The sequence below is a fragment of the Ruoffia tabacinasalis genome (assembly GCF_042652985.1).
Classification (GTDB): Bacteria; Bacillota; Bacilli; order Lactobacillales; family Aerococcaceae; genus Ruoffia; species Ruoffia tabacinasalis.
Genome location: NZ_JBHSHQ010000073.1, coordinates 1 through 57,671 on the forward strand (window position 1 = coordinate 1; position 57,671 = coordinate 57,671).

53 protein-coding genes and 1 pseudogene (1 of these 54 running past the window's edge) are annotated in these 57,671 nt (G+C 36.5%); 36 read left to right on the plus strand and 18 right to left on the minus strand.

What is annotated here, in order from left to right; genetic code table 11:
- The 4 genes and pseudogenes from ACFO5Y_RS11235 to ACFO5Y_RS11250 form a co-directional block, all read left to right on the plus strand.
- Positions 1 to 191, plus strand: a pseudogene (locus ACFO5Y_RS11235) (IS30 family transposase); the annotation flags it as partial.
- Between the two features lie 186 nt (positions 192 to 377).
- Positions 378 to 740, plus strand: coding sequence for a hypothetical protein (locus ACFO5Y_RS11240; RefSeq protein ID WP_197104183.1), 363 nt, complete (start codon positions 378 to 380; stop codon positions 738 to 740).
- A 301-nt stretch (positions 741 to 1,041) separates the two neighbouring features.
- Complete coding sequence (locus ACFO5Y_RS11245; protein ID WP_197104182.1) at positions 1,042 to 1,503, plus strand: GtrA family protein; 462 nt, start codon at positions 1,042 to 1,044, stop codon at positions 1,501 to 1,503.
- Complete coding sequence (locus tag ACFO5Y_RS11250; RefSeq protein ID WP_231606856.1) at positions 1,493 to 2,449, plus strand: glycosyltransferase family 2 protein; 957 nt, start codon at positions 1,493 to 1,495, stop codon at positions 2,447 to 2,449. The genes ACFO5Y_RS11245 and ACFO5Y_RS11250 overlap by 11 nt, the downstream gene beginning before the upstream one ends.
- 59 nt (positions 2,450 to 2,508) lie before the next feature.
- On the opposite strand, the gene ACFO5Y_RS11255 is transcribed toward ACFO5Y_RS11250, so the two are convergent.
- Complete coding sequence (locus ACFO5Y_RS11255) at positions 2,509 to 3,153, minus strand: CpXC domain-containing protein (protein ID WP_197104180.1); 645 nt, start codon at positions 3,151 to 3,153, stop codon at positions 2,509 to 2,511.
- Positions 3,154 to 3,328: 175 nt separating this feature from the next.
- Here ACFO5Y_RS11255 and rpiA point away from each other — a divergent pair, with 175 nt between their 5' ends.
- Both rpiA and ACFO5Y_RS11265 read left to right on the plus strand, forming a co-directional pair.
- On the plus strand, positions 3,329 to 4,015 hold the full coding sequence (gene rpiA, locus ACFO5Y_RS11260) for a ribose-5-phosphate isomerase RpiA (RefSeq protein WP_197104179.1): 687 nt from the start codon (positions 3,329 to 3,331) through the stop codon (positions 4,013 to 4,015).
- A gap of 21 nt (positions 4,016 to 4,036) precedes the next feature.
- Positions 4,037 to 5,341, plus strand: a complete 1,305-nt coding sequence (locus ACFO5Y_RS11265; RefSeq protein WP_197104178.1) for a pyrimidine-nucleoside phosphorylase — start codon at positions 4,037 to 4,039, stop codon at positions 5,339 to 5,341.
- Between the two features lie 47 nt (positions 5,342 to 5,388).
- Here ACFO5Y_RS11265 and fni read toward each other — a convergent pair whose 3' ends face one another.
- From fni to mvk, 4 genes are read right to left on the minus strand one after another with little or no spacing between them, the layout of a single operon-like run.
- Positions 5,389 to 6,462: a type 2 isopentenyl-diphosphate Delta-isomerase gene (fni, locus tag ACFO5Y_RS11270; protein ID WP_197104177.1), complete on the minus strand. Its 1,074-nt coding sequence runs from the start codon at positions 6,460 to 6,462 to the stop codon at positions 5,389 to 5,391.
- Positions 6,416 to 7,630, minus strand: a complete 1,215-nt coding sequence (locus tag ACFO5Y_RS11275) for a phosphomevalonate kinase (protein ID WP_197104176.1) — start codon at positions 7,628 to 7,630, stop codon at positions 6,416 to 6,418. The genes fni and ACFO5Y_RS11275 overlap by 47 nt, the downstream gene beginning before the upstream one ends.
- An 11-nt stretch (positions 7,631 to 7,641) precedes the next feature.
- On the minus strand, positions 7,642 to 8,634 hold the full coding sequence (gene mvaD, locus ACFO5Y_RS11280; protein ID WP_231606855.1) for a diphosphomevalonate decarboxylase: 993 nt from the start codon (positions 8,632 to 8,634) through the stop codon (positions 7,642 to 7,644).
- 13 nt (positions 8,635 to 8,647) lie between these two features.
- Positions 8,648 to 9,640, minus strand: coding sequence for a mevalonate kinase (mvk, locus tag ACFO5Y_RS11285; RefSeq protein WP_197104175.1), 993 nt, complete (start codon positions 9,638 to 9,640; stop codon positions 8,648 to 8,650).
- A 501-nt stretch (positions 9,641 to 10,141) separates the two neighbouring features.
- Between mvk and coaA the strand changes: the two genes are divergently transcribed.
- Both coaA and guaA read left to right on the plus strand, forming a co-directional pair.
- Positions 10,142 to 11,077, plus strand: a complete 936-nt coding sequence (gene coaA / locus ACFO5Y_RS11290) for a type I pantothenate kinase (RefSeq protein WP_197104174.1) — start codon at positions 10,142 to 10,144, stop codon at positions 11,075 to 11,077.
- 18 nt (positions 11,078 to 11,095) lie between these two features.
- Positions 11,096 to 12,646: a glutamine-hydrolyzing GMP synthase gene (gene guaA, locus ACFO5Y_RS11295; RefSeq protein ID WP_197104173.1), complete on the plus strand. Its 1,551-nt coding sequence runs from the start codon at positions 11,096 to 11,098 to the stop codon at positions 12,644 to 12,646.
- Between the two features lie 382 nt (positions 12,647 to 13,028).
- Here the strand turns inward: guaA and ACFO5Y_RS11300 are convergent, their stop codons facing one another.
- From ACFO5Y_RS11300 to ACFO5Y_RS11315, 4 genes are all read right to left on the minus strand, one after another.
- The gene (locus tag ACFO5Y_RS11300; RefSeq protein ID WP_197104172.1) at positions 13,029 to 13,718 is read right to left on the minus strand and encodes a toll/interleukin-1 receptor domain-containing protein; all 690 of its coding nucleotides are present in this window, start codon (positions 13,716 to 13,718) and stop codon (positions 13,029 to 13,031) included.
- A 2,105-nt stretch (positions 13,719 to 15,823) separates the two neighbouring features.
- Positions 15,824 to 16,726: a glycerophosphodiester phosphodiesterase family protein gene (locus tag ACFO5Y_RS11305; protein WP_197104171.1), complete on the minus strand. Its 903-nt coding sequence runs from the start codon at positions 16,724 to 16,726 to the stop codon at positions 15,824 to 15,826.
- 109 nt (positions 16,727 to 16,835) lie between these two features.
- A complete protein-coding gene (locus ACFO5Y_RS11310; RefSeq protein ID WP_138404122.1) occupies positions 16,836 to 17,690 on the minus strand; it encodes a transporter substrate-binding domain-containing protein in 855 nt (284 codons plus the stop codon).
- Between the two features lie 24 nt (positions 17,691 to 17,714).
- Positions 17,715 to 18,428, minus strand: coding sequence for an amino acid ABC transporter permease (locus ACFO5Y_RS11315; protein WP_331459508.1), 714 nt, complete (start codon positions 18,426 to 18,428; stop codon positions 17,715 to 17,717).
- Positions 18,429 to 18,642: 214 nt separating this feature from the next.
- On the opposite strand from ACFO5Y_RS11315, the gene ACFO5Y_RS11320 reads away from it, so the two are divergent.
- The 6 genes from ACFO5Y_RS11320 (at position 18,643) to ACFO5Y_RS11345 (ending at position 27,595) form a co-directional block, all read left to right on the plus strand.
- Positions 18,643 to 20,406, plus strand: a complete 1,764-nt coding sequence (locus ACFO5Y_RS11320) for an ABC transporter ATP-binding protein (RefSeq protein WP_197104170.1) — start codon at positions 18,643 to 18,645, stop codon at positions 20,404 to 20,406.
- Positions 20,399 to 22,183 (plus strand): ABC transporter ATP-binding protein, encoded by a 1,785-nt coding sequence (locus ACFO5Y_RS11325; RefSeq protein WP_197104169.1) that lies wholly within the window; start codon positions 20,399 to 20,401, stop codon positions 22,181 to 22,183. Before ACFO5Y_RS11320 ends, ACFO5Y_RS11325 begins: the two co-directional genes overlap by 8 nt.
- 603 nt (positions 22,184 to 22,786) lie before the next feature.
- Positions 22,787 to 24,142 (plus strand): FAD-dependent oxidoreductase, encoded by a 1,356-nt coding sequence (locus ACFO5Y_RS11330; protein WP_197104168.1) that lies wholly within the window; start codon positions 22,787 to 22,789, stop codon positions 24,140 to 24,142.
- Between the two features lie 423 nt (positions 24,143 to 24,565).
- A complete protein-coding gene (locus tag ACFO5Y_RS11335; protein ID WP_197104186.1) occupies positions 24,566 to 25,597 on the plus strand; it encodes a branched-chain amino acid aminotransferase in 1,032 nt (343 codons plus the stop codon).
- A 39-nt stretch (positions 25,598 to 25,636) separates the two neighbouring features.
- Positions 25,637 to 26,392 carry a 2-keto-4-pentenoate hydratase gene (locus tag ACFO5Y_RS11340; RefSeq protein ID WP_138404126.1) on the plus strand — a complete coding sequence of 252 codons (756 nt, stop codon included), beginning with the start codon at positions 25,637 to 25,639 and terminating at the stop codon, positions 26,390 to 26,392.
- Positions 26,393 to 26,410: 18 nt separating this feature from the next.
- Complete coding sequence (locus ACFO5Y_RS11345) at positions 26,411 to 27,595, plus strand: ABC transporter substrate-binding protein (protein ID WP_197104167.1); 1,185 nt, start codon at positions 26,411 to 26,413, stop codon at positions 27,593 to 27,595.
- A gap of 554 nt (positions 27,596 to 28,149) precedes the next feature.
- Here ACFO5Y_RS11345 and ACFO5Y_RS11350 read toward each other — a convergent pair.
- Positions 28,150 to 29,586, minus strand: a complete 1,437-nt coding sequence (locus ACFO5Y_RS11350) for a CAP domain-containing protein (RefSeq protein ID WP_197104166.1) — start codon at positions 29,584 to 29,586, stop codon at positions 28,150 to 28,152.
- A 216-nt stretch (positions 29,587 to 29,802) separates the two neighbouring features.
- On the opposite strand from ACFO5Y_RS11350, the gene ACFO5Y_RS11355 reads away from it, so the two are divergent.
- The 3 genes from ACFO5Y_RS11355 to ACFO5Y_RS11365 all read left to right on the plus strand — a co-directional run bounded on the left by ACFO5Y_RS11355 (position 29,803) and on the right by ACFO5Y_RS11365 (position 32,672).
- Positions 29,803 to 30,417, plus strand: a complete 615-nt coding sequence (locus tag ACFO5Y_RS11355) for a sigma-70 family RNA polymerase sigma factor (RefSeq protein WP_380706722.1) — start codon at positions 29,803 to 29,805, stop codon at positions 30,415 to 30,417.
- Between the two features lies 1 nt (position 30,418).
- The gene (locus ACFO5Y_RS11360; RefSeq protein ID WP_197104165.1) at positions 30,419 to 31,552 is read left to right on the plus strand and encodes an anti-sigma factor domain-containing protein; all 1,134 of its coding nucleotides are present in this window, start codon (positions 30,419 to 30,421) and stop codon (positions 31,550 to 31,552) included.
- Between the two features lie 88 nt (positions 31,553 to 31,640).
- A complete protein-coding gene (locus ACFO5Y_RS11365; RefSeq protein ID WP_197104164.1) occupies positions 31,641 to 32,672 on the plus strand; it encodes a PepSY domain-containing protein in 1,032 nt (343 codons plus the stop codon).
- A 130-nt stretch (positions 32,673 to 32,802) separates the two neighbouring features.
- On the opposite strand, the gene ACFO5Y_RS11370 is transcribed toward ACFO5Y_RS11365, so the two are convergent.
- Both ACFO5Y_RS11370 and ACFO5Y_RS11375 read right to left on the minus strand, forming a co-directional pair.
- The gene (locus ACFO5Y_RS11370; RefSeq protein ID WP_197104163.1) at positions 32,803 to 33,531 is read right to left on the minus strand and encodes a DsbA family oxidoreductase; all 729 of its coding nucleotides are present in this window, start codon (positions 33,529 to 33,531) and stop codon (positions 32,803 to 32,805) included.
- Positions 33,532 to 33,617: 86 nt separating this feature from the next.
- Positions 33,618 to 34,040 carry a lipocalin-like domain-containing protein gene (locus tag ACFO5Y_RS11375; protein ID WP_197104162.1) on the minus strand — a complete coding sequence of 141 codons (423 nt, stop codon included), beginning with the start codon at positions 34,038 to 34,040 and terminating at the stop codon, positions 33,618 to 33,620.
- Between the two features lie 201 nt (positions 34,041 to 34,241).
- Between ACFO5Y_RS11375 and ACFO5Y_RS11380 the strand changes: the two genes are divergently transcribed.
- The gene (locus tag ACFO5Y_RS11380; protein ID WP_197104161.1) at positions 34,242 to 35,210 is read left to right on the plus strand and encodes a diaminopimelate dehydrogenase; all 969 of its coding nucleotides are present in this window, start codon (positions 34,242 to 34,244) and stop codon (positions 35,208 to 35,210) included.
- Between the two features lie 49 nt (positions 35,211 to 35,259).
- Here the strand turns inward: ACFO5Y_RS11380 and ACFO5Y_RS11385 are convergent, their stop codons facing one another.
- On the minus strand, positions 35,260 to 36,237 hold the full coding sequence (locus ACFO5Y_RS11385; RefSeq protein ID WP_197104160.1) for a Gfo/Idh/MocA family protein: 978 nt from the start codon (positions 36,235 to 36,237) through the stop codon (positions 35,260 to 35,262).
- Positions 36,238 to 36,259: 22 nt separating this feature from the next.
- A complete protein-coding gene (locus ACFO5Y_RS11390; protein WP_197104159.1) occupies positions 36,260 to 37,273 on the minus strand; it encodes a Gfo/Idh/MocA family oxidoreductase in 1,014 nt (337 codons plus the stop codon).
- Between the two features lie 163 nt (positions 37,274 to 37,436).
- Between ACFO5Y_RS11390 and ACFO5Y_RS11395 the strand changes: the two genes are divergently transcribed.
- The 3 genes from ACFO5Y_RS11395 to ACFO5Y_RS11405 are packed head-to-tail and all read left to right on the plus strand — an operon-like array spanning position 37,437 to position 39,396.
- Complete coding sequence (locus ACFO5Y_RS11395; protein ID WP_197104158.1) at positions 37,437 to 38,393, plus strand: Gfo/Idh/MocA family protein; 957 nt, start codon at positions 37,437 to 37,439, stop codon at positions 38,391 to 38,393.
- A gap of 38 nt (positions 38,394 to 38,431) precedes the next feature.
- Positions 38,432 to 38,629 carry a YwbE family protein gene (locus ACFO5Y_RS11400; protein ID WP_197104157.1) on the plus strand — a complete coding sequence of 66 codons (198 nt, stop codon included), beginning with the start codon at positions 38,432 to 38,434 and terminating at the stop codon, positions 38,627 to 38,629.
- 53 nt (positions 38,630 to 38,682) lie between these two features.
- On the plus strand, positions 38,683 to 39,396 hold the full coding sequence (locus ACFO5Y_RS11405) for an MgtC/SapB family protein (RefSeq protein WP_197104156.1): 714 nt from the start codon (positions 38,683 to 38,685) through the stop codon (positions 39,394 to 39,396).
- A 15-nt stretch (positions 39,397 to 39,411) separates the two neighbouring features.
- Here ACFO5Y_RS11405 and ACFO5Y_RS11410 read toward each other — a convergent pair whose 3' ends face one another.
- Positions 39,412 to 39,960, minus strand: a complete 549-nt coding sequence (locus ACFO5Y_RS11410) for a hypothetical protein (RefSeq protein ID WP_197104155.1) — start codon at positions 39,958 to 39,960, stop codon at positions 39,412 to 39,414.
- Positions 39,961 to 39,973: 13 nt separating this feature from the next.
- Positions 39,974 to 40,408, minus strand: a complete 435-nt coding sequence (locus ACFO5Y_RS11415) for a hypothetical protein (RefSeq protein WP_197104154.1) — start codon at positions 40,406 to 40,408, stop codon at positions 39,974 to 39,976.
- 137 nt (positions 40,409 to 40,545) lie between these two features.
- Between ACFO5Y_RS11415 and ACFO5Y_RS11420 the strand changes: the two genes are divergently transcribed.
- The 5 genes from ACFO5Y_RS11420 to ACFO5Y_RS11440 all read left to right on the plus strand — a co-directional run bounded on the left by ACFO5Y_RS11420 (position 40,546) and on the right by ACFO5Y_RS11440 (position 46,166).
- Positions 40,546 to 41,385 carry an aldo/keto reductase gene (locus ACFO5Y_RS11420; RefSeq protein ID WP_197104153.1) on the plus strand — a complete coding sequence of 280 codons (840 nt, stop codon included), beginning with the start codon at positions 40,546 to 40,548 and terminating at the stop codon, positions 41,383 to 41,385.
- 30 nt (positions 41,386 to 41,415) lie between these two features.
- The gene (locus ACFO5Y_RS11425) at positions 41,416 to 41,766 is read left to right on the plus strand and encodes a DUF2568 domain-containing protein (protein ID WP_197104152.1); all 351 of its coding nucleotides are present in this window, start codon (positions 41,416 to 41,418) and stop codon (positions 41,764 to 41,766) included.
- 107 nt (positions 41,767 to 41,873) lie between these two features.
- A complete protein-coding gene (locus tag ACFO5Y_RS11430) occupies positions 41,874 to 43,781 on the plus strand; it encodes an alpha-amylase family glycosyl hydrolase (protein ID WP_197104151.1) in 1,908 nt (635 codons plus the stop codon).
- Between the two features lie 74 nt (positions 43,782 to 43,855).
- Positions 43,856 to 45,091, plus strand: coding sequence for a serpin family protein (locus ACFO5Y_RS11435; protein ID WP_197104150.1), 1,236 nt, complete (start codon positions 43,856 to 43,858; stop codon positions 45,089 to 45,091).
- A gap of 100 nt (positions 45,092 to 45,191) precedes the next feature.
- On the plus strand, positions 45,192 to 46,166 hold the full coding sequence (locus ACFO5Y_RS11440; protein WP_197104149.1) for a serine hydrolase: 975 nt from the start codon (positions 45,192 to 45,194) through the stop codon (positions 46,164 to 46,166).
- A 73-nt stretch (positions 46,167 to 46,239) separates the two neighbouring features.
- Here ACFO5Y_RS11440 and ACFO5Y_RS11445 read toward each other — a convergent pair whose 3' ends face one another.
- A complete protein-coding gene (locus ACFO5Y_RS11445) occupies positions 46,240 to 46,875 on the minus strand; it encodes an SGNH/GDSL hydrolase family protein (protein WP_197104148.1) in 636 nt (211 codons plus the stop codon).
- 155 nt (positions 46,876 to 47,030) lie between these two features.
- On the opposite strand from ACFO5Y_RS11445, the gene ACFO5Y_RS11450 reads away from it, so the two are divergent.
- From ACFO5Y_RS11450 to ACFO5Y_RS11485, 8 genes are all read left to right on the plus strand, one after another.
- The gene (locus tag ACFO5Y_RS11450) at positions 47,031 to 47,462 is read left to right on the plus strand and encodes a DMT family transporter (RefSeq protein ID WP_197104147.1); all 432 of its coding nucleotides are present in this window, start codon (positions 47,031 to 47,033) and stop codon (positions 47,460 to 47,462) included.
- Between the two features lie 41 nt (positions 47,463 to 47,503).
- On the plus strand, positions 47,504 to 48,673 hold the full coding sequence (locus ACFO5Y_RS11455) for a haloacid dehalogenase-like hydrolase (RefSeq protein WP_197104146.1): 1,170 nt from the start codon (positions 47,504 to 47,506) through the stop codon (positions 48,671 to 48,673).
- A 66-nt stretch (positions 48,674 to 48,739) separates the two neighbouring features.
- Positions 48,740 to 49,288, plus strand: coding sequence for a DJ-1 family glyoxalase III (locus ACFO5Y_RS11460; RefSeq protein ID WP_197104145.1), 549 nt, complete (start codon positions 48,740 to 48,742; stop codon positions 49,286 to 49,288).
- Positions 49,289 to 49,426: 138 nt separating this feature from the next.
- Positions 49,427 to 50,230: a C39 family peptidase gene (locus tag ACFO5Y_RS11465; RefSeq protein ID WP_197104144.1), complete on the plus strand. Its 804-nt coding sequence runs from the start codon at positions 49,427 to 49,429 to the stop codon at positions 50,228 to 50,230.
- 32 nt (positions 50,231 to 50,262) lie between these two features.
- Positions 50,263 to 50,724 (plus strand): low molecular weight protein-tyrosine-phosphatase, encoded by a 462-nt coding sequence (locus ACFO5Y_RS11470; protein WP_197104143.1) that lies wholly within the window; start codon positions 50,263 to 50,265, stop codon positions 50,722 to 50,724.
- Positions 50,725 to 50,798: 74 nt separating this feature from the next.
- The gene (gene proB / locus ACFO5Y_RS11475) at positions 50,799 to 51,596 is read left to right on the plus strand and encodes a glutamate 5-kinase (RefSeq protein ID WP_197104142.1); all 798 of its coding nucleotides are present in this window, start codon (positions 50,799 to 50,801) and stop codon (positions 51,594 to 51,596) included.
- A 24-nt stretch (positions 51,597 to 51,620) separates the two neighbouring features.
- On the plus strand, positions 51,621 to 52,883 hold the full coding sequence (locus ACFO5Y_RS11480; protein WP_197104141.1) for a glutamate-5-semialdehyde dehydrogenase: 1,263 nt from the start codon (positions 51,621 to 51,623) through the stop codon (positions 52,881 to 52,883).
- A gap of 145 nt (positions 52,884 to 53,028) precedes the next feature.
- Positions 53,029 to 54,153, plus strand: coding sequence for a cation diffusion facilitator family transporter (locus ACFO5Y_RS11485; protein ID WP_197104140.1), 1,125 nt, complete (start codon positions 53,029 to 53,031; stop codon positions 54,151 to 54,153).
- A 63-nt stretch (positions 54,154 to 54,216) separates the two neighbouring features.
- Here the strand turns inward: ACFO5Y_RS11485 and ACFO5Y_RS11490 are convergent, their stop codons facing one another.
- Positions 54,217 to 55,572 (minus strand): aspartate kinase, encoded by a 1,356-nt coding sequence (locus tag ACFO5Y_RS11490; RefSeq protein WP_197104139.1) that lies wholly within the window; start codon positions 55,570 to 55,572, stop codon positions 54,217 to 54,219.
- Positions 55,573 to 55,706: 134 nt separating this feature from the next.
- On the opposite strand from ACFO5Y_RS11490, the gene ACFO5Y_RS11495 reads away from it, so the two are divergent.
- Positions 55,707 to 56,894: a homoserine dehydrogenase gene (locus ACFO5Y_RS11495; protein WP_197104138.1), complete on the plus strand. Its 1,188-nt coding sequence runs from the start codon at positions 55,707 to 55,709 to the stop codon at positions 56,892 to 56,894.
- A gap of 17 nt (positions 56,895 to 56,911) precedes the next feature.
- Positions 56,912 to 57,671, plus strand: partial view of a homoserine kinase gene (gene thrB / locus ACFO5Y_RS11500; protein ID WP_197104137.1) — the 5' portion only. Its footprint extends 110 nt past the window's final position; 760 of the gene's 870 nt are visible here — the first part of the coding sequence; it begins with the start codon at positions 56,912 to 56,914; its stop codon lies beyond the right edge, outside the window.

Sequence of the window (57,671 nt, forward strand, 5' to 3'; positions counted from 1 at the left end):
GGTCCAGTGAAAACCAACATAAGTTGATTCGGCGATTCTTTCCAAAAGGCTGTTCATTGAGGGAAATCACGAAAGAGCAATGCTTAAGAATACAACAGTGGATGAATGCCTATCCACGTCGCATCTTGGCTTATGACACACCCTATGAACGCTTTGTCCGCGCCTTCCATCAGGAACGTCAGGCAATCTAAGCATATGGAAAAGAGCTAAGTTAAATCAAAGAAAGAACAATCATAAAATTTTTTGAGACTAAGTGGCTAACTTGAACTTGAAATTTACAATCTTAAAGGAGAATCTTTACATAAAATTTACAAGAAACTTTCATTAAATTTATATTAGCTTGGTATGATAGTAGTAACAAAAGAGGAGGATGGATAATGGTGCTATTGGACAAGCTAAATATTGACATATCACAGAAAAAATTTACCAAAGCTTCATCCTTTATTATTGAACGATTTGTCGTACCTGAAGATCAAGATGGGCTTATTTTGTCATTTCAAATGGCCTATGATTACATTAACTTAATTCTAGTGTATGATAGCAATTATAATTTGAGAGCAGAGACAACTCAAATACACGAGAGACGTGTCATTAAAATTCACGAGAAGGACCTCTATACAAGCAATGAAGCTAAGGCAGGGTTAATTCCTGAGGGTGAGTGGATTATTGCTTTTGAAATCAATAATGAGGAGTTGCCTGACGTTGAATCTTTATGCACGATTGAAGTGACAGGTCATTAATATTTATTAAAATAATGAAAATCTATAAATATTCATAAATATATAACAACTAAAGTGTAGAATGAGGTTTGGAAACAAACCTCATTTTTTAAACATGAGAATAAAACAACGGACGGCATGTTATGCTTTTATATTGGCCTAAAATCCGTTACTATTAAGGGTAGTAATTTTGAACATAATCAGTGTGTATAATGAAACACACATATAAAGTAGTTTGATTGTAAGCATAAATAGAAAGAGAATCATTTTTTGTCTATCAACCTATGAATGATTTAATAAAGTATAGAAAGAAGGATAATGAATGAAACGTTTGATACAACAGTTTTTTAACTTTGCTGTTGTCGGTGGGATCTCAACACTGATTGATTTTATTGTGCTATATATTAGCTATGAAATACTGGGCATGAATTACTTAATCGGCACAGCCATCGCGTTCATTATTGCCACCGTATTTAATTATTGGGCAAGTATGCGATTTATTTTTGTTAGTAAGTTTGGAAAAGACCAACGCTATAAAGAATTTACAATCTTCTTATCACTGAGTATCGTCGGACTTATCTTGACACAGATTTTGATGTTCGTATTTGTAGAATGGTTTGGTGTGGCAGTCATGATAAGTAAGATTTTCGTCACAGGTTTTGTGATGATATTTAACTTTGTATCGCGGAAAATTCTTTTAGATGATTCGAGTTCGGATGAATCAATCGATGCGGTACAAACTGAAAAAGTTGCTGTTAAGGAGGCAAATCATTTTGACAAGTAATATTATGACAATTGTTGTTCCTTCTTATAATGAAGAGGATACGTTGGAAATTTTTATGGATGCGATTTTAGAAACTCAAAAGAAATTGCCATCTGTGTTTATAGAGACATTATTTGTAAATGATGGATCTCGTGACAATACGCTAGCGGTTATTAAGCAATTAGCTGCAAAATATCCAGAAAGAGTGAGTTACATCTCTTTCTCAAGAAACTTTGGTAAAGAAGCGGGAATTATGGCAGGTCTTGAGTATGCTAAGGGCGACTGGGTTGCTTTAATGGATGCGGACTTACAAGATCCACCTGAGATGCTCGTTGAGATGCATCGTTTAATTACAGAAGAAGACTATGATGTTGTAGGAACGAAGCGCGTAAGCCGTGAGGGTGAGCCGGCAGTGAGATCATTCTTCGCCAATTTATACTATAAGTTGAATAATGTCATCTCGGATGTCAAATTAGAAGAAGGTGTTCGAGACTATCGTTTAATGAAGCGCGAAGTTGTCGATGCTGTATTAAGCTTGCCAGAGAGAAATCGATTCTCTAAAGGGATTTTTAGTTGGGTCGGTTATAAAGTGAAGTATTTAGATTACTATAACGTTGAGCGAAGTGCCGGAGATTCTTCTTGGTCCTTTACCCAACTCATTCGATATGCCTTCGATGGCATCATCAGTTTCTCAGATGCGCCATTAACTTTTGCAAGTATACTTGGTTTAGTTATCTTTATTCTATCAAGTATTTATGGGATCTATATTATCGTTAGAACTGTACTTCTTGGAGCGACCACACCAGGTTGGCCAAGTTTAGCTGTTCTCATCGTTGGTATGGGCGGATTGCAATTGTTCTGTTTAGGCATTGTTGGTAAGTACGTCGCTAAAATCTTCAACGAAACAAAGCGTCGCCCACTCTATATTGTAAAAGAAGCTCATTCACGCAAAGAAATTGAACAATAATAAAAAACCGTCTAAATCTCAAACGCAATTCGTATAGAGATTTAGACGGTTTTATTTAATTAGTTACTACTTAAAGCATGTGCAGCCCATTCTGCATTGATTAAATGAAATTGGCCAGTTTCTGTTGTATTCACTATCTTCTTATATTTGTCTTTGGCGAATTTAAGTAAATTATCACTAAAATCAACTAAAAGTTGTTCATTAGCCGTAATGTACATAATTTTTGGTACGCCATCTTTCATATAGAAGAAGCGTGATTTAACCTCTCCATTAGGTCTTTCTTTCGCAAATAACCCATCTGTCAATAATTTAACAATTTCGACTTCGCGGTCATTATAGTGATGTTCAAATAATTGAATTTTTTCAATTAAATCAGCATGGTGTGTTACAATACGCAATTCGTAATCAGAAAGATCCACTTTCTCATCGCGAGTCACATTTTCTAAAAGTGTACTCAATTGATTTTGTTTGTTTTTTAAGTTTGGTACTAAAAAGACCATAAACTTTTTAATGGGATCATGATATAAGAATTCTGTTTCGATTTGTCTGCGTGCACCACAATTACTACATTCAAAATATTGTAGTTGGCCATTTAATAAGTCTTTTTTCAAGTTTGGCTGTAATTTAGAATTTACACGTGTTTCTACTTCTTGTGAAGCGGGCGTTTCACACACAGGGCATTTAATTTTAACTACTTGTTTCATTGAATCCTCCTAGAAGCTGTTCTATTGATATAGTCAATACATTCATTATAACAAAAATAGATAATTTATACGATATCAAAGGTAACAAGTATTCATGAGTATGCTATAATTTAATTGATAGGGCTACCAAAGTGAATGGGAGCTCAAATATGAGAGAAGATAAGGTGGATGACAAATGTCTTTAGGTAAAGAAGCTGTTGGACGAAAAGCAGCAGATTATGTGGAAGATGGGATGGTAGTTGGCTTTGGTACAGGATCAACTGCATATTTCTTTATAGATGAAGTAGGAAAAAGAATACAAGCTGGCGAATTGAAACATATCGTTGGAGTTGCGACGTCACGTCAGACTTTAACACAGATGCAATCTTTAGGCATTGAGAGTCGTTCGCTAGATGATGTGAACTTTATTGATTTACTTGTTGATGGTGCTGATGAGACGACCCGTGATTTTAACGGTATTAAAGGTGGGGGCGGTGCATTACTCCATGAGAAAATTGTGGCCCAAAACAGTCGACGTATTATTTGGATTGTTACGGAAGATAAATTAGTCGACACTTTAGGTAAATTCCCGCTACCTGTCGAAATTGTTCAATTTGGTAGTTGGAAGTTATTCCGTACATTCGATCAATCAGGCATGAATCCAACATTTAGAAAATCAGGCCAAGATACATTATTTATTACAGATTCTGGTAATTATATTATTGATTTAAATTTAGATGTCATTCAAAACCCTCATCAATTAGCATTTGAATTAAGTAATATGGTTGGGGTCGTTGAACATGGTTTATTTTTAAATTATCCTGATGTCATTCTATCGAGTGATGCTGAAGGAAATGTACAAGAAATTACACGAAGTAAATAATATTGGAAGTGGAGGCAAGTTATGAGAGTTGTTGATATCATTGAGAAAAAACAAATGGGTGAAGAGTTAAGCGAAGCGGAAATTCGCTTTATGGTGGAAGGTTTGACTGATGAGTCTATCCCGGATTATCAATTGAGTGCTTGGATGATGGCAATATACTTCCAAGGTATGAATGAAAAAGAAGCCAGTCATTTAACTATGGCTATGGTTGAAAGTGGAGATCAGATTGATTTATCTGGAATTGATGGCGTTAAAGTTGATAAGCATTCAACGGGTGGAGTAGGAGACACAACAACGATTGTCCTTGCGCCATTAGTTGCGAGTGCAGGTGTTCCCGTTGCTAAGATGAGTGGACGGGGTCTAGGCCATACCGGTGGAACCTTAGATAAATTTGAAGCCATTGAAGGCTTTAAGATTGAAGTACCAATTGAGAAATTTATCGAACTAGTGAACAAGAATAAAGTGGCGGTTGTTGGACAAACTGGTAACTTAGCACCCGCAGATAAGAAAATGTACTCATTACGTGATGTGACAAGTACTGTTCAATCGATTCCGTTAATTGCGAGTTCAATTATGAGTAAGAAAATTGCCTCAGGTGCCGATGCGATTGTATTGGATGTTAAAGTGGGTGACGGTGCGTTCATGAAGACTGTTGATGATGCGCGTCAATTAGCTAAAACAATGGTCCAAATCGGTGAACAAGTGAACCGTAAGACTTTAGCGGTTATCTCTGATATGAGTCAACCTCTGGGTTTTGCTGTTGGGAATGCATTAGAAATTCAAGAAGCAATTGATACTTTAAGAGGCGAAGGACCTAGCGACTTAACTGAGTTATGTCTAGTCTTAGGAAGCCAAATGTTAATGGCTGCGAATAAATTTGAAAGCTTAGAAGAAGGTAAAGCCTTATTACAAGAAAAAATCGACAATGGAGAAGCATTAGAAATACTCCGTCAATTTATTAAACATCAAGGTGGTAACCCAGCGGTTGTTGATGATCCAAGTTTACTGCCGCAAGCGAAATATCAAACTGAAATTAAAGCAGACCGTGATGGTGTGCTTAGTGATTGGACAGCACATGAAGTCGGAGTAGCTTGTAGTCTACTTGGAGCAGGTCGCGAGAAATATACAGATGATATCGATCCTGCTGTGGGTGTGGTTCTTAAGGCGAAAGTTGGGGATACAGTCAAAAAAGGTGACCCAATTGTTGTCATTCACTCGAATACAGAAGATATTTCTGAGGTCGAAGAGAAGTTAACGAACGCCTTTAAAATAAGTGACCATAGCGAACCCATTCAATTAATTGTGGATACCATTAACCATGCTTAGAAAATAACAAAAATCCCATTGTCTCAGTGAAGAGGCAATGGGATTTTTTAACGTCTTGCGAGGTATTTATAATCAATCTTACGTAATTCAGCGTATTCACGCAGTGGACCGCTGAGTAATAATTGAGTTTCTTGTAGTTCTTGGATGTTATGACAGTTGAGTAATAGGAGCATATGTTTGATCGCTTTCTCCCAATCTAGAACGATTTGTGTAGCAGTATCGACACCTTCTAAGTGGACTGTCTGAAGTAATTTACCAGATAGGCCAGTTGCTTTAGCTCCAAGCGCAAGTGCTTTTACGATATCGTAAAAGCTTCTGACTCCACCACTGGCAAGAATATTCACTTCTTTTTGTAAGGAAAGTGATTCTAATAAAGATTCAGGAGTTGTTTGTCCCCATTCGCCTAGGAGGCTGAAATCAATCGTATCACGGCGGTCATTTTCGATATTAACGAAGTTTGTGCCACCTCGCCCACTGACATCGATGTTTTTAACACCTAGTGAAATTAATTCTTCCATGGTTTCTTTACTCATTCCAAAACCAACTTCTTTAACAATCACTGGAACGTCTAAACCTTCAACAATTTGTTGAATATTTTCTTTCCAAGTTGAGAAATCACGGTCACCTTCAGGCATGACAACTTCTTGGGGTGTATTCAGATGGATTTGTAAGGCATTTGCTTCTAATAAGTCAACGGCGCGTTTAGCGTTTTCCAAGTCATGATGTGCACCTAAGTTTGCCATAACAAAACCATTCGGATTATTTTTACGAATAATCGTAAACGAATCTCTGACTTCAGGTTCTTTCAAAGCGACGCTGACTGAACCTGATGCCATCGCTAAGCCTGTCTCATGCGCAAGTTTTGATAGTGAATCATTGAATTGTTTCGTATAGGTTGAACCACCGGTCATTCCATTGATATAGAAAGGAAAACGGTGTGTCGTATTTGCCCATTGAGTTGAGGTATCTATTTGGTCAAATTTCACCTCGCTGAATGAATGATGCATAAAGCGAATATCATCAAACGCAGATGTTTGTAATTTACTTTGTTGTTCTAATGCCAAGTTCACATGATCATCTTTTCGTTGTTGAGCAAGTGAAGGTTGATTTTTTTTTGTCATAATTGCCTCCGATACTATGTTGTTTCCGTAGAGAAGGGGGAGTCACTTGCAGTGGTAAAGATACAATATCATCCAATTCCCAATCTTTAATTAAAGTCTCTGTCTCGATATCTTTATGGCCAATAGCAATGCCGCAATCTCCACCACCAGCCCCAGAGGACTTAGCAATGTATGAGTGAGGAAGTGCTGTTTCAATAAATTGAGTCAGTTCATTCGTTTCGATGTTTAGTTGATAGGTATGACTCAATTCTAAGAGTAATTGACGATATACTTGAATCTCATCTTGAATGACAGTTAAGTTCTTTTCTTGAAAGCCAATTCGCATGCGTTCAACCGATGCTTTTGCATTCTTTAAGAATGCTTTGAATTGGTCATCAGCTTGATTTAATCGATCAAGTAATTGCCCAACTAAGTTCTCAGTGGAAGCAGGGGATTGCGTCCACCCAATCAATAAAGCTAATTCATCCGGAACACTTAAGGACTCAATAACTAGGTCTGGCCAATCCTTTAACAGCAATGAAGCTACCGGTGTGTTTGCGTGAACCATCTCTTTCAGCCACTGACGGTCAAAAGATTGATAATAAACCCAGCCACCTGTCGTAATTGTTGCGATATCAGCCAAACTACCATTTGATTTCGATAAAGTCAACGCAATCGCAGCCAGTTTAAAGATAGTCACATGGTCTAATGCTTGTACACCATGATAAGCTAATATGCCTTTAATCGTCGCCACGACAATCGCGCCACTTGAGCCTAAACCGAATTTTAACCCATCTTTATTAATTAACTCTGAATTAAATTGAATATTATAATTTAAAAGTGGTACTTTTAAGCTTTTTAAAAGTGATTCAGTTACACGAATCGCATTAATACAATAATGCCAACCTGAGGCAGTGTTCGCAGAAACTTGGAAGTTACCATCTTGTCGAACATAATTCAAGGGGCCTAATTCAGATAAATTCGTCCTTATCACTCCGCCTTCAGGAAGGTCACTCGCTGTAACTTGAGCAGTTAAAAACTGATCCACAGCAATAATAATAGCCGGTTGTGTCGGGAATAAAATCGCATATTCACCCGTTATAAATAATTTCCCTGGTACTTTAACGGTACTAGATTCATTGAAGGACGTTCGATTGAAAAGATCCTGTATCGATGTTTGTGTTGACAATATCTACACTCCTAACTAATCTTATGCGGGGCTTTCCCAGGTCCAGTAATGACTAGACGGTCACTTGAAAAATGTTTTTCAAATGCTTTTTTAATTTCTTCAGCCTGACTTAAACGGCAAAGTACTTTCACATTAGGCCCAGCATCCATTGTAAAGTAACAAGGAATGCCAGCTTCACGAAGTTCTCTGACGATGTTCATTGCAGTCAGAGATTCAGGTTCCCAATAAGTCATACTTGGATCAGCAGCAATAATCGTCGCATGCATCTTCATCGCATTATGTTCTGCGATTTGTCCAATCGTCGGAAAATCTCTATTCTCAATGGCAGGAATGATTGCTTCCAAATCTTCAGCCACTGTTTCCGGCCAAAGTTTGTAGAAAGGAGAAGTTTCGATAGTATGTTCCATTCCGACACGACTACTAATTTTCTTTTGTTCTTTATTAATCATAACAACAAGCATACCAATATCCCAATCAGCCTCATCAATCATCTCAGCAAAACTTGAATCCGATTCGTTCCCAATTCCTTTATGCCAAACGGTAAAGCCACCAAATAAACTACGAGTAGCACTTCCAGAACCACGACGAGCGTAGGTAGACAGTTCTTTATTCGATAGATTTGTCTCAAATAAATCATTACAGGCACTAGCTAAAGCTGCAAAAGCCGATGCCGAAGAGGCAAGACCGGCTGCAGTTGGAACATGATTGGTACTGTTTACGTGTACTGGTCGATGTATACCAGATAAATCTCTGAACATATTAATAAAACGCGATACTTTCTCGATCGCGTTAATGTCTTGTATTTGACCATCTAAGGTAAAGGTATCCTCATTGGATTGAGAATTCCATTCTAAAGTTGTTTCTGTATAAAATTGATCAAGCGTCAAAGAAAGACTGCTTGTCACGGGAAGGAATAATTCTTTGTTTCGTTTTCCCCAATACTTAATTAAAGCAATGTTAGTATAAGCACGATACGTTGTTGTATCCATTTGTTTATGTTGCATTATAAACCTCACCTTATATAGTTTTTAAATCTAATGACCAAGTTTTTGTTGCGCCCGCATCCATCATTGCTTGTTGAATCAAATCGGCTTCGACTTTAGTTTGAGCTAGGGCGATCACACAACCACCTAAACCTCCACCTGTAAGCTTAGCACCTAGGGCACCAGCTATCCAAGCTGCATTAACGATCCGGTCTATATGGGCATTTGAAATCTCTAATTGATTGAGATAGTAATGGTTATATGTCATCAAGCGACCTAATTCATTGATATCTTTCGCTTGAATCGCTTCAACAGATTGTTGGACAAAGCCACCAATGGCTCTCATCACAGTTCTAATAAAATCTGGTTTCGATTCTTTTAATTGCCTCACCTTACTAACGGCAGTTTTCGTCTGACCTGGCATATCACTGTCAGCTACAACCAAGTAAGCATCTAGATTAATTTGAATCGTTTTTGCTGTTTGACTTTTACGGTAAATAACCGGTAAATTTGTACTCGCTAAAAGAGTATCTAAGCCACTTGTTGATTCATGGGCGATGACCTCAGCTTGGTTCACAATAAAGTTCAGCTGATAATCAGATATTTCTTGCTTGTAGAAATCACATAAAGCACGAACAAGTGCCACACTTACAGCCGCTGACGACCCCATACCACGCCCTGAAGGAATCGAACTATCGATGGTAATATCCATAGGCGTATTCGCTAATTTAAAGCTACTCAGAGTCACTTCAATGGCTTGCTTAAGGTTATCTAAAGATTCCGGCGCATCTTCTATAATGCCATCATAATATGAACTATGAATGTAAGTATGATTAGATTTAGAAGGAGTGATCGTCACAGTCACATTGGCCGAATTAAAAGGTAATGCAATCGCAGGGTAGTCGTAGACAACCGCATGCTCTCCCATCAATATAATCTTACTATGAGCCTTACCTATACCAATAAGTTGTTTCGCATTTGAAGTCATTAATTTAGATTGATAATTATGTCGCTTTGATATGTCCATTTTCTACCTCCCATCACTTTTTTTATTTATATAAAATATTATTATTATATCACATTATTATTTTACATAAATACTATTAGAATACAACCTTTAGTAAGCATTTCCATAAGGAATAGTGTTAAAAAAAGTGACTAATTCTATATATTTTAATTAAATGTATCTATAAAAATATCGAATGAGATAAGCTAAAACCCGAACATTCACTCGAATTTCTAGTTTATTTATCGGAGTTTTATTGTGTATTACTTTTAACCGTGGTAAAATTCTAAAATTAATACACTAAGAAATTCAATCGTATTGATAATTTAATTATATAATATTCAACAGTTTTTGCAATAAATCGTCCCGAAGCTTTAATCATCACGCTTTTTTTGAGTGGATAATTAGAAGTTATAGTCGTTGTTAGTAAAATTTATGAAAATGGTTTCTTTCAAGCCTTTAAACTATTCCTGGAGAGTGCTAAAATACTTATAATTAAAGTAAAGTCTAAGGAGTGGTCATTTGACTAGCGAATTATTTACACATTATTCTAGAAAAGAATGGGAACAATTTAACCAAATGAAAGGAAACCTAAAACCAATTGTAGGATTGGAAGAATTGGTTTCCTTAAACGACCGATTATCACAACAAGATGTGAAAGAAGTCTACGTCCCACTAGTTCATTATATTGATGTAATGCTTAAGAACAAAGAGGAATATGAAGTAGAACGTGATAAATTCTTTGATATTATCGGTGAGAAAAGTTCATTTGAGAATAATACATTCATGATTGGTGTATCGGGAAGTGTCGCAGTAGGAAAGAGTACTTCAGCGAGAGTACTTCAGCGCTTGCTTCAGAAATACTATCCTGAGAAGCGGATTGAATTAGTGACAACCGATGGATTTCTATACCCAAATGAAGAACTAGAACGACGTGGAATAATGAAACGGAAAGGATTCCCGGAAAGTTATGACATGCCTCGTTTACTAGAGTTTATGAGTAAGGTAAAAATTGGGGTAGAGGATGTTGAATATCCGACATATTCACATGAAATCTATGATATAGTACCAGGAGAAGTTCAAGTTATGAAGAAACCTGATATCTTAATTGTTGAAGGAATTAATGCCTTTCAACTACCGGAAAACCAACAAACGTATATGAATGAGTTTTTTGATTTTTCAATCTATATAGATGCCGATCCACTTCATATTAAAACTTGGTTTATGGACCGGTTCAAGATGCACATGGAATCAGCGAAAGATGATCCAACGAACTATTTCTATGAAATTACCAAATGGCCATCTGAAAAAGTGGAAGACTACGGGAATGAAATTTGGTATACAATTAACTTAACCAACCTTGTTCAACATATTCAACCAACAAGAGGTCGGGCTGATGTAATCTTATATAAAGGAAAAAATCATTCGATTGACAATGTTTACGTCCGTAAATATTGATTAAAAAAGGAGAATTGCATGGAAACAAATTTATTAGATATTGAGAAAATCGTTGTATTAGACTTCGGAAGTCAATACAATCAATTAATTACAAGACGTATCCGTGAATTTGGAGTATTCAGTGAATTATTACCCAATGACACAACGGCTGAAGAAATAAAAGAAATGACTGGCGTTAAAGGGATTATCCTTTCAGGAGGGCCTCATAGTGTCTATGCTCCAGGCTCATTTGATATTGATCCAGCTATTTATGATTTAGGTCTTCCAGTATTTGGAATTTGTTACGGAATGCAATTAACAACTAAATTATTTGGCGGAGAAGTTGAAGGTTCAAACAAACGTGAATATGGCCAAATGCCAATTAACATCAGTAATAATGAAGCGGGAATCTTTGAAGATTTAGAAGAAACTGAAACAGTTTTAATGAGTCATTCGGATTTAATTGCAAAAGTACCCGAAGGCTTTACTGTCACAGCAAGTAATGAAAGTACACCGATTGCTGCTTTTGAGAATACAGAGCGTCAAATTTATGGTGTTCAATTCCACCCAGAAGTGCGTGCAAGTGTTCATGGAAATGACATGTTACGTAACTTTATCTTCAATATTTGTAACGTTTCTGGAGAATGGTCAATGGAGAACTTTATTGATATTGAGATTGCTAAAGTCCGCGAACTTGTTGGAGACCGTAAAGTATTATTAGCTTTATCTGGTGGAGTCGATTCAAGTGTCGTTGGTGTGCTTTTACAAAAAGCGATCGGCGATCAATTAGTGTGTATCTTTGTCGATCATGGTCTACTACGTAAAAACGAAGGTGACCACGTAATGGCTGCCTTAGAAGAATTCGGCTTAAACATTATCCGTATTGATGCTAAAGAGAGATTCTTTTCTAAATTAGAAGGAGTAAGCGATCCAGAAGAAAAACGTAAAATTATCGGGAATGAATTTATTTATGTCTTCGATGATGAAGCAACTAAATTAGAAGGTATTGATTTCTTAGCCCAAGGAACACTTTATACAGATATTATTGAATCTGGAACAAAAACAGCTCAAACAATTAAATCTCACCACAACGTGGGAGGCTTACCAGAAGATATGCAGTTTGAATTAATTGAACCGCTAAACACTTTATTCAAAGATGAAGTCCGTGCTTTAGGTACAGCTTTAGGTATGCCAGATTCAATCGTATGGCGTCAACCATTCCCAGGACCAGGATTAGGAATTCGTGTGTTAGGTGAAATTACTGAAGAAAAAGTTGAAATCGTTCGTGAATCTGATGCAATCTTACGAGAAGAAATTGCAAAACATGGTTTAGACCGTGATATTTGGCAATACTTTACGACTTTACCAAACGTAAGAAGTGTTGGGGTTATGGGAGATGGCCGTACATACGATCATATGGTTGGAATTCGTGCAGTAACGTCGATTGACGGAATGACTAGTGAGTTTGCTCGCATTCCATGGGAAGTTTTACATGAAATTAGTAAACGAATTGTCAATGAAATCCCTCACGTTAACCGCGTAGTGTATGATGTGACAGGTAAACCACCTTCAACAATTGAGTGGGAGTAACACCAATTTTCTTGAAGAGAAAATGTTGGTGTTCCACCTGCAAAGAGTACTAGGCTTTTTCCAAGTCGAAGACGCCGGGAAAAGTCAGGACCTTACTGCTGGGAATAATAAGAATTAAATAGAATAGGCTATGGCTTAAATTCCCAAAAAAGCCAGTCACAAACAAAAAGTGTTTGTGACTGGCTTTTTTTTATGTTTATTCGCAACTCCTACGCAAATTAATTTTCGTGACTAGCAATTCTAAAATTAGATTGGAAAGTACGGTACTCATAATGACATCAATTAACTCCTCATAAACCATCAATTGGTTAATTGATTACACAATTTTTAAATATTTTCCTTAGCATAGTAGTTCTCACATTTTGTAATGATATAGAATTCATTAATCAACAGTAATTAATTCAGCCAATTTATCCGCGACACTTTCCATTGATTCTTCTATAGTACTTAATCCGCTTCGTGATCCAAGCAAAGGACTAACTTCACGTAATTCTTCAAAACTTGTATCGTGCACAATTGGGACAAGCAAGTCGCGAGCCAATAAAGCCGAAAGTTCTTTATCTGCTACCCCTTCACCTTTCACACGTTTTAGAAAAGAAGGAGTAACTAATACAATTCCAACGCGAGATTTTACTAAACCTTTATCTATTTCACGAAGTAATGATGACCCTAATAGAACATCTTTTTCACTGAACCAAACAGTTACACCTTTTGATTCAAGTATATCGTGTAACTCCTTTGCTACACCTTTACGGTCATCCCAAGCATGGCAAAGAAAAACATCTCGTAAATCAGGATGTTCTGAACGTCTTTCAACATTTTTTCGCACAGGGGAAAGTGTTCGAATTTCTGAGGGAGTATATAAAATAGTTGAACTTGGTGAAGACCACTTTGCTTTTATTTTGGTTTGTCCACCACTGTTGCTACTTCTTGAACTACTTGAATATGAAGGTGTTGACGAAAATGATGAATAAGGATTATAACTTTGGTAACTTCTACCACCACATGCTGGACAATTTGCTCTTCCACTTTCTGTGCGGTGTCCATTAACCGGCGCTGTGCATCTAGGCATATTTATATCTCCTCCTTTTTTAGAAATTATATACAGTTTTACTATGAAATCACTGTTTGTATCCTTTATTATAACAGGACTTAGCGAAAATAAAGATATTCCCTATATATTCTATACCATTGAAACAAAGTAGGGATAAAATTGTTCTAGGAGATCTGAAACTGCTTTAATGGTTGCGTTATTAGCAATTGTTTGTTGTCGTAAAAAAGATCTATAATTTATAAAATGTTGTTTCTATCTTTCTATGAACAAGTCACGTTGGAATTATCAAGGGATTATATCCTAATTTGATAAAACAATGGAATCGAAAAAGTTATCTTCAATAAATACTTCCTGTTTCCAAAACATGTGATTTTATCGAGAATCAGATGTCATTACAGCATCATTCCTTATGTGATTTAAAGCGAATGAAACAATAAAAAAATTGTGCAAAAAAATTTATAATTTCCAAGAATTTTAAAGAGTTTCTAAACTAATTTGTTGTTTCAATTCATATTTCCTATGCAAGAATAATAAAGTTAAAATATCTTATCTGAAAAGTCTTGATTAGTTCTAAGTGAGTTTTGAAGTAACACTGTAAAGAGATTACGATTATTTTCATCCATCACCTTACCAGATTTAAAGAAAAAACTAACTAATGAACAGCAATCTCTTATACAAGTATAGCAATTATTACTAATGAATCAACAACATATAGTGTGATTTAGGTTTAACAGACACAATATATAGATGATTGGCATTTGATAAATCAATCCAATTTATTATTTAATGAAAATGGTCAATTATACTCGTTCACGAGAAATATTCATCGTGATAATGAACTAATCAAACAATTAATATATGGAAAAGTTTAGAATAACTTATAGTTGGAAACCATATTTATAATTGGAGAAGTTTTATATGTTGATATCACTGAAATTTACTAGAAAATTAAATATTAAAATTATTCTAACATTCAAAATCATGTTTCATGCAGTCAAAGATGCAGAAAAAAGACTTTTAAATCTGAAATATTAGAGGATTAAAATTCAGTACAACACTTAGTAAATGCTGATTTATCTATAACGGTGCTTAATGAGAAGTGTTATTGCTAAATATGAGCAATTGATATTGGATTGTGAGATAGATTAAAGATCACTTCAATTTATTTGTAGTAGATTTAGAGGAATGACATTACATTAATTATATTTGATATCAAGAAGTCAAACTTCAGACGAAGAGGGAAAATAAAATCGATTGAATTGAAAGTAACTATTACCTGCTCCGACTCCACCACAGCTATCTTAATTTAAAACAGTAGTTTCACTTGTAATTAAATTAAAATTGGTTATAATGCCCATTTGTTGCATTTGGGTTGCGAAAATACCATGTGGGTGGTAATATATTTTATATAAGAGATAGTTTTTTAAAGAAAAAAAGTCCCGGATGCAACCAGGACTTGATTTTTCATTTGACTAGCGGGAACTAGTCAGATAAGAGACAAAGTTAGTCTTTAGAAAACCAAGACTTGAAAAACATTAGGATTATACCAGCTAACACACTTGTAACAACTCCTGTAAAAATAGTTTGTATCATAATATCACCTACCTTTCTGTTTTGGAGGTAGGTTTTATTATATCATGAAATTGCTTTAAATAATCATTGAAAAACTCTAAATATTGTGCTTTGATTTTAGAAGGACACAATATATTGTGTTTTGGGTGAAGCTATGTAGTAGCTTAATCTTATTAAATTAAGTGTTTATTATAAGGAAAATTTTTTCACTTAAAGATTACACGTGTAATCTGTTTCTGTTCTTAGAATTACTAACATCTAAGTAAAACATTTTTTAATTTACACAAGGATTGTATTATAGCTATCGATAGTTATTAGCTAAGTAGTGTTATGTTGCCTTTATGGAACAAGTAATATCAAATAAAAAGTACAGTTGACCTTATATATCATTTTAAATGAAATGTAATCATAGAAACATGATGTCAGGTATATAATCTACAATAGTTGGAAAAACAACTGAATATCCAAGCTTTATTGAATTAGAATAATAAAAAATAATCAAAATAGGCTGGATGACATGAAATTTGTCATCCAGCCTATTTTTTGTGATTCTAACCCTCATTCAACACTCTCTCCAACAACTCAGGATTATCTGTCATAATCCCATCAACGCCTTTAGCAATCAAATCACGCATAGTTCCTTCGTCATTAATCGTCCAGTAATAAACATCTAGTCCGCGTTGACGTGAGCCGTTAATGATATTTTTCTGCGTCAAGTCTAACCCATGTTGGGTCGTTGGTAGTTGGAAAGCTTGAGCATCTGTATGTGCAAGCCCATTCAGTCTTAAAATCATCTTTGTTAAATAAGAGGTTGCTTCACTGACACCGGCACCAATAGCTACTTGACCTTGAGATACTTCTTTGAAGCGTCTGTTAATCTTATGGTCGAAACTGCCTATAACGACTTTATCTTCCATATGGTACTTTTGAATTAGACGCCACATCTCTTGAATTAAGTCTTCGTAAAGCGCTGGGTCATTAGTATCTTTTAATTCAATGACAGCAGGTGTGTGAGGGAATAATAAGAATATCTCTTCGACAGTTGCTAGTTGAACACCTTGATCTTGATAAGGATAATTACCTTCTAAATCTTGGAATGTTACACCCGCATCGAACGATTTAATCTCAGTTAAAGTGAGTTGGTTAATATAGCCACTCCCATCTGTAATTCTATCGACAGTAGGGTCATGACTGGCAATGAGATATCCATCTTTGGTAATATGAACATCATACTCGAACATGTCTGCTCCGGCTTGTGCAGACCTAGCGAATGCTTCTAAGGTTTCCTCAGGTGCCAGGGCACAACCTCCGCGGTGGGCTATATTTAAGGGTCTGTCTTGTTTCTCATAATTAAAGGGTGTCGTTTTTTCTTTAGGTGGCCATGCATAGATTGCTAACCAAGTTGGAATTACTACACCCGCGATACCTAATGCTTTCTTCCATAGTGAGCTCATAGTGATCCTCCTATCATCTTGATAGATTAATTATATCAAAATTCTTATAAGATAGTTAGAAAGAAAAACACCTAAGAACATCATTGTCTCAGGTGTTTTCATTCGTAGATTAGTCTTCTAACTCAATTACTGGAAGGTCACTAATTTTGATGCCGTTGATTTCTTCTTGTTCAACGGACACATCATCACCATTAAAGTATTGAGCGGAAATCTCTGCTAAAGTGCCATCTTCTTTCATCTCAACTAAGACAGCATCAATAGCTTCTTGAAGCGCGTTTGATTCATTATTATAGACGAAGGCACTGAATGAAGGGTTGTAGAATACATTCCCAAGTTTAACACCTAAGTCGCTAAAGAAATCAATAGAAGTCTTTTGTAAGTAGTAGTCATTAGGGATGAAGTCAGTACGTCCATTCGCAACATCTAGGAAATATTGATCGTTTGTTGCGTTGTCATAAGTCACAAGTTCAGCTCCTAATTGAGCGGCTACTTGCATATAGTTGGTTGTCGCTCCACCAGCAGCTTTTTTACCAGCAAAGTCTTCAATCGATTCAATACCTGAATTATCAGATAAACGGACAACGATCGAAGTGAAACTGTATTTAATAGGTTCACCGATTAAGAAATCTTTCTCACGTTCAGCAGTGGGTTGAACTCCTTCAGCGACCAAGTCAACTTGACCTGACTTCACAGATGTTAACATTCCGTCAACACCCATCTCCATGAACTCAACTTCAAGACCTAGGCGATCAGCTACCTCACGAATTATATCAATATTATATCCAACTAATTCGTTGTCCTCATTATAATAACCACTAGGGTAGAGCGTACCTGATATGGCTGCGATGAGATGACCTCTTTCTTCTACGCGACTTAAGGAATCATCTTCTTGAGCTGAGACAGCTGTGAATTGTGTGAAGAAAAGTGAAACGATAACTAATGCACTAAAGAATTTTTTGAACATTTTTTACTCCAATCATTTTTAATTCTAAGGAGGCATGCGTTTGCTAGGGGGAGTTATCTGATCTGGCTTATATAGTCGCTCTAAGTAATCTTGTAAGAAACCATAAATAACACAGATAATCCAATAAATAATTGCAACAAGAAAGTACATGGTCATATAGTCATTATTAGCTCCACCGACAATTTTAGCTTTTTGGAAGATTTCTGGAACAGTAATCATGGCTGTCAGTGAGCTTCCTTTTACCAAGTCCAATAAGACGTTACTCAAGGCAGGAATCGCAATACGAGTGGCTTGAGGGAAAATAATTTTTCTCAAAACTTTTCGTCGATTCAATCCCAAAGACTGAGCAGCTTCCCACTGACCCTTGTCGATGCTTTCAATAGCTGAGCGAATAATCTCAGAACTGTAAGCACTGCTTGTTAGTCCAAAGCCAAGGACCGAAGCTTGAATAGCTGTCAGCATAAGATTGGCTAAAGGGAGACCAAAGTATAAAAAGAATAAGGTCACGAGTACTGGCACACCTCTGAAGAAAGAAATATAGAACCGAGCGAGGATTCTAAGTAGCCTTGATCTTGAGATTCGCATAAGGGCAAGGATTGTTCCTCCGATAAGACTCAGGATGAAACTTAACAGTGAGATAGCAATCGTATAACTAAGCCCTTCGAGTACAAAAGGGATACTTTCAAGCGCAAGTTGGGGATTAAAAATATAATCCCATCTGATATCTGATAAAATAATTTTAGTCACTGATCCTCTCCTTTGAAAAAATATAAACAATAAGTATGTTATCACTAGATTTTAATAAATACAAGTTTTTGAATTGCGTTTTCTATATATAATTGGAAGAACAAATCTGATGAAAAAAGGAGCCATCATTGACATTAAAACACTATTTTGACTATAATTAATATACTGCGTTTTAAGAATTTTCATAGATTGAAGTGAGGTTAATATGTTTGCAATATTCAAAAAATTAGCATGGTTCTTTAAACTGAGATGGAAAACCTATGCACTTGCCATAGGTGGCTTAACTACCTGTGCCATCTTATCAGCGATTATCCCATTAATTATCGGAGGTTTAGTCGATTCAATGGCAACCGGGACTATTACTTGGGACCACTTAATACAACAGACTGGATTACTCCTTGGTATTGGCTTACTTATGTATGGATTAAGATATATGTGGCGCAGTAATTTGTTTGGGAATTCAACATTGTTAGAAGCGATTATGCGTAACCGTTTGTTTGATCATTTTACTAAGATGGATCAGAAGTTTTACGGGCAATACCGTACTGGTGATTTAATGGCACATGCGACGAATGACTTAGCTGCTTTACGCTTTGTTGCTGGTGGGGGGATTATTACTTTAACTGATTCTTTATCAATCACTGTCGTGACTTTGTTTTCAATGATTTTTATTATTGACTGGCAATTGACCTTGTTTACTATTTTACCTTTCCCGTTATTGATTTTTGTTGCCCAATATTTAGGAAAATTAATTAATAAGTATTTTAGAGGGTCATTAAAAGCCTTCTCTGATATGAATGATCACGTACAAGAGAGTGTCTCCGGAATGAAAGTGATTAAAGCTTTCGGTGAAGAGGAAGAGGATTACCTAGATTTTGTTAAAGAAACGGACAATGTCGTTGAAAAGAACAAGAAAGTATTCCGAATTGATTCGGCTTATACGCCTGTCATCGATGTGATTACAGGTTTAACTTATGTATTAACGATCTTTTTTGGGACATACTTTATCCAAAATGGTCGTATTACTTTAGGAGACTTAATTGCTTACTTAAGTTATTTAGGAAATATGACTTGGCCATTATTAGCTGTCGGAAGATTAGTGAATACAATGGAGCGCGGGAATGCGAGTTATGATCGAGTAACTGATTTGCTATCTGAAAAAGCAAGTGTCGTCAATGATCCCAATCCTGTTAAAAACTTAGAATATAATGATTTAAAAGTAAATATTAATACCTTTAGTTATCCAGATTCAGATGTAGAAATTTTAAGTGATATTCACTTTAAACTGGAAGAAGGGGATACTTTAGGCATTGTTGGCCGAACAGGGTCTGGAAAGAGTTCCTTGTTTAACTTATTAGTGCGAAATTTTGATGTTGAATCTGGAGAAATCCTTATTGATAACACACCACTGAATAAGATTGATATGACAGAATTAAATGATCGAGTTGGGTATATTTCACAGAACAACTTACTTTTCTCAACGACAATCCGAGAGAACATTCGCTTCGGTCGTCCAAATATGACACAAGAAGAAGTCGAATATTATGCAAAGGTTGCAGATGTTCATGAAGACATCCTAACTTTCTCAGATGGTTACGATACCTTGGTTGGAGAACGCGGTGTGAGTTTATCTGGTGGTCAGAAGCAACGGATTTCAATCGCTCGAACATTAGCGATGAATCCAGAAATATTAATTATGGATGATGCGCTTTCCGCAGTGGATGCTAAGACAGAACAAAGGATATTAAAAAACTTACGTGAATTCCGTCAAAAAGGGATCACAATCATAGCGACTCATCGATTAAGTTCAATTATGCGTGCAGATGAGATCCTAGTCTTAGATAATGGGCATATTAGCGAACGAGGAACTCATGAGCGGTTACTCTCGTTAGAAGGTTGGTATGAAAATATGTTCCGTCAACAACAATTAGATCAGAAAATTTCAGAAAGTGGGGAAGACAATGAGTAATACGAAACAAAGAAAAACAAGCTTCTCACTAAAAGAGCAAAGGAACATATTACGTTATTTATTCTCATTTGCGAAATCTGAAACTAAATGGTTTATCTTATCTATTGTTATGATGGTTATTGCTTCTGCTTTATCAGCTTACTTACCTATTATTATTCAACAATATATTGATGAGTACTTATCGACAAGTTCAGCAACAATCCAAATTACTTTACAAGTAGCTGGAACGTACCTTGTTTTATTACTTTTAAGAATGGTCATTGTCTACGTTAAAGATTACACTTTTAAATTAGCATCCGAGCATACGGTAGCGAATATGCGAAATAATTTGTACCACAAATTAGGGAAATTAAGTTTAGATTACTTTAACAAAACACCTAATGGTGAAGTTGTCTCACGTGTGACGAATGATACCGAGACAATTAAAGAATTTTGGAATGTGTTTTTAACATTTTTCGATGGTTTTATTAATGCAACGATGATTGCGGTAGCGATGTTTTCACTTAGTGTATCGATGTCTTGGGTCTTCATGGCCTTTATCCCCGTCATATTCATCTTGATATACGTCTACCAAAAGATTAGTACTGTCATCTACCGTCGTATGCGCCAAGCGTTAAGTAAGGTGAATGCGCGCTTAAGTGAGTCAACAATGGGGATGTGGCTCATTCAACAATTCAATCAGACCCAGCGAATGAAAGAAGAATTCGATGAAGTAAACCAGGAATACTTAGTGGCTAGAACTAATATGTTCAAGATGAATGCTGTGCTATTAATGCCTGCCATTAACCTTATTGAACAAATTGTGTTGGTCATTGTCATTTGGATCTTTGCTGCGCAATTACTTTCGGGTTCAGTCGTTGATATTGGGATTATTTACGCTTTTACGTCTTATTCTAAGTCATTCTTCCATCCAATTGGAGGGATGTTAGACAGCTTGAGTATTTACCAAGATGGGCTAGTTTCAGCCTCTCGCGGGATGGCTTTACTAGCAAATGAGAATACAGAACCTCAACCAAATGCGAATGCAGTGGATTCATTGATTGATGGTCAGATTAACATTGATGATTTGTATTTCTCGTATGATGGTAAAAATGATGTATTGAAAGATATCGATTTAGAAGTGTCTCCGGGAGAAATGATTGCGATTGTTGGTCATACCGGATCTGGAAAAAGTACAATTATTAATCTATTGATGCGATTCTATGAATATCATCAAGGACTTATTTCCGTTGATAAAGAAGATATTCGCGATCATACCAAACGGAGTGTTCGCTCTCAAATTGGTTTAGTCCAACAAGATGCGTTCATGTTCTACGGTGATTTTTATGATAATATTCGTTTACATGGAAATTATTCAGATGAAGAAGTGAGAGAAGCAGCTGAATTTACAGGAGCAGATCACTTTATTAAATCAATGGAAGACGGCTACCGTTCTCACATCAGTGAGGGGGGATCTTCACTTTCCGCTGGTCAGAAGCAGTTAATTAATATTGCGCGTACGATTATTCGAAATCCGCGAATATTAATCTTAGACGAAGCGACAGCCAATATTGATACGGAGACGGAGCAGTATATTCAACAAAGTTTGGAAAAGATTCGAGAGCAAGCGACATTAATTGTCATTGCCCATCGACTTTCAACGATCAAAGATGCTGACAAGATTTATGTTCTTCACAAAGGCCGTGTCATCGAACAAGGTCATCACGATGAACTTATTGAATTAGAGGGAACATATTACGATATGTACCGCCTGCAATCTTTACAAGGAAAAGTATAAGCAAAAAGCAAAGTGCGCTAATTGGCCACTTTGCTTTTTTTGTCTAAATGTCTGATAAATAGACAATAGCCCTCTCAATAAAGAGAAGGCTACCTAACTATTCAATATTATTATTCTAAAGTTCTTGCATGTAACTATTACTTAAAATTAATTCTTTCTCATTTAAACGATATATTCCCATAACCTCTAATATATCCTTGTAACCCTTTAGTTACGCCAGTTTGATTAAATTTCATCAAAACAAATTAAATTCTTGCATAAAAAATATCTTTCGCGTATCAACTAGTATAACACGTTTAGTATTAAATAGCGAATTCTGTAAATAAAATAATGATTCTTGTTGTAAATTTACTTGTGAATAACTATCCAATATATATTAAATTTTAAATAACAATATATTATGTTGAAGTAATATATACCGGATTAATTTTGACTTTTATATAAAATAAAAACAATTTATTACTAATATTCAAATAGGTATTGTTATGAGGTGTCTGGTTAAATGCTGTTAAATAAGTATTTTAAATGACTGAGTTCTGAATATTTGAAATGGTATTAAAATGTGATACAATTAATCTGTTAAAAAAATTTGGAGGTTTTGTCATGAAAATTATTGTTGTAGGTACTTCACATGCTGGGTATGAAGCAGTGCAAACTATCTTAAAAGAAGATTCAAATGCTGAGATTCATTTATATGAACGCGGGGAAACAGCATCATTCTTATCTTGTGGGATTCAAAGTTATTTAGAAGATATCTCACCTTCATTAGATAGTTTACATTATGCGAATGAAGAAAGTTATAAAGATCAAGGCGTTAATGTTCATATGAATAGTGACGTAGTATCTGTGAATCCTGAAGCTAAAACTATTACGGTTAAAACTGCCGATGGAGAATCAGAAGAATCTTATGATAAATTATTCCTTAGTCCAGGAGCTGTACCCATTGAAATTCCAATTCCAGGAACTGATTTAGATAACTTATATTACTTACGTGGCCGCAATTGGGCAGATAAAGTAAAAGAACGTATGTCATCTGCTAAAAAAGCTGTTGTCGTAGGTAGTGGATATATTGGAATTGAAGTTGCAGAAGCTTATGCGAAAGCAGGAATTGATACAACGGTCATTGATTCATTAAATACTATCTTACCAACGTATTTAGATAAAGAATTCACTTCTGTATTACAAGAGAACGCACTTGAGCATGGAATGAAATTCCATGGCGGTGAAAAAGTTCAAGAAATCATTGGTGAGAATGGTTCTGTTGCAAAAGTTGTAACAGATAAAGGCGAATACGAAGCAGATACAGTTGTGATGGCTGTTGGTGTACGTCCAAACACACAATGGTTAGACGGTATTTTAGCACGTAATGAACGTGGCTTTGTTGAAGTGAATGAACATATGCAATCAACATCGAACCCAGATATTTATGTAGCTGGAGATGCGACATTAATTCCATTTGCTCCAACGGGGGAAAAACGTGCCATTGCCTTAGCTTCTAACGCACGTCGCCAAGGTGTGATTGCTGCTAAAAATATGCTTTCAGATAACAAATTGGAAATGCCAGCCGTTTCAGGCACATCTGCATTATCTTTATTCGATTACCACTTTGCTTGTACAGGTGTTAAAAACTCTGACGCAGATTTAAGCAAAGTCGACAGTAAATATTATGAAGAGACTATTCGTCCTAAATTTATTGGTGATGATACAACTGTTATGATGAAAATTCACTTTGAAAAAGAAACAAATCGTATTGTTGGTGCGCAGTTAATGTCTAAAAAAGATGTTATGTTTGCGATTAACACAGTTTCAATAGCAATCTCAGCTGGCTGGACATTAGAACAATTAGCTTTAGCTGATTTCTTCTTCCAACCAGAATATGACAAACCATGGAATTTCTTAAATGTGCTTGCACAACAAGCTTTAGGAGAAACGTTTGGTAGTGACAAAGAATTATTCTAATTAATTAATGAGGCGCATCTTAGATTTTCTAATCTAAGATGTGTTTTTTATTAGTTTTAAATTAGAGAAAGTGTTGACAAACTCATTTAAAGGTGATAAATTGTATTTACTAAAGATATTTGGAGAGAGATAACATGAAAACTTTTAGCACACACACATTTAAATTAGCTACAATTATTAGCATTATTAGATAGTGTTTGTATCCGCAGTATAGATACAAACACGAAAAAACTTTCAAGTTTGTATCTATGCGTGCTAAAGATTTTTGTTGCTCGTATAGACTAATAATCTAAACGAGCGGCAGATTCATATCTCGCTTTTTAATATACAGCTGTCAAAGCCTGTTTAGATTATTAGTTAATCTAAATAGGCTTTTTTTGTAATAAAATCTTTTAGGAAAGGGAATGAAGATTAATAATGGAAATGTCAGTTAAACCACAAGATTTAAATTGGGAAACATTAGGTTTTGGATACATAAATACTGGTAAGAGTTTTAGAGCATACTATAAAGATGGGAAATGGGATGGAGGCCAAGTAGTTGAGGCCAATACAATCACAATTAGTGAAGCTTCACCAGCAGTACATCTTGGTCAACAATGTTTTGAAGGACTCAAAGCCTACAGAACAAAAGACGGTTCAGTAAATTTATTCAGAGTAGATGAAAATGCGAAACGACTAGCACGCTCAGCTGATCAAGTGATGTTGCCACCGTATCCAGAAGATGCGTTTGTTGAAGCGGTAAAAGAAATCGTCCGTGCAAACGAAGAGTGGATTCCTCCTTATGGAACAGGTGCAACGCTTTACATTCGACCATTCTTAATCGGAGTCGGTGACATCGTCGGAGTATCTCCGGCATCAGAAGCCTTATTCGGAATATACGTCACACCAGTCGGAGCATACTTTAAAGGTGGTTTACAGCCTGCACCTTTCATGGTCAGTGAATATGACCGAGCTGCACCAAGAGGAACCGGATCAGCTAAAGTGGGAGGAAACTATGCCTCAAGTTTTAAAGCAGGAAAAGAAGCTCAAGTGCATAACTTTGCGGATTCAATCTTCTTAGACCCAGCAACACATACAAAAATTGAAGAGGTCGGGGCAGCGAACTTTTTCGCTATTACTGAAGATGATGTCTTTGTCACACCTAAATCACCGTCTATTTTACCAAGTATTACAAAATACTCTTTATTGCATTTAGCAGAACATGTGCTTGGTTTAGAAACTTTTGAAGGTGACGTCTTTATTGACCAACTGGATCACTACAAAGAAGCAGGGGCTATGGGGACAGCCGCAGTGATTACACCGATTGGAAGTATTACTCAAGGCGACAAGAAACATGTCTTCTATTCAGAAACTGAAGTCGGACCACTAACTAGAGCCCTTTATGATGAATTAACTGGAATCCAATTTGGTGAAAAAGAAGGACCCGAAGGTTGGATTCAAAAAGTTGAATTTTAATTGTTGATGACTTGGATTAAAAGAAAGGAATTATAAAAAATGACAAACAAAGCAGAATTACTATTTAAAGCTTACCGAGATAACGCACCTTTGGAAAAAGGGAAGTTTAATTTCGAATCGACTCAAGAAGCCTATCAAGTACAAGATGATGTACTTGCTCTGAAAGAAGAGAATGGTGAAAAACATCAAGGTTACAAAATCAGTTTAACGAGTAAAGAAACGCAAGATTTATTCAATAGTGACTCACCTTTATTCGGACAAATGACCGATGTCACTGTGAAAAAAGATGCTTCACTTTCATTAACTGATTACAATGAACCTCTTCTAGAAACTGAATTAGTCTTCTTAGTTCAAGAAGATGTTAACGGCGACGATACAGACGAGGAAGTAATGAGAAAATGTTTGGTTGCCCCAGGGATTGAAGTACCCGATGGCCGTTATGATGACTGGTTCCCTAAGACAACTTTCTATGAAGTTATCGCAGATGGTGCAGTGAATGGGGCAGTCGTTTATGGAGAAGCCAAGCAATACAGTTATGACGATGTGAAAAATATCGAAGCAGTTCTGTATTTAAACGATCAAGAAGTCAAACGAGGAAATTCTGAAGAAGTATTAGGACATCCAGTTAATTCCGTGAAATGGCTAGCCAAAGCCTTAGAAGAGCGTGGGGAAAAATTAACTGCTGGTCGATTTGTCTCATCAGGAACATTTATGCTCCCAGAGAGATTAGAAGCGGGAAATTATCGCGTTGAATATGAAAATGTCGGTGACGTTCAATTAACTGTCAAACCATAAAAATCGGAGGAAAATAAAATGAAATTAAATAAATTAAGTAAGTTATTATTATCAGGTTTAACTTTAGTCGGTGCCTTAGCGATGCCATTCTCTAACAGTGTGAGTGCTCAAGAAGCAACAGGTGAACCAGTTGTTCTAGGAGTAAACTTAGAACTGACAGGACCCGCAGCGCCATACAGTGTACCCGCTGTCGAAGCCTTTGAATTGTTTGTTGAACAAAAGAATGCTGAAGGCGGAGTATTAGATGGACGCCCATTAGAACTTGTAGTCTTAGATAATAAGACAGATACAACCGAAGGAGTTTCTTTACAAACACGTTTAGCGAATGATGAAGACGTTGTTGCTGTCTTTGGACCAAACGCTTCTGCAGTTGTTAATGCAGCAAAACCTGTAATCGAAGAAAATAATAAACCAAATGTCCTTCCAGCGACGACAGGAGATGGCCTGACATTAGATAGTAACGGCGAAGCCGTAGAGAACTTATTTAGAGTTGCCTATGAAGATTCATATCAAGGACGTGCCGGAGCTGAATATGTTTATAATACACTTGGCGCTGAGAACACGCTTCTTATCGTAGATAACGCATTAGATTATTCTTTAGGTCTAGCGGACGCTTTCGTTGAAGATTATGAAACTAAAGGAGGAACTGTTGTTGCAACTGAAGCTTATACTTCAGGTGATACAGACTTTTCATCACTGTCTACAGCAGTTTTAGGACATGAATTCGATGCCATTTATGTACCTGGTTACTATACAGAAACAGGCTTATTAGTCAAAGCACTCCGTGAAGTTGGCGTAACAGCACCAGTGGTTGGAGCAGATGGATTTGCGAGTGATACATTCGTAGAATTAGCTGGACCTGAAAACACAAATGACGTTCACTATACAACTCACTATGACACATCTTTAGAAAACGAAAAATCTAATAACTTTGTCGCAGACTATGAAGAAAAATTTGGTAAAGCCCCAGATACATTCGCTGCTTTAGGTTATGATGCGATTGCTTTCTTAGTTGACGGTATCGAAAGAGCTGGATCAACAGAGGCTGACGCAGTTAACCAAGCTTTAGCTGAAACTGTCGACTTCGAAGGAGTGACTGGTACATTCTCAATTAATGAAGAACATAACCCTGTGAAACCAGCCGTGATGGTTACCCTAGAAAACGGGGAAATTGTCAATGCTCAAGAAGTAAATGTGGAATAAATGTAATTAAAAAGAAGGAACTGTTCATTTTTGTACAGTTCCTTCTTTTTGTTTATGAGGAGGATTGAGAAACAAGCATTCAATTAAAATTCGAGTGCTCGTTTCCGGCTAATCAGTCATTCGATTAAAATTCGAGTGCTCGTTTCCGGCTAATCAGTCATTCGATTAAAATTCGAGTGCTCGTTTCCGGCTAATCAGTCATTCGATTAAAATTCGAGTGCTCGTTTCCAGCTAATCAATCATTCGTTTAAAATTCGAATGCTCGTTTCCGGCTAATCAATCATTATACTGCTCCTATGAACGTGGACAACCAGGCATATGCTCATTTATTTCGTGAACAAATCCTATTTCAGCTATAAAATACGTGGACCAAGTAGTTTATTTCAGAATAATTATAGACCAGACGTCATTAACTATTATTTTTATAGAAAAAGAAGCAAGAACAATAGTAAACTGTCCTTGCTTCCTAATATTAATAATGTTTTGTGAACTAGAATTTAAAACCTTTTAGATATCGAATTTATGGCAGTAAATTCGGTATCTTTTATTTTACTTTAGTTACTGAATACTTGTGTTGAATAGATAATGATGTTGTCTCCATTTTCGTATGTATCAAGTTGAATTGCATGATCTAAATACGAACCATCCATCATGTTTTCATAGTGTCCTGGACTCTTCTTCCAATTATCAAATAATTTTTGAGCGATTTCTTCTGGTGCCGCATTGCGTGAGATATATGTTTGTTGTAGGTTCTCTCCGACAATTGATCCACCTTGATCAAAGCCAGGTGCCGTGAAGAATGATAATCCATTCGGTCTTGTATGTGAGAAATGCTCTGTAATTTCTGTTGTTCGATTTACGGCAGCAGTTTGTAAATGATCACCATAATTCAATTGACTCTGTCCATTATTTAAACGTTCTTGATTGACTAAATTATGGAATTCTTGAGTAACAGCATCTAGATTGACATTATTGGAATCAGTTACTGTCGTATCAACGGGAGGTAATTCATCTAATGTAGTATCAGCTACTTGATCATTTCCTGTCTGATCAGGCGATTGTGTTGTTTCAACTTCATTCTCCTGAGCTATCGTTGTAGGGATATCACCTTCGGTTTTCGGAGTGTGTCCTGGAATGTTATTTGGATTGTTATAGAATCTTTCTAACCAATAATTGTCATCATCGTCCCAGTCGTCATCATCCCAGTCATCGTCGTCCCAGTCATCGTCGTCCCAATCATCGTCATCCCAGTCATCGTCATCCCAATCATCGTCATCCCAGTCATCGTCATCCCAATCATCATCGTTCCAGTCGTCATCATCCCAGTCATCGTCGTCCCAATCATCGTCATCCCAGTCATCGTCGTCCCAGTCGTCATCATCCCAGTCATCGTCGTCCCAATCATCGTCATCATCCCAGTCATCATTGTCCCAATCATCATCGTCCCAGTCATCATCGTCCCAATCGTCATCATCCAAATCGTCATCGTCCCAGTCATCGTCGTCCCAGTCATCGTCATATGCGCCAGCGACGTGGATATCTTGGTTATCAATGAGTCCGATTAAGACATCTGCAGTATTCATATGATAATCTTCGCTCAGACCATTCAAGTCTAATAATTGCTCAACGGTCAAACCTGCAGCGGAAGCAATATTTGGAAGAGTGTCTCCCCACTGAACAACATAAGCAATCGAACCTGCTTCTTCTTGACGAAGTAATTCCTCTTTAATTTCTTCGGGTGATTTTTCTTGCCAGCGATTAATCAATGCATTTAAAGCAGCATTTTGTTCTTTTTGTACTACCGGATGACTTAATACATTATTTGTTTGAGATACATCTACATTTTCAGTTGTGGAATTAGCTAAAGCACTATCTAAGATCTCAGTCGAATGACTAAAAGCTAATCCAATGGAAGCAACAACACCAATTGATAATAGAGCCTTTTTAACACTAAAACCTTTTCTTCTTAATAGATATTTCTTGTTTCGCATTTTCGTACCTTCTTTCTTATTTTTGACTTTGCTTTGCCAGTCGATACATAATACGAAAGCTAAATCAATTTTAGGGACCTTTTTGGAGGATAATTAGATTAATTCGATAAAAAATTGTGCTATGATTGAATTAAAATAGGAAAATGGTCCCTAAATTGTTATAAAGTTACGTATTATATATTGAGCAGATAGGAGGCATTTCAAATCGAGAAACAAATTGAGCAACTAATTGAAGAACATTACGGCTTCATAATAAAAGTAGTTAGTGAGACTACCAATCGATATGTTAATGTTCAAAATGATGATGCTTTTTCAATTGCTTTGTTAGCTTTTAAGGAAGCCGTTGAAAAATATGACGAGTCAAAAGGATCCTTATTGAATTTCGTAAAAGTGGTCATTCGAAGTCGCGTGATTGATTATCTAAGGAAAGAAAAAAAGAATGAAGAGATGGCATCCTTAGATTCCATGGCAGAATCAGGCATGCAATTTCAAGATGAATCGAAACAAAGTGAAAATGTATTGGCTATTGAAATTGAAGAGTGGAAAAGCACGATTGAAGACTTTGATATTACTTTGGAGCAATTAATAGAAGAATCTCCAAAACATCAAGATAGTCGCGAAAGAGCCATTCATATATCGGAGAAATCAAGTAAACATAAGCCGATTACAATTCCCTTATTTGAAAAGAAGCGTCTCCCTATAAAACTAACCGCAACATATAATAATGTCTCAGTGAAGGTTATAAAAGGAAACAAAGTATTTATCACATCGACTATTATTATATTTAAAAATGGGTTAGCAAGCTTAATAGATTGGATAAAGAGGGGATAAGATGAGTAAATATGATGTAAAAGAAACGATTGTCATAGAAATCAAAGAAGATTACGTCATCGTCATGGACCCGAGTGGTGAAATTCATCGGTTGAAAAGAAAAGATTCTTTAGCCGTAGGCGATCAAATTTTTTACTTTGATTCTGATCGATATCAAGCGAAAGAAAAAGTTCGTCATGTGAATTTTAGGCCACTAATAAGTCTCGTAGCGGTTGCAGCAGTGTTGTTCTTATTCTTTAATCTTTCTCAAAATATTTTTGGTCCATCAGAACCTGCATATGCAGCCATTTCAATCGGAACTCAAGAAGGTGTTCAAGTTGAACTGAATGATGATTATGAAGTCGTTAGAGTCATCAATCGACTGGGTGAAATGGAGAATGAAAGTATAACTGAAGGAGAAAAACTAAGTGAAATTACGCCTTCACTGGTAAGTCTCATTGATGAATCAGATTCCTTAGATGTACTTATTGCTATCTCAGCCGCCAATGCGGATGATACGAATGCGATTGAGGATCTAGTAATAGATGAGTTAAGGAATGCAATGGCGAATAATAATATTGTCGTCATTAAAGGGACAATGAAAGATTACGAAAATGCAACTCAACAAGAAGTCTTATTGGGTGATTATCAATTGGCTAATGCAAATATTTCATTGTGGACAGATGAAGAGAGTCGCGTATTATCAGCTAAAGAAAAACGTGACCGCTTATCAGGAAACGCGGAGTATTATAATTTTAACCAAAGTAGTGAACGTTTTAGAGAATTATTAGAAAGTATCTATAATCGCTCAGAAGTTCAAGAACTACAAAGCTTCTTCAAAGGATTAGTTACACCAAAACCAACAGATAATAGTGAATTTAATTCAGATGATGATTGGTTCGAATCGTTTTATGATGAAGATTCGTATAGTACTGATGACAATGTCAATAGTTCAGTGAATTCTTATATAGAAGGTGACGATGACTGGGATGATGACGATTGGGACGACGACGATTGGGATGATGACGATTGGGATGATGACGATTGGGATGATGACGATTGGGATGATGACGACTGGGATGATGATGACGATTGGGACGATGATGACTGGGATGACGACGATTGGGATGATGATTTTGACGATGATGATGATTAATTTTTAAAAAAGGTACCTAAAAATGAATCGACATTCGTATTATTTAATAAGCCGAGCAAACGGTAAAAAAATAAGGGAGAGATAGAAAATGAAGATGAAAAAATTCCTTCTACTCAGTGCATCAATGCTTGCTCTAAGTGGCATCACGCCTGTAGTAAGTATTAATGCGCAAAATAATGATGTTGGTACTGTTGCGATTTCTCAAGAACAAACAAGTGAGTTACGAAATGCTTTTGATGAGGCAGTTTCACTATATCAATCATATTATCCAAATGCCGAATTAACAGATATTGATATTCACATGCACCAAGAAACAGGGCAGTTTATTACAAGAATTCTTGGTCGTGGAGAGACAGAAGCGTATCAATTAATTAGATATAATGGCGAAAACTTTTTTGCAAGTAAATCTAGAGATGATGACGATGATAATTTAGCTATAAATATTGATGAGCTAGCTTCTATCGAAGAAATCACTCAATCAGTCATGGATCACACTCAAAATAATAATATCGTTAATTGGAGTTTAGATAGTGATGACGATGATGATGATGATAACGATGATGACGATAAACTAGAGTGGGAGATTACACTCATTGATGGTAATCGTGAAATCGAAGTCGAAGTTGATGCCTTAACTGGGGATATTCTTGATCAAGATGATGATGATATAGATGACATTAATGACGATGTAAATGATGACGATAACGACGATGATGATGATCGCCATTACTACCGTCAATTCTATGATGATTATAGTGGAAGCCGCCCAACAGTTTATGATAATAATTATTACTATGGACGTGATGATGATCGTTACGATGACGATGATAGGGATGACGACGACCGTTATGACGATGACTGGGACGACGACCGTTATGACGATGACTGGGACGACGATGATAGGGATGACGACGACCGTTATGATGATGACTGGGACGACGATGACTGGGACGACGATGACTGGGACGACGATGACTGGGACGATGACGACTGGGATGACGATGACTGGGACGATGATGACTGGGATGACGATGACTGGGACGACGATGACTGGGATGACGATGACTGGGACGACGACTGGGACGATGATGACTGGGATGATGACGATTGGGATGACTAACAAGGCGCATCATTTAAGTTAAGACTATTCGAATCTAAGTTAAATAATTATTTTTAACAAAACAAAAACGTAATGAAAGTGGATTTGATTTCCATCTTCATTACGTTTTTTATTTGATTTTATTTTGAATCTAGTCGCAGATCCAATTTCCATTTTCAACGCGACATGACGCGCCAGTATTATCACCTAGTACTTGAAACTGTGGTGTCACTGGTTTAGTGATATCTATATTTGCTTCTTGTGCTGCTTGCTCTAAAGCTTGTTCAATAAGCTCTTGAGGTTGGGCACCACTAATTAAGTATTTTTTATCAATGACTAAAGCTGGAGCTCCTTGGATACCATAAGCGTTAACCAGGGCTAAGTCATTTAAGACAGCCTGTTTAGTTTCATCATTATTTGCTTGGTTCTTCCATGAATCAAAGTCGATGGACGTCTCTTTTACTAAGTCATCAATGACTTGTTGATCTGCAATATTTAAATTACGTACGAACAAGCCTTCTTGAAGTTTATCAAAGACTTCCCAGTACATTGAATCGCCACCAATTAAACCAGCAGCTTTAGCTGCAATTAGACCGGGTTGCGAATGAGGGAAGTTGAAGTCCGTCTGTTTCATGCCATCGATATTAAAGCGGTGCTCATCATCATTTTGATTTGCGGCTTCCCAATGGTTTAATACTTCTGGTTTAACTGCTTCATGACTTCCGAACATTTGCTCAAAGTGTTCTACTTCCCAACCAAGGGCAAATGAGCGATGTTGTATATCTAAATTTTGATATTTATCCATGACTTTTCGCAAGCGATTTGACATCGGAAAGCAAAAAGAACAGATAACATCGTGGAAAAATTCGATTTCTAGCATAATAGCCTCCTTTACTTCGTAGTGTTAGTATAGCATACACACCTATCACTACAATGGATATTTGATTGTGTAAGCGCTAAGCTAAATTATATTTTTTTCTGCCAGACTAATTTACGTTCAGGGTGTTCAATATTTGATAAGTATAAGAGGTCACCTTCAATATTAACTGAACGTTTTTGTTTTGATCCTCGATATGCAGGGATAAGGCTTAATTCCACAGAAGTAGTCAGCACAGCTTTTTCTTCATCCAAACTAAACTGCCCTGAATATGCATGATACCCATGCATTCCCATGGCTTTCTCAACATCCGTTCTATAGTGAGAGACGGCCTCTTTAGATAAAGCTTCTTTTGCCATTATTTGAACAGAGAATAAGCCCGTGTGATCAAAGACTATATATCCTGTAGCATCTTCACCTAAAGGATAAAAAACTTGGTCGTTTTGATCGACTGATTCGTATGATTTAAGTGACCAAGTGGTTCCAACTAATTGTTCTTTTAAGTTTTTCATATTAACCTCCAGATATTTTTACATTAAGTACAGAATACTATAAATAGTCACTTTTAGCTGTATTATCGCTTGTGTAACACTTATCAATAATATTCTAAATTCAAAAAAAGGAAATAATATTATAGTAAATTAATTGACAAATTAAGTAAAAAGAAGCAAAATATAATTAGTTTTTAACTATCCTGTAAGGAGGATTTAATTATGATAAATATTGGAATTGTAGGTTACGGTAACTTAGGGCGCGGTGTAGAGGCTAATTTAAAGAATGCGCCAGATATGAACTTAGTGGGGATTTTCTCTCGCCGTAATCCAGATACTTTAGATACAGAAGCAACGGCGTATCATATAGATGATATCTTAAATTTTAAAGATGAGATTGATGTATTAATCTTATGTGGTGGGTCGCGTTCGGATATTCCGGAACAAGGGCCAGCTTTAGCAGAACATTTTAACACTGTAGATAGCTATGACAATCATAGTCAGATTCCGAACTATTTTGAAAGTATAGACACTGTGGCAAAAGCACATAAATATGTGTCAATTATCGCGACGGGTTGGGATCCAGGATTGTTTTCTTTAAATCGTTTAATTGGAGAGGCTATCTTACCTAAAGGAGATACATATACTTTCTGGGGTGAAGGCTTGAGCCAAGGGCACGGAGATGCGGTTAGACGTGTTGAAGGGGTTAAAGATGGCGTTCAATATACAATTCCAAATACAGAATTAATTGATCAAATCCATGCAGGAGAAACCGTCGAATATACATCTAAATCCGCTCATAATCGTGATGTTTATGTGGTGTTGGAAGAGGGTGCAGATGCAGAAAAAGTAAAAAATGACATTGTAACGATGCCAGATTACTTTGAAGGCTATCAAACTGAAGTCACTTTTATTACTGAGGAAGAATTACATGCAAATCATGCTGGTTTACCACATGGGGGACGTGTGATTCGCTCAGGAGAGACGTCACCCGACATGCAACAAGTGTATGAATTTGGTTTAGACTTAGGCAGTAATCCTGAATTTACGGCTGCAGTCAATGTGGCTTATGCGCGTGCCGCTTACAAATTACATCAAGAAGGGCATTCTGGAGCTCAGACCGTATTTGATATTGCACCAAAATATTTATCACCTAAGAGTGCTGCAGATTTACGAAAAGAATTATTATAATGAGAAACCCCCGAAAGAAATGCGGTGACATTCCTTTCGGGGGTTATTGTTATCCTAATTTGATACTGGCATCTTCAAGTGCTTTCTCTGCCACTTCCATGACGATTTTACTATGTGTGAGTTTCTCACGAACAGTATCCATATCATGTTCTTTAATAATGCGGTTGAAGGCGATAAATTCTTCATACATGCGATGCGGGTGTACTTTTAAATCAATGACTTCTTCCGTGTCTTTTCCAATAATTTTAGTATAACTTTCTAATGTGTTTGTTGGTCCATTAATAATGAGCGAGCCATCGGTTCCTTGAATCGTACTTTTAATCGGTGCGCTCGTATCTTTAGATCCAATACAGACAACTTTTGTTTGATCATATTCCATGACTAATATTCCGGATGTATCAATTTCTCGTTCGATATTGGCATAATATTCAACCCGGTTTGGTTTGCCTAATAAGCCAACAACGAGGTGGATGTTATAAATATTAATATCCATTAGCGATCCGCCACCCATTTTTGAGTTAAAAGCCGGCAGAATAGTTCCTTCTTTGAAAGCGTCATAACGTGAAGAATACTGTGAATAATTACATTCAATGATTTTTAAATCACCAACATCATTTAAATCCTCTTTAAGTTGGGCAAAATTAGCAAAGTATTGATTGGTAATTGCTTCAATTAAAACTAAATCTTTCTCTAAAGCGATGGCTTCTAACTCTTCTAATTCTTTTAAGGTTAAGGTGAAAGGCTTCTCGCAAATCACATGTTTGCCTGCTTCAAGAGCTTTTTTACTAAATTCATAGTGCAGATGGTTCGGTAAGGCAACGTAGACAGTATCTACATCAGTGCGCTTAAGAATCTCATCTTCATTAGTATAAACCCCATCAATATCATAAGTGACGATTAAATCTTTGTTTTTTTCTATGCTCCGCTCAGAAGATAATAGAGCAGTTAGATTAATTTCTGGAATGTCTTTTACCATTTCTAAGAATTCTTGAACGATTTTTCCAGCGCCAAAGATAGCTAAATTCATAAAACTTCCTCCATTCAATGGTTTAACTTAAGTGTTTTGTTCCTTTTTCAAGTAATTTAATTTGTAGTAAAGTTTGGTCGTCTTTAACAACTTTATCTTGCTTGTTAATAAGTGTTTGATAGACATCTTCATAGAAGCGACTATAGTCGCCCACTTCAGAGATGACTTTTTCTTGATGATAGTGATTGTCATCATCCATATATGTTAATGTGCCGTAATGTTGGGGTAAGTCAACGCCAAAGTCAGGTTCAGTTGGCATGTAAAATTGTTTCAAATGCTCTTCCTGACGGTCTTTAGTCTCTTTAATAAATGAGCCTTTTTTACCATAAACAATAAAGCTAGGACGCGGTGTCAAACGGAAGTAACTAGATTTTACGGATACCTTTAATTTGCCGTAGTAAAGGTCTAAATCAAAGTAATCGTTCATTCGACCTTTACCTAATAACTGGCGCACGTCTGAATAAACTTCGTCAGGCTCTCCAAAGTATGAGATAACTTGATCTAAAGTATGGCAAGCATGTCCATACAAAAAGCTGTTAATTCGAGAATACTTACTATTCTCTGGTACTTCGGGTCGGAAGTAATCAAAATGCATCTCAAGTTCTAATAAATCACCTAACTTATTTGATTCAATCACTTTTTGAACCGTTAAGAAATCGGAATCGTAACGTCTATTTTGATAACTTTGAACAAATAAATTCTTTTCTTTAGCGAGCGTGAATAATTCTTGAGCTTGTTCGACTGTTTCAGTGAAAGGTTTTTCGACCAACATATTTTTCCCACGCAATAAACCTTCTTTAGCTAAGGGATAATGACTTGAACTTGGTGTAGTTACTACTACAAGTTGGATTTCTGGGTCATTATAAATATCGTCGATATTCGTTGTATACCGCACTCCCTCAATCGGAGTCCAGTCACTTTTTCCACTGCGAGAATAAATAGTTTTGATTTTTATTTTGTCAGATAATTGGGTTGAAAAAGGCAAATGGTAGCGATTAGTACTTTTCCCATTGCCAATGTATGCAATTGTAAGCATGAAACCCCTCCCTTTATATTGTTATTATTAACTATATGCTAAAAACGAGAAAATTAATAGAGATAACTATTCGTAAGATATTATGAATCGATAAAAAAATAAGGTACAATTTACATAATGAAAACACTTTTATAAAAAATACATTTAAAAAAAGGGGTAACGTATGATTAAATGGGGAATTATTGGCGCGGGAAATATTGCACATCGCTTTGCGACGAGTTTAGAACAAGTGAAGGGTGCACGTTTATATGCCGTAGCACGACGGACGATGGAGAAAGCAGAAGCTTTTAGAGCAGAGCATCCATGTGATGTCAGTTATGATAATTATCAAACTTTATTAGATGATTCAGAAGTTGATGCGGTCTACATTGCTTTACCACACCAATTTCACCTAGAATGGGTTAAGAAAGCATTGCGAGCTGGAAAGGCTGTTCTATGTGAAAAGCCAGCGACGCTGTCACTTCAAGAAATGGAAGAGATTACTGAGACGGTGAAAGAAACGAATGTATTCTTCATGGAAGCAATGAAAAGTCGCTTTGTCCCGGCTTATCGTGAGATTAAAGAGCGCATCGAAAAAGGAGATATCGGTGAAGTGTTAAGTGTTTCGACGTCTCTGTGCCGTATATTTACTGAAGCGGATGCAAGTTATCACTTTGAGCCTGTTCAAGGGGGCTGTTTACTGGATATGGGAGTGTATAATATTTCATTGATTGAAGATTTCATGACATCACCGGTTCAAGTGAAAGCCGTAGATTATGAAGTGAAAGATAATGGGGTTGAAGTCTATGTCGATGCGAAATTAGAATCGAATGGTGTGATTGGACGAGTGGAATCCGCCTTTGACCGTGAAACGGAGACAGTCGCAATTATAACGGGAACGATCGGAGAAATTCGTATTCCAAACTTCCATCGACCAGTTTCATACACACTCACTTTAGCTGACAGCAATGAATCACAATTACATGAAGTGCCATATGATCATGATGATTTCTATAGTGAAATCGTTCATGTCGTTGAATGCATTCAAGAACACAAAACAGAAAGTCCGATCATGTCATTAAAGCATTCAGAGAATGTAGCTCAAATCATGGACCAAATTAAAGATGAGATTGTGTTATAATTGAAGGTTGTTATAAAAGATCTAAAGGAGGAATACAAATGAAAGATGGAACTAAACGTGCCGATATTCAAATCGGGACAAAAGTAAAGGTTGTTCAAAAACAAGATCAACGTTCAGGAAAATTGACTGAAGGAGTTGTCAAACGTCTCTTAACTAATTCACCTAATCACCATCACGGAATTAAAGTGATGTTAGAAAGTGGCATTGTAGGTCGAGTTAAAGAAATTATTGAATAATTTTTCAAAGGATGTATAATAGGTGACTTGAAAAAACTGAGAGGAGGAATGTAATGAATCTAACGTTTGATTTATATGAATTAAATACAATAACGATTCTTGTTCGAATTTTACTGGCTGTTCTCATTGGCGGATTAATTGGGATGGAACGTGGGATGAAGAATCACACGGCAGGGCTGCGAACTTATATTCTCGTCTGTCTTGGTTCTACCATGGTCATGATGACAAACCAATACGTTACTGAGAATATTGGAGGAGGAGACCCAACTCGTTTAGGTGCCCAAGTAATAAGTGGGATTGGCTTTTTAGGAGCTGGAACCATTCTTGTTACCAATCGAAATCGAGTGAAAGGCTTAACAACTGCTGCTGGTTTATGGGCGGCTGCCTGTATTGGTCTTGCGATAGGTATTGGTTTCTATGAAGGAGCGATTGCTGGTGGTATCGCGATTTTACTGATTATGACCTTACTTAGACCTTTAAAGAAAGTCATCCAAGGTAAGTCGAGTAAGATTGATTGTTATATTATTGCAGATTCTTTAGACAGCTTTAATCACTTTTTAGAATTTTGTGCGGATTTACGGGTGAATATCATTGATATGCAGATTGAGAGTGAGCATGTCATTGAGAGTGACTACGAAACGGACTCCAATGAAATTGTTTACTTTGTAGCTATCGATTTATATAACCGAATTCAGAAGCAAGACTTTATATTGCGTGTCAAAAACTTAAAAGGGATCAATTATTTTGAAGAATTAGAAGGAGAGTAGTCATACCTCCTTTTTTTATTTCCAAATTTGTGCGTATTTCTTTTGATACTTGGAGTCATCGACAGAGGTGATAAGTTCAAGTGCTTGAGTTTTAATGACTTCGTCATGCGTTTCGTCATATAAATTGCGCATACCTTGTAAGAAGTCATTACGAATGAGTGTATAATTTTTTTCTTTGTCGCCATCATTGAAACGGTCTATCACGTGTTCTAAGAATAGATTCTTAGCCGCGTCGCTTCCAAGCCCGACCCGCCATAAAGTTTGAATAGTGTGGCGTGCAGTGACAAATTTTTCATCGAAAGTGACTTGCCATAAAGCATCAAAATCTTTTAAAATTCGGTCTTCAGGGTCGCTATAGGCAGCTAAGCGAGATAAATATTGGGCAGCTCGTGATCTTTGATGACCATCTTTATCTGATAATAATTCAATTAAATCATCCCAAACGTCATACGCCCAATCCACCGGTTGTTCTATAGTCGAATTTAGTTCAATTAAAGCATTATAACGTACTTCTTTGGTTCCATTTTTAGATAGTTCAAATAAGTCTTGGATTTTTTGATCCATAACGCACCACTTTCTATTGTTTTATTTCTAGCCATTGTTGATAGGCGATATTGAATACTTTTTCTAAAGTTGGTAAATCAATATCATCAAATTGTTTGAAACTAATGCTACTGCTACCAACCTTTACTTTCCCCAGTTGGTCTTGATATTTCTTAGCCAAGTATGTCTTATCCTCAACTGCATTCACATACATACTGAAGTAAGCTTTTTGCCGGGCTAAACCTACCATAAACCATATTTCATCGGTCTTACCTTTTATTGGGATTTCTCCGTAACCGATGATTTGTTGTTGGGACCCGCCCCAAAATTTACCTTCCCAAATATTGCGATTATCTCTGCCAAATTGTTTCGTTAACATTTGATCTAATCGAATGATAGTATCTTGATCCTTTTCGTCCAATTCATTTAAATATACTTCAAACGTTGTGTCTGTTTTAACTGTCGCCATATTAAGACCTCCTTTTCTTAATCAATATATCATATTTTTTATAAAAAGACTGCGGAATGAGCTTTAACTAAGTTGAATGATTTTGTTGATAGAATGTGTGGTGTTAAAATATAGATATAAGAAAAGGAGAGGTTTAAATGGAATTCTATAATGTAAATGACGGAAATAAATTTCCTAAGATTGCTTTAGGGACAGTTGGCCTCAAAGGAGCAAAAGGCGTTCAATCGATTAAGACAGCACTCAGAAATGGTTATGAGTTAATCGACACATCGACGAACTACAATAATGAAGGGGCTGTTGGGAAAGCCATTCGTGAATTAAATATTCCTAGAGAGCACATTCAAGTCTCATCTAAACTACCAGGAGCTAATCATGAATATGATAAAGCGATTGATGCGATACAAGAATCATTGTATCGGATAGGCATTGATTATTTTGATAAATATTTAATACATTGGCCACTACCAAAACGTGATAATTATGTTGAAGCTTGGCAGGCATTAGTTGATGCTCAAAAATTTGGCTTAATTAAGACCATTGGTGTGTCTAACTTCTTACCAGAACACTTAGACCGTATTATTGAAGCCACTGGTGTGACACCAGCAACGAACCAAATTGAACGCCATCCTTATTTCAATAATTTAGATTTACATCAAGCGAATAAAGATCGAGGGATACTTACGGAAGCATGGAGTCCACTTGGACGTGAGTTAAATGACTTATTAGAGAGTAAAGTATTAGCTGAGATTGCTAGAGAACATGACAAATCAATCGCACAAGTAATTATTCGCTGGAATATTCAAACAGGTATCTTAGTCAATGTAAAATCAGAGCAACTGGAACATCAGCTTGAGAATATTGATGTTTTTGACTTTGAATTAACCCAAGAAGAGATGGAATTAATTAATCAATTAGACAAAGGAAAAGAAGGTTTAGTTGAAGGGCAAGATCCTAGAGAATACGAAGAGTTTGACTAAGAAAAATAAAAAAATAAGAAGGCGAAAAAGATGAAGTTTTTACAAGGTCTGAATGCAGTTTTGGCTTTAGCTATTGAAATTGTTGCTTTAATTAGTTTCGGCTATTTTGGCGCAAGCTTCTTCTCACGTCGATGGCTACAAATACTTGGAGCCATCGTATCTGTGGGAGTCATTATTATTATTTGGGGAGCCTTTTTTTCTCCGAAAGCAACGTATCCACTGCCAATCGCTTGGACGCTCATCGGTAAATTCATTATCTTATTACTACCAAGTTATATGTGGTTTCAAAAGGGGAATACTGTGTATGCGGGCAGTTGGTTTGTACTCATTCTTTTTCACTTGGTTCTTCTTTTTGTCTTTCGAGATAGACCTCTAGTATAAATATTTAGACTGAGTGAAAACTCGGTTTTTTTTTATGGATAATATTGGCGAATGTCAAAAGTATTGCTATACTTATTTGTAAACGCTTTAATAAAAAGGAGACACATATGAAATTACGATTAAAAGCTGCTTTAACACTCAGTTTACTTAGTTTAATGTATCAACCAGTTATCACAACCAACACTCAATTTGTTATGGCAGAGGCCGTCGAAACGACTATAGAATCGGATGCCGTCATAGCCAATGTGAGCCAGCCATTTCATTATAATCAACATGCCTTACTTGAATTAGACGTTGAAGAGGGTGTTCAAATTGAACAAATTGTTGCGGATGTCTCACAATTAGGAGGCTCTAGCCAATTAACCATCTCACCTGAATTATTAAAAGTGACCTTATCAGTCACACATGATGTGGAACCAGGTGATTATACGATACCTATTACTTGGTGGGATTCAGACGAACAAGAATATCAAACTGAAACGACCGTTACGATTCTTCCAAGAGAGAAAGAGGAAGGGGAATTGGATTGGGATGAAGAAATTATTTACTTTATGCTGACAGATCGCTTTAAAGATGGGGATGAGTCTAACAATAATCCTTGGGATTTAGCGTATGAAGAGGCGGATAATCAACGCGGGATTTATCAAGGTGGGGATTTTAAAGGAATTACTGAGCAGATTGCTTATCTTGATGAGCTAGGTATTACGACGATTTGGATATCACCGATTGTATCGAACATTGCTTACGATGTGTCTGCAGGAACGAATGACGGGGCATTTTATGGCTATCACGGTTATTGGGCACAAAACTTTGAAGAATTGAATCCGCATTTTGGTACATTGGAAGAGTTTCATGAATTAATTGATACAGCAGCTGAAAAAGATATAAAAATTATGGTCGATGTTGTCTTAAATCATGCAGGTTATGGCATGCACAGTAAAGATAGTGATGTCGATGATGCGCCCGAAGGCTACCCAACAGACGGAGAAAGGGAAGTGTTTGAGGGGATGTTGCGTGATTCCCCAGGCATGGATTCGCTGACACAAGAATTATCTGGTTTGCCTGACTTTACTACAGAAGAACAAGATGTATATGAACAACTTGTTGATTGGCAGACAGCTTGGCTTGATTTATCAACAACGCCTACAGGGAACTCGATTTCAAGCTTTAGAGTGGACACGGTCATTCACGTTGATAATACGGCTTGGCAACACTTTAGAAATGAACTGACTGAAATTGACCCCGATTTCCAATTAATTGGTGAAGTATGGGGAGCGAGCGCGACAAGCCCGAAAGGTTATTTGAATTCCGGAATGATGGATAGTGTCTTAGATTTCGAATTTAAAAACTATGCTAGAAATTTCATTAACGGTGACTTTAGAGGCGTAAACTCTCGTTTAGAACGCCGAAATGGCGCAATGACGAGTGCGAGTCCGACGGGGCAATTTCTAAGTAGTCATGATGAAACCGGCTTTTTATATATGTTAAATGGCAATGAAGATAAATATAAAGTGGCGGTCACATTACAAATGACAGCAAAAGGGCAACCAGTCATTTACTACGGGGAAGAGTTAGGTCAGACGGGGGCCAATAATTGGCCGGTGTATGATAATCGCTATGATTTAGCTTGGGACCAAATTGAAGATAATGACATCTTAACGCATTATAAGAAATTACTTCAATTCCGTCGGGCGAATTCAGAAGTGTTAGCACGTGGGACGAGAGAAGTATACGGACAGTCATTAGAAGATCAATGGACAATCGTGACAAGAGAGCATGAAGGCGAACAAGTTTATATTGTCTTTAACTTATCTGAAGATTCTCATGCAATTCACTTACCAGTATCATCAGAAAATGCAGCGGTAACGGATGCTTATAGTGACAACACCTATACTGCTGAGACGACTGAATCGGGAGAAGTAACAGTTGAATTGAAGATACCTCCCATTACTGAAGGTGGTACAATGTTGTTAGTAGTAGAAGAAGGCGAACTGACTCCGATGACTGAAGAGTGATATTCAGTGACATTGATGCAAATTTCTTTATACTGAAATCAGTCACATTGTACGCATTATGAAAGGAGTTTGATATGTTTAATTTATTTAAGAAAGCATCTCAATTATGTAAATATTTATTAGTGTTATTTCTCGCTGCAATAACAATGACACCGGGTTTAGTCTCGGCATCTGAACAAGTGGAAGCAGAATTTGAAGGAGACTTAGCCCAACAAATTCAAGACTTTTCCCAGAAACTTAGACCCGTAGTATCAGAAGAAGTAGAAGAGAATGCGCTTTACTCACCCTTATCGTATTACTTAGCCTTACTCACCTTAGAACCAGGTTTAACCGGATCGGAAAAAGAACAACTCAGTGAAGTTCTTATTCCAGAGGGGATGGACCGAGATGCGTATGTTGCTTCGATGGCAAGTTTTATTAAGGAGGCGACCGAAGGCGATGAACCAATCTTTAATACGAAAACCTATCTTTTAGGCCGAGAAGATTTAGAATGGAATTCGACTTATTTAGAAGATACAAAAGATTTAGCGACTGAAGCAAGCAGTGTAGATTTTAAAGATGCTTCGACCTATGAGTCATTGAATGAAGATATTGCTGAATTAACGGAAGGGCTTATTGATCCGTATTATAGCGAAGAGCGCATTGCTGAGATGACATCTAATGATTACTTACAATTAGTCATGATGAATTTACTGTATTTCAAGAGCAATTGGTTAAATGTGTTTAACGAAGAATTAAATACAGACGAAACTTTTTACGGTCGCGATGATGAAACAGTTGTTCCAATGATGCATCAGGAAGAACGCATTCCTTACTTAGAAGGCGACGGCTTTCAAGCCATTTTACTTCCATATCGTAACCAAGCAGACTTATTAATCGTGATTCCTGATGAAGCGACCGATGATGAGAGTATGTGGGAAGCGTATCAATCAGTATTAGAACAAGAGGAGGAAATTAATAACAAGACAATCGCTTTAACTTTACCGAAATTTGAAAGCAGTGGTTCTTTTGATTTAACTAACTCATTAGACGCTTTCGACTTAAGTAACTTTAAAGGAGACTTGGGTGAGACTGAGTTTTTCACTACTCAAGAAGAAACTGCTTTGAGTCAAATTCTTCAACGTGTTGAACTTGTTCTGGATGAAGAAGGAACAAGTGCAACGGCAGTCACAGAGATTAATATTGAAACAACAATGGCGCCGATTGAAGAAGAACCGATTGAATTAAAGGTGGACCGCCCCTTCGCTTATGGGATTATATATAAAGATATTCCTTTATTTGAAGGTTTAATCCATAATATTTCTGAATAAAAATACTTAATAAATAAATGAATTAGTCATACAATTTTCGATGTTTTTTTCTGAGTAGACTGCTATAATAATCTTGTTGTCTATAGAAAGGAAATAACAAATGAAAATAAAAAATAAACTAAATATCATTCTTTGGCTTATGAGTGCATTATTAATGACACAAATCACTTTACCTATGATTCAAGCTGAAGAGGCTGTGAGTTCAGACGTTTCTGAATCAGAAGCGACCGAAGAAAAAGATGAATCTGAAGAGAGCGACATTTATGATTATGAAGCGATGGAAAACTTAGATATGGAGCCGCTTGCGTATTCTGAATATGAATCTTTAGAGGATATTGTATATGAATTATTAGCTAAATATGGTTTAGATGCTTCACAAATTGGTTTAGCTTATACAAATTTACAAACAGATGAAGCGTATTATTTGAATGAAGATGAGCAATTTATTGTCGCAAGTATGTATAAGGTACCGATGGTTGCGATGTTTATTGACTTGATTAACCAAGGCTACTTAACTTGGGATTCAGAATTACCTTATAGCGAAGAATATTATCAAGATGGAGCAGGCGAGATTACAGCAAATCCTAAACAAGCCTATTACCGTTTAGAAGATCTAGCATATCAAGCTATTGTTTACTCTGATAATACAGCTTCGCTCATTCTTTATTATTATTACGTAAATAACTTTGGAAGTTTCCGAACTGGCCTTCTAGATTTCGTTGATTTTTATGAAGTACCAGAAGTTTATTACTCTGATAATTACGGTTCGGCTTACATGATGAACTTGTCTCTCCAAAAGATTGCGACTGACGATACTTACGTTCATGTTCGTGAGTTAATGATGCAGTCGTCACCGAAACAATTGTTCTCATTATTTGTTAATGACATGGCGACAAAGTATGGTCGCTATGAGAACATGTTAAATGATAGTGGTATTTTCTATCAAGACGATGAACCGATTTATACTTTAGTTGTTATGGTAAGTGATGATTTATATGCAGATATGTTCATTGCGGAATTAAATCTACGTGTCAATGAATGGACACTTGCCCAAGCAGAAATATCAGAAAGCTAATCTCACAAACCAATATAAATACACCCGTTAATGAGGCAGTGACTTTCGTCCTCTTTAACGGGTGTTTTGGATTTTATAAACCAGTATGTCTTAACCATTGATCTGCGATAAAGGCATGACCTAGACTTGTCGGGTGAACCCCATCAGCACCAGTTATTGTCTCATAACCTAAGTTTTCTCCAGCTTGATTTAAGGCGTCGTCTAACTTCACTAACGTTGCGCCGTATTCTTCGGCTAAGTCTGCAATTACTTCTTTCATTATATCGACATAGGGACGCCAATCTAAGCGGTCCTCAGGGTATGGTAATACATAAGGTTCGACTAAAATAATTTGAACCTCTCGTTCAGTCAATGTCTTTAATAAATATCGATAATTCTCTTTATATTGTTCGAGAATTGTTTCTGTATAGGGAATACCAGCTGACAAACGGTGCCAAATATCATTAATTCCAATTTGAATCGTCACTATATCTGGATTTAAATCAAGGCAGTCCACTTGCCAACGAGTGAATAAATCGGTCAATTTATCACCACCAACCCCTTGATTTAAGATTTTTAATTGAAGGGGAATATATTGACGATATAACTGTCCGGCAATCATATTGACATAACCTTGCCCTAAATTCGCACCGAAGTATTCACCACGCCCAGCATCCGTAATGCTATCACCGATAAACAGTAGCGTATTTTTATGTTGTAATTGTACCATTTGTTTAACCTCCTAATAGAATTGTTAAGTATGTATTCAATTATTATTATATGATACTTGGAAGCGATTCACTAGTAATGTGAATAAACTGGTTTTTATATCAATTAGCTTGAAAATTGGTTATGATGTAAGAAATTCAATGTGGAGGTCGACTAATGATTCAAGGTATATTTTATTCATTATTTGCGGGAATCTTAATTGCTTTACAAAGTATCTTTAATACGAATATTAGCGCTAAGACGGGTTCTTGGACAATGACAACCGTTGTTCACGGAGTTGGATTTTTAGCAGGTTTGTTAATTGTTATGTTTGTTCGAGACGGTAGTGTGGAAGAGTTACTTTCAGTAAACAAGATGTACTACTTAAGTGGGATCTTCGGCGTATTAATTGTTTATTTTGCTGCCCAGGGAATGATGAGTTTAGGACCTGTCTATTCCTTTATGATATTAATGGTAGCACCATTATTAATTGCGCTCATTATTAATACGAATGGCTGGTTTAATGTAGAAATGATTGAATTAACATCAGGCAAAGTCTTTGGTATGATAATAATGATTATCGGTATCGTTATTTTTCAAAGAGGCTAGCTTTAAAGGTAAATAAAATATCAAAAGGGGTAAAGTAGAATATGACATATTACTTTCAAGAACATCAATGGGAACCATATGTATACAACAGATTAAACCAGTTAATTGACCAATTTAAAACAAGTGAATCATCAAATTTTAAAACGAAACCCTATGTTGTTTTTGACTTTGATAATACAAGTATTATTGGCGATGTAGAAGATAATTTGATGATCTACATGCTAGATCACTTATTATATAAGATGACTCCCGAAGAGTTTGAACAAATAATTATCACTGACATATTTGATATGGATACTAACTTAGATGAGGCACTTGAACACACTACCCCAAGAAAGTTAGCGATAGATATTATTCGAAGCTACACTTGGCTGTGGGAGCACTACATTAATAAAGATAAGGGCGAACGACTTAGCTTAGAAGCTATCAAAGAAACAGGTCAATACAAAGCTTTCCAAGCAAAACTTCGCTACTATTATGTCAATGTGAATGGTAAATTGACTCGTCAAGCAGGAAAACCTTGGCTCACTTATTGGTTTAAAGGTTACACTCCGGAAGAGTTAACTCGCTTAACAAAAGAAATGCTGAAAGAAGCAACTAATAAAAAAGCTGAGAAGCACATTTATTTAACACCTGAAGAGCTACTTGGTCAAGCGGATCAAATTAGTAGTGAATTCCAAAGTGGTTTGATCTATCCAGAAGAATTAATTGCTTTATATGAAGCCTTTCAAGCGAATGGTATTGTGACTTATGTCGTGAGTGCGAGTCCGGTTGATGTTGTCAGAACAGCAGCAAGTGAATATCAATTCAAAGTGCCAAAAGAGCAAGTCATTGGAATGAATTATGATTTAGACGCTGAGGGTAAGATTGAAGCCCATATGACAGCTGGGTCGCCGATTACGAAAAAAGACGGAAAGACAGAGGCGATAATGAATTTAATTGCTCCTAAGCATGAGAACCGCCAACCTATCGCTTTATTTGGTGACAGCATGGGGGATTATCATATGATGACAGAATTAAAAGATGTATCGTTAAATGTGATCTTTAATTGTTTAAATCAAGATAAGACTAAAGACTTGAAACAGATTGCAAAGAAGCAGTATCAAAGTGATGATGCGAATTTTGTAGTCCAAGGGCGAGATGAGAATGCAGTTCGTCTGATCCCGAATACTAAGACATTAGCACTTGGTCAAACTGAATTAGAATACTAAATTGATTAGATAATTAGATTAAGTCTTTGAATTATTTTATAATAATTAACATAGGAGGCGTTATAAATGAAGAAAGTTGCAGTAATTTTAGCTAATGGTTTCGAAGAAGTTGAGGCAGTTGCACCGATAGATATTTTACGCCGAGCGAAATTTGAAGTTGATATTTATGGATTAACAGAAGAAGTAACGGGAGCGCATAATATTATTATTAAAGCGGATCACATTCTGGAAGAGCCTATAAAAGGTTATAATTTAATTATGCTACCAGGTGGGATGCCAGGAGCGAAAAATCTACGTGACAATGAACTTGTTATCAAGTCTCTTCAACAAGCCAATCAAGACCAACAACAGATTGCAGCAATTTGTGCGGCACCCATTGTATTAGAAAAGGCAAATCTCTTAGACGGTAAGAATTTTACCCACTTCCCAGGATTTGAAGATCAACTGACAAGTGGTTTAGACCAAAAAGAGGCTGTCGTAGTTATAGACGGCAATATTGTCACGGCACGTGGTGCGGGGGTAGCCCTTGAATTTGGTTATACTTTAGTTGATTTACTTGGCGGTGACGGCGAAGCGATTCGTCAAGATATGCAATATAATTATTTATTTAACTAAGCAATAGATAGTAGGTTTAAAGCTGTAAGAATTGTTTAAAGCAATTCCTACAGCTTTTTCTAAATATCAGACCATATGCTGATGCCCGCAATTATTAGCATTGATATATTAGAAACAAATAAACCGACGGAGGTAACAATGGCAAGGAAAACGAAGAGACAGGCGAAGTCGTCTGGTACGGGAAAATTAGTCTTAATCTTATTTGCTCTTATAATTATCATTGGCACAATTGTTTTAGCTTTTATTTATTTTACCGAAGATGCGAAAACTAATTACCAACCATACTATACAATGGCTCAAGCCAATGAAAACTATTTAATTGAAAATCAATCCCAAATTGTTGCTAATATAAAAGCAACGGATGTTGACCTACAACAATTAGGTCACGTCTTTATCCCTGAGGCTCCTGCCAATTATATTGATATTCAACATGTTGGACAGCATAATGTGCCATACTTAAACCAAAATGATCCAAGATGGGCGGACAAACATTATGGTACGGATGCGTCACAAACAATTTGGGAAAATGGCTGTGCTATAGTTGTCTTAGCAATGATAGATAGTTACTTTACTAACACAGAAGTCAGACCTGAAGAAATTACACGGTGGGCTGGAGACGAATACTATATGACAAATCAAGGAACGTCTTGGTCTATTTATTCAGCTTTTGGACAAGATTTTGGCTATGATGTTGTGGATGTAGGTAATGATTTTTACTCAGCGGTGAATCTATTAGATAATGGTTACTTAGTTGTCGTATCAGTTGGGCCAGGCACATTTACTCAAGGTGGCCATGTGATGTTAATGCGAGGCTATCAAGATGGTTTAGTCTATCTGAATGATCCCAATGATGCACCAGACAAGATGTTTAGTATTCAAGGGATTGAAGCACAGACAGTGATTGATGATGCGCTGAATTACTGGGCGATCGCCCCAATATAATGATTATAGACAAACTTTAAGGAGAGATATGCATGATACACGTATTATTTGTATGTTTAGGGAATATTTGCCGCTCACCGATGGCGGAAGCGGTCTTTAGAAAGATGATTCAAGAAGAAGGACTGACGGACAAAATTACGGTTGATTCTGCTGGAACGAGTTCTTGGGAAGAAGGGAATGCCACACACTCAGGTACAAAACAACGATTGGCCCAAGAAGATATTTCAGTTGATGGTATGTATTCACGTCCACTAAATGAAGATGATATACAACAAGCGACCTACATTATCGGAATGGACGAAAGTAATATGAAGAACATCCAAAAATTCACAAATGGCCAAGCAAAAGGGCAAACGAAGAAGTTACTTTCTTTTACTGGCAGTGGTGAAGATATCGCTGATCCTTACTATACAGGTGATTTTGAGACAACGTATACTCAAGTATATACCGGCTGTCAGGCATTATTAGAGGAAATCAAACAAGAACTTGAATGATTTTAATAGAACGGTATTAATTCGTCCGTACATTTGTTATAATTAGATGAGAATGATTAGAATAGAGGTAATTTATGAGTCGAGAATTTATGAAAGATTACAAGCGAATTGTGATTAAGATTGGAACAAATTCAATTATGCTTGAAGGAAACCAAATTGATTATAAGAAGTTAGATCGATTAGCCTTTGTATGTTCAACATTAATCCAAGAAGGAAAAGAAGTCATTATTGTGACTTCGGGAGCTGTCGGTGTAGGGGCAAGTCATTTAAATTTAACTGAATACCCCCAAACAATTGAAGAACAACAAGCTTTGGCTGCCATTGGACAAAGTATTCTAATGGGGCATTATAGTCGTTTCTTCCAATATTACAACCGAGCCACAGCTCAAATTCTACTGACTCGTGATGTTGTGACGTTTGAAACCTCATACTACAACGTTAAGCGAACAATGAATACTCTGCTGAAGCAGAAAATAGTTCCAATTATTAACGAGAATGATGCGATTGCCGATGATGAGTTGAATCATCAAACAAAATTTGGTGATAACGACACGCTGTCGGCCATCGTTGCAGGTGTCAGTGAAGCGGATTTACTCATTATTATGAGTGATGTGAATGGTTTATACGATTCAAATCCGAAAGAGAATCCAGATGCTACATTAATCGAACACGTAGGGGAAATTACTGATGAAATTGAATTAATGGCAAGCGGTAAAGGCTCAGCCTTTGCGACAGGTGGTATGGCTACGAAACTTAAAGCAGCCGAAAAAATACTCAATCAAAAGCAAGCCATGATTATAACAAGTGGTGAAGATCCAGTATCTATCTTAAGAATACTGGAAGGAGATGTTATTGGTACTTTATTTAAGTAATACATAGAATAAGGAGAATTAATAATGACTGAACAATGGAATGCTAAATTAATTGAATTAGGTAAAAATGCAAAAGCAGCAGCAAAAATCTTGCGCCATGTTACAGAAGCAGAGAAGAATGACGCTCTTTTAAAAATGGCTGACGCAGTAGTTGCGAATCAAGGTGCAATTATTACTGCAAATCAAAAAGACCTTGAACTTGGAAAAGAAAAAGGACTTACAGATGCTTTGCTAGAAAGATTGACATTGACAGAAAAAAGAGTAGAAGCAATGGCGAATGGCCTTCGTCAAATGGCAGCCTTACCCGATCCAACTTTAGTGACTGAGAAACAATGGATAAACCGAGATGGTTTGAAAATTTCTCGTCAACGTGTTCCATTAGGTGTTATTGGTATTATTTACGAATCTCGTCCCAACGTTACGGTGGATGCGACAGGTTTATGTATTAAGTCCGGTAACGCAGTTATCTTAAGAGGTGGAAAAGAAGCCTTAGAGAGTAATCAAGCAATTGTGAATGTTCTTCAAAAAGCTTTAGAAGATACTAAACTTTCAACGGAGACTATTCAACTTATTACGAATCCATCACGTGAACTTGCGAGTCAATTTATGCGATTAAACGACTATGTTAATTGTTTAATTCCTCGTGGTGGGGCAGGTTTAATCAATACTGTTATGCGACAAGCGACGGTACCAGTCATTGAAACGGGTGTAGGGAACTGCCACTTATATATTCATGAAGCAGCTGATATTGAAAAAGCACGCAACATTTTAATTAACGGTAAGACACAAAGAAATTCTGTATGTAACGCCCTAGAATCTTTAGTCATCGATGAAGCCATAGCTAGGACAGCTTTACCGGAATTTGTTGAAGCTTTAAAAGAATATCAAGTTGAAGTTCGTGGAGATGAGAAAGCGAGAGCGATTGTTTCAACAATTGGAGCAGCAACGGAAGAAGATTATGCTACAGAGTTCCTTGATAGCATTATCGCAGTCAAAGTTGCAACTGATTATGATGATGCCTTCCAACATATTGAAACCTATTCTACGGGGCATTCAGACGCTGTGGTAACTGAAGATTACTCAACAGCTCAAGCTTTCCTAAAAGATATTGATTCTGCCGTTGTGTATGTCAATGCATCCACGCGATTTACAGATGGTGAAGTGTTTGGTTTTGGTGGTGAGATGGGTATTAGTACTCAAAAACTACATGCTAGAGGGCCAATGGGACTTGAAGCATTAACAAGTTATAAATACACAGTCGAAGGAAATGGGCAAGTAAGAGAATAAAATTAAAGAACATTTCAAGCTGGGGTAATGACGTGAGCATTACCCCATATATTTATATCATGATACTGATATTACTTGAAAAATGGACAGATACACTTTATAATAAATATATGAAAATAAATTCATATGAAAGGTGGCAGTTATTATGAAATATCAACTCATTGGCATTCGTAATCAAGATCACGCTAATAAATTATTTAATAAAATTAAGCAATTACCTAATAAAGAACATATACATCTAAATGAAGAGGAATTAGAAATTGAAGTCGAAGATATTACTTGTTATGAAAATCTACAAAGATTACTCAGCTATGAAAAAGTAGGCATAAAGTCACTCGAATTTCATGAGCATGAACATCACCATTCACAAGAACATAGCCATGACCATAGTCATGATGTGGATTTTACAAGTGGGAGTCAAGCGGCGCGCAATATGATGATCGTTTTTGGAATTAATATTGTCTTTAGTTTACTAGAAGCAATCTTTGGCTTTATATTTAATAGTGCATCTATATTAGCAGATGCTGTCCATGACTTTGGGGATGCTTTGTCCATTGGACTTGCGTGGTTTTTCCAAAAGATTTCTTTAAAAGGCTCAGACTCGACGTTTTCATACGGTTATAAACGATATTCGCTTTTAGGTGCTTTAATTACAAGTGTTGTGCTCTTGGTAGGGTCGGCCGTGATGATTATTCACTCAGGTGAAAAACTGATGAATCCTGAACCAGTAAATTATCAAGGGATGTTAATATTGGCGATTTTTGCGATTATTGCCAATGGGGTTTCTGCTTGGATTATTAGTAAAGGCTCGTCGCATAATGAATCTATCTTGTCACTTCATTTACTTGAAGATGTCTTAGGGTGGGTTGGAGTATTAGTTGTGAGTGTTGTGTTACACTTTACCGATTGGTACTTTTTAGATCCGCTACTATCAATTGGAATCGCGCTCTTTATACTTTATAAGACCATTCCAGAATTTATGAAAGTTGTGAGATTATTCTTACAAGCCGTACCAGATAATATTGATAGTAAAAAACTTCGGGAAAAAATTCAAAACATCGATAATATTAATGGCCTGTCACACTTCCATTTATGGTCGTTAGATGGCGAAGCACATATGATGTCTATGACAATTAGTACAACATCTGATTCTGTTCAAACGCATGAACAAATTAAAAACGAAGTGCGTCATATTCTTTTAGAGAGTGATATCGCTCATTCAAATATCGAAATTGTTTATGACCCTTATAATATCTTAAATAGTAAGTAAAAAAATTGAACCTGATTTTGACTAGGAAAGCCTAGCCATCATTCAGGTTCATTTTTGTATGAATTATTTTTCAAAGTAGTTTTGATAAAGATTATTTAAAGCCTTTTTAAGGTCTTTACTTGGAATAGCGAAGAACATACTAATCTCAGAAGCACCTTGGTTAATCATACGTAAACTGATATTACTGTCTGCGAAGGCAGCAGTAGCTTTATTCGCGATACCAATCGTATCACGCATTCCTTCTCCAACAATTGCAATGATTGCTAAGTCTCTTTCAACATGAATCCATTCAGGTTCGAATTGTTGTTCAATATCTTCAAGCAATTCTTCCAGTTTATTATTATTTTCAAATTGATTCGCACGCATAACGACTGAAATGTCATCAATACCTGTTGGAATATGCTCAACGTTAATATCATGGTCTTCAAAAATTTGTAATAGACGACGTGTATAACCAACTTCTCGGTTTAGTAAGTAGCGTTTAATAGTGACAGAAATAAATCCTTCGTCTCCACTCACGCCGATCACTGGATATTTTTTAACCTCTCCACGGTCGACAACAATTTTAGTCCCTACAATTTCAGGAGCATTAGTGTTTTTTATCTGAATTGGAATACGAACTTCATATAAAGGTGTTAATGCCTCATCATGGAAAATACCAAAACCAGAATAAGCAAGCTCTCGCATTTCTCGATAAGTAATTTCATTAATCGCATGAGGATTTTTTACTATGCCTGGATGAGCTGAGTAAATATGTGATTGATCCGTATAGTTCTCATAGATGTCTGCTTCAACCCCACGTGCAATAATCGCACCCGTAATATCTGACCCTCCACGTGAGAAAGTGACGATATCACCTTTTTTTGATACTCCGAAGAACCCAGGAATCACAAGAACTTTATCACTGTCTTTATTTTCAGCGATTTTGCCATAAGATTCTTTAAGAAGTTGGGCATTACCGGGTTCATCGGTCACAAAGATTCCCATAGCTTCTGGTGATTTATATTCTGCTTCTAAACCGATTTTGTTAAAGTATTGGCTGATTAGTTGGGCATTAAAGTCTTCTCCACATGATTTTAAGGCATCGAGTAATCGTTCTGAATTCGTAATCGTTTGAAGTAAATCATGTAATTGTGCTTGGAATTCTTTAACAATCGCTACATCAATATCAAGATCTTCGGCTATTTGTTGGTATCTATCTATGATTTGATTTTCGATACTTGTCGTCGATATGCCGATCGAATGATTCGTATGAAGGGCAATGAGTAAGTCGGTTATTTTAATATCCGAATCATTACGTTTACCTGGGGCGCTGACGACAACAAAGCGAATGTTTGAATCATTTCTAATAATATTTGCTACTTTTTTAATTTGAGATGCGGAACTTAAAGAACTTCCGCCGAACTTTGCAACTTTCATGTATTATTACTCCTCTTTTTTTTAATCTGATTATAATAATACATTATTTATTGGCAAATTCATACCACCTGTTGTAAAATATGCATGAGGGAAATTTTAATGTATCTCTAATATAAATTAAGGAGAATTTAAATATGAAGATTGCAATCTTAGGTATGGGTACAGTTGGAAGTGGAGTTATTAAGGTGATTCAAGAGAATCAAGTGGAGATCCAACAGTTTACCAATGAAGCGATTGAAGTTTCACATGTGTTTGCTAAAGCGATTAATAACCAGCATGGCGCTGACTTTCAAAATGTGATAGTTACAGAGAATATCGATGATATATTGAATAGTGATGTAGAATTAGTTGTTGAAGTGATGGGTGGGATTGATTTTACCTTTGGTGTTCACCAAAAATTCTTATCAAAAGGGATACATGTTGTCAGTGCAAATAAAGATATGTTAGCAGTTCATATTAAAGAATTAGCTAAAATTGGCGATGAAAATAAAGCGCAATTAGGTTACGAAGCAAGTTGTGCCGGTGGGATTCCCATTATTAATGCGTTAACTTATGGTTTACAAGCGAATAAGATCAATCGTGTGATGGGGATTTTAAACGGAACGACAAATTATATTCTAACAAAGATGACACAAGATGCTTGGTCATACGATAAAGCGTTAAAAGATGCTCAAGAAAAAGGCTATGCTGAAAAAGATCCAACCAATGATGTGGAAGGATTGGATGCAAGACGTAAGATTGCCTTACTATCTCGAATTGCTTACAAACAAAACTTAAACGTTGAAGATATTCCAGTTAGAGGGATAAGCCAAGTGAGCGTAAAAGATTTAGAATATGCACAAGCAGCTGGCCTGACTATGAAATTATTAGGTAAGAGTGAATTTCATGGCGACAAAGTTCAAATCAGTGTTGAGCCCGTATTACTACCGAATAATCATCAACTTGCCACAGTGAATGACGCAGCAAACGCGGTTTACGTCAACGGGAATGCTTTTGGTGAAACAATGTTCTACGGACCCGGTGCAGGAAGTTTAGAGACAGCTTCAGCCGTAGTTTCAGATGTGATGAATATTGCTAAATTTGGCTTTGTGGGAAACTTAATTGTTGAAGAAGATGCAAATATTGACTTGGCTGGAGAAGCAGCGTCATACTTTATTCGCTTTGCACAAGGGCAAACAGAAGTTCAATTAGATGTAAATTATAAAGTTATAGCTGATGAAGATGAATTAGTTATCATTACTGAAGATATGAGCGCAAATGCATTAGAACGGTTAGAGAATAGTCATCAAGTTGAGGCAGTATACGTAGTAATTAAAGATTAGAATTGGAAGTGGATAGTGTGAACAATGTATCATTAAAGATACCAGCAACAAGCGCCAATCTTGGGCTCGGCTTTGATACAATGGGTCTGGCAGTGAATAAATATTTATATATTAAGGCAACTGAGAGTGACAAATGGGAATTTGAATTTCTCGATGAAGAATTACGTGATTTACCTAATGGAGAAGCGAATTTCGTCGCTAGTACAGCCATTGGTATTGCCAAGACATACAATAAGGTGATGCCTGATTTATTTATTGAAATGTCGAGTGAAATTCCACTTACACATGGATTGGGAAGTTCATCGAGTGCTATTGTGGCTGGAATCGAGTTAGCAGATCATTATTGTCAACTAGGATTATCAATGTATGATAAGATTTTACTCGCCTCTAAGATTGAAGGGCACCCAGATAATGTTGGACCATGTATTACTGGAGGAGCTTTCGTAGGATATTATCGAGACGGTTACTTAGCTTATCATCAATTAAACTTAGATAAGATTAGTTTGATCCTATCAATACCTCCTTACGAGATTTCAACGAAAGTGGCCCGCGAAGCGATTCCGGATTCGTACGAAAAAGGCGCAGCGATCGAACAAAACGCTCTAAATAATGTCATGTTACTTTCAATGGTTAATAAAGACTATAAAACAATGGGTGAGTTGATGATGCAAGATAAATTTCATGAACCATATCGCCAACCATTAATTGCAGAGTTTCCTGAGATTAAAGAAATTGCGGTGAAGAATGGGGCTTATGCTACTGTCATAAGTGGCGCAG

Coding starts and splice junctions, on each gene's coding strand:
- ACFO5Y_RS11240 (WP_197104183.1), top strand. CDS start 378: ATGGTGCTATTGGACAAGCTAAATATTGACATATCACAGAAAAAATTT.
- ACFO5Y_RS11245 (WP_197104182.1), top strand. CDS start 1,042: ATGAAACGTTTGATACAACAGTTTTTTAACTTTGCTGTTGTCGGTGGG.
- ACFO5Y_RS11255 (WP_197104180.1), bottom strand. CDS start 3,153: ATGAAACAAGTAGTTAAAATTAAATGCCCTGTGTGTGAAACGCCCGCT.
- rpiA (WP_197104179.1), top strand. CDS start 3,329: ATGTCTTTAGGTAAAGAAGCTGTTGGACGAAAAGCAGCAGATTATGTG.
- ACFO5Y_RS11265 (WP_197104178.1), top strand. CDS start 4,037: ATGAGAGTTGTTGATATCATTGAGAAAAAACAAATGGGTGAAGAGTTA.
- fni (WP_197104177.1), bottom strand. CDS start 6,462: ATGACAAAAAAAAATCAACCTTCACTTGCTCAACAACGAAAAGATGAT.
- mvaD (WP_231606855.1), bottom strand. CDS start 8,634: ATGCAACATAAACAAATGGATACAACAACGTATCGTGCTTATACTAAC.
- mvk (WP_197104175.1), bottom strand. CDS start 9,640: ATGGACATATCAAAGCGACATAATTATCAATCTAAATTAATGACTTCA.
- guaA (WP_197104173.1), top strand. CDS start 11,096: ATGGAAACAAATTTATTAGATATTGAGAAAATCGTTGTATTAGACTTC.
- ACFO5Y_RS11300 (WP_197104172.1), bottom strand. CDS start 13,718: ATGCCTAGATGCACAGCGCCGGTTAATGGACACCGCACAGAAAGTGGA.
- ACFO5Y_RS11305 (WP_197104171.1), bottom strand. CDS start 16,726: ATGAGCTCACTATGGAAGAAAGCATTAGGTATCGCGGGTGTAGTAATT.
- ACFO5Y_RS11310 (WP_138404122.1), bottom strand. CDS start 17,690: ATGTTCAAAAAATTCTTTAGTGCATTAGTTATCGTTTCACTTTTCTTC.
- ACFO5Y_RS11320 (WP_197104170.1), top strand. CDS start 18,643: ATGTTTGCAATATTCAAAAAATTAGCATGGTTCTTTAAACTGAGATGG.
- ACFO5Y_RS11325 (WP_197104169.1), top strand. CDS start 20,399: ATGAGTAATACGAAACAAAGAAAAACAAGCTTCTCACTAAAAGAGCAA.
- ACFO5Y_RS11330 (WP_197104168.1), top strand. CDS start 22,787: ATGAAAATTATTGTTGTAGGTACTTCACATGCTGGGTATGAAGCAGTG.
- ACFO5Y_RS11335 (WP_197104186.1), top strand. CDS start 24,566: ATGTCAGTTAAACCACAAGATTTAAATTGGGAAACATTAGGTTTTGGA.
- ACFO5Y_RS11340 (WP_138404126.1), top strand. CDS start 25,637: ATGACAAACAAAGCAGAATTACTATTTAAAGCTTACCGAGATAACGCA.
- ACFO5Y_RS11345 (WP_197104167.1), top strand. CDS start 26,411: ATGAAATTAAATAAATTAAGTAAGTTATTATTATCAGGTTTAACTTTA.
- ACFO5Y_RS11350 (WP_197104166.1), bottom strand. CDS start 29,586: ATGCGAAACAAGAAATATCTATTAAGAAGAAAAGGTTTTAGTGTTAAA.
- ACFO5Y_RS11360 (WP_197104165.1), top strand. CDS start 30,419: ATGAGTAAATATGATGTAAAAGAAACGATTGTCATAGAAATCAAAGAA.
- ACFO5Y_RS11365 (WP_197104164.1), top strand. CDS start 31,641: ATGAAGATGAAAAAATTCCTTCTACTCAGTGCATCAATGCTTGCTCTA.
- ACFO5Y_RS11370 (WP_197104163.1), bottom strand. CDS start 33,531: ATGCTAGAAATCGAATTTTTCCACGATGTTATCTGTTCTTTTTGCTTT.
- ACFO5Y_RS11375 (WP_197104162.1), bottom strand. CDS start 34,040: ATGAAAAACTTAAAAGAACAATTAGTTGGAACCACTTGGTCACTTAAA.
- ACFO5Y_RS11380 (WP_197104161.1), top strand. CDS start 34,242: ATGATAAATATTGGAATTGTAGGTTACGGTAACTTAGGGCGCGGTGTA.
- ACFO5Y_RS11385 (WP_197104160.1), bottom strand. CDS start 36,237: ATGAATTTAGCTATCTTTGGCGCTGGAAAAATCGTTCAAGAATTCTTA.
- ACFO5Y_RS11390 (WP_197104159.1), bottom strand. CDS start 37,273: ATGCTTACAATTGCATACATTGGCAATGGGAAAAGTACTAATCGCTAC.
- ACFO5Y_RS11395 (WP_197104158.1), top strand. CDS start 37,437: ATGATTAAATGGGGAATTATTGGCGCGGGAAATATTGCACATCGCTTT.
- ACFO5Y_RS11400 (WP_197104157.1), top strand. CDS start 38,432: ATGAAAGATGGAACTAAACGTGCCGATATTCAAATCGGGACAAAAGTA.
- ACFO5Y_RS11405 (WP_197104156.1), top strand. CDS start 38,683: ATGAATCTAACGTTTGATTTATATGAATTAAATACAATAACGATTCTT.
- ACFO5Y_RS11410 (WP_197104155.1), bottom strand. CDS start 39,960: ATGGATCAAAAAATCCAAGACTTATTTGAACTATCTAAAAATGGAACC.
- ACFO5Y_RS11415 (WP_197104154.1), bottom strand. CDS start 40,408: ATGGCGACAGTTAAAACAGACACAACGTTTGAAGTATATTTAAATGAA.
- ACFO5Y_RS11420 (WP_197104153.1), top strand. CDS start 40,546: ATGGAATTCTATAATGTAAATGACGGAAATAAATTTCCTAAGATTGCT.
- ACFO5Y_RS11425 (WP_197104152.1), top strand. CDS start 41,416: ATGAAGTTTTTACAAGGTCTGAATGCAGTTTTGGCTTTAGCTATTGAA.
- ACFO5Y_RS11430 (WP_197104151.1), top strand. CDS start 41,874: ATGAAATTACGATTAAAAGCTGCTTTAACACTCAGTTTACTTAGTTTA.
- ACFO5Y_RS11435 (WP_197104150.1), top strand. CDS start 43,856: ATGTTTAATTTATTTAAGAAAGCATCTCAATTATGTAAATATTTATTA.
- ACFO5Y_RS11440 (WP_197104149.1), top strand. CDS start 45,192: ATGAAAATAAAAAATAAACTAAATATCATTCTTTGGCTTATGAGTGCA.
- ACFO5Y_RS11445 (WP_197104148.1), bottom strand. CDS start 46,875: ATGGTACAATTACAACATAAAAATACGCTACTGTTTATCGGTGATAGC.
- ACFO5Y_RS11450 (WP_197104147.1), top strand. CDS start 47,031: ATGATTCAAGGTATATTTTATTCATTATTTGCGGGAATCTTAATTGCT.
- ACFO5Y_RS11455 (WP_197104146.1), top strand. CDS start 47,504: ATGACATATTACTTTCAAGAACATCAATGGGAACCATATGTATACAAC.
- ACFO5Y_RS11460 (WP_197104145.1), top strand. CDS start 48,740: ATGAAGAAAGTTGCAGTAATTTTAGCTAATGGTTTCGAAGAAGTTGAG.
- ACFO5Y_RS11465 (WP_197104144.1), top strand. CDS start 49,427: ATGGCAAGGAAAACGAAGAGACAGGCGAAGTCGTCTGGTACGGGAAAA.
- ACFO5Y_RS11470 (WP_197104143.1), top strand. CDS start 50,263: ATGATACACGTATTATTTGTATGTTTAGGGAATATTTGCCGCTCACCG.
- proB (WP_197104142.1), top strand. CDS start 50,799: ATGAGTCGAGAATTTATGAAAGATTACAAGCGAATTGTGATTAAGATT.
- ACFO5Y_RS11480 (WP_197104141.1), top strand. CDS start 51,621: ATGACTGAACAATGGAATGCTAAATTAATTGAATTAGGTAAAAATGCA.
- ACFO5Y_RS11485 (WP_197104140.1), top strand. CDS start 53,029: ATGAAATATCAACTCATTGGCATTCGTAATCAAGATCACGCTAATAAA.
- ACFO5Y_RS11490 (WP_197104139.1), bottom strand. CDS start 55,572: ATGAAAGTTGCAAAGTTCGGCGGAAGTTCTTTAAGTTCCGCATCTCAA.
- ACFO5Y_RS11495 (WP_197104138.1), top strand. CDS start 55,707: ATGAAGATTGCAATCTTAGGTATGGGTACAGTTGGAAGTGGAGTTATT.